Below are 56,272 nucleotides of genomic sequence, written 5' to 3'. Positions count from 1 at the left end.
GCCCGCGCCGCAGAGCACGACCCGGGGACCGGGCAACGCCAGCGTGGCCTCCGGCACGTCCGCGCCGACCCGCACCCGGTGCAGCGCGAAGTCGTCCACCGGCACCGCCCAGCAGTCCACCCCCGGTGCGACCGGCCGGGCGGCGCGCACCGGATCGTCGAGCACCTCGAAGCGCAGCACCCGCAACAACTCGTCCACGTCGACCCGCTTCGGCGTGAGGCCACCGCGCAGCACGTTGTCGCTGGCCGCCATGATCTCGACGCCGCAGCCGCTGAGGTACGCGTGCAGGTTGCCCGCGGGCATCCAGATCCCCTCGCCCGGCACCAGCCGCACGTGGTGCAGCAGCAGGGCCACCAGCACGCCCGGGTCGCCCGGATAGGCCTTCGCCAGCCGGCGGGCCAACTCGGCGTCCGGGCCGTCGGCCGCCGACGAGAGGACGGCCCGCAGCAGCCCGTCACGCTCCGCGGCCGGCCAGCCGAGCAGCGTCGCCACCGCCGTGCGCAGGCCCGCCGGTCCGGTCCGGAGCGCGTCCACCACCGGCACCAGCTCGGGTACGCCGAACGCGGCCAGCGCCTCGGCCGACTCCACCGGATCGCGGAAGCCGCACAGCGCCTCGAACGGGGTGAGCGCGACCAACAACTCCGGCTTGTGGTGCGGGTCGGAGTAGTTGCGCTCGGCCGCCGGGAGGTCCGCCTCCGCAGCGAAGCCCGCCCGGGCCTGCTCGGCGTCCGGGTGGGCCTGCAGGCTCAGCGGCGAGTCGGCGGCGAGGACCTTGAGCAGGAACGGGAGCCGACTGCCGAAACGGTCGGCCACCCGTTGGCCCAGCCACTGCCCCGGCTCGTCGCGTACCAGGTCGCAGAGGCTCACCCGGGCCCCGGCGCGCTCCACGCGGGCCGGGGCGCCCGGGTGGGCGCCCAACCACAGCTCCGCCTCCGGGCCGGGGCTGGGCACCGGACGCCCCTGCAACAGCGCGATGGCGGAGCGGGACCCCCAGGCGTAGTCGCGGATCGGTCCGTACAGCGGTTCCACGTCTCAGACCCCGGGCCGCCCGACCGCCTCGCCCGCCGGCTCCTCCGGCTGCGGTACGGCGGTGTCGGCGGCGGCGCCGGTGCCCGCCTCGGCGGCGGCGGCGCTGTAGATGTCCGGCTCCAGGTAGATCACCCGGGCGATCGGCACGGCGGTGCGGATGCGCGCCTCCACGGTGTTGATGCCGCGAGCCAGGGCCTCGGCGCTCTCGCAGGCCGGTACGCCGATCTTCGCCGCCACCATCAACTCTTCCGGACCCAGGTAGAGCGTCTTCATGTGGATGATCCGCTCCACCTCGGGGCCCTCGGTGATGGCCCGCTCGATGGCGGTCAGGTCCTGCTGCTCGGCACCCTCACCGAGGAGCAGACTCTTGGTCTCGATGGCCAGCACGACGGCGATGACCACCAGCAGGATGCCGATCATCGCGGTACCGGCGGCGTCCCACCGACCGTTCCCGGTGGCCAACGTCATGCCCACGCCGAACAGCGCGAACACCAGGCCGACAAGTGCGCCGAAGTCCTCCAGGAGAACCACCGGCAGCTCCGGGGCCTTGGCCCGGCGGATGAACCGCACCCAGGACTGCTTGCCCCGGATGTGGTTGGACTCCTTGATCGCCGTCCGGAAGGAGAACGACTCCATGATGATCGCCGCCACCAGCACCGCCACCGGCAGCCACTGCCACTCGGTGATGCCCTCCGCGTGCGACCACTTGTGGTACGCCTCGTAGAGGGCGAACAGTCCACCGATGCTGAACAGCACGATCGACACGATGAACGCGTAGATGTACCGCTCCCGGCCGTACCCGAACGGGTGCTCCGGCGTGGCCGCGCGCTTCGCCCGCTTGCCGCCGAGCAGCAGCAGACCCTGGTTGCCGGAGTCGGCGACCGAGTGGACCGCTTCGGCCAGCATCGATGACGACCCGGAGAGCAGGAACGCGATGAACTTGGTGACGGCGATACCGACGTTGGCCAGCAGGGCGGCGACGATCGCCTTCGTCCCGCCGTTCGCGCTCACGCCGCCACTCCGCTTCGCGTCGTGGTGACGTTCGTGCCGCGCCGCCCCCTGCTTTCGTTCACTGGTTCGACAGCTCCTTCATCTCGGTGATGGCCGGTACGGCCATCGGGTCCAACCCGTGTGCCAGAGCAAGATAGATCGAGGCGAAGTCCGGTACGGCGATCAGCGAAGCCAGCCGCTCCAGAGCCGACCCGCCTTCGGCGGTCACCACGTCGCATCGGACGCCGCGGCGCTCGGCGAGCGTCTGTACCGCGTCCGCACGGCGCTCCTCGACCGCGAGCGGCTCGTCCGTGTCGTCCTCGGCGTTGAGCCCGCCGTCGCGCAGCAGCACCAACCGCAGCCGCGTACCCTCGCCGTCGTCGTCCGACGGGTCGGCGAAGATGTCCCGCTCGCCCTCGGCCAGGCCGCCGAAGACGCCGTCGAGCAGCCCGACCCGTCCCCGCCCGGCCTCGCCCAGCGCACCGCTGACCACCGGATAGCGGGCGTTGGCGGACAGGGTGTCGCCGAACCGGCGGGCCGCCACGGTGGCCAGCGGCGACGAACCCCACACGATCGGGATCGAGCCGGCCAGCCCCAGCGCCAGCGACTTCGCCGGGTTGACGAACGACTCGGCGGTGGACCGGCACCGGTCGGCGTCCGCGTCGAGCCGGGCCGCCGTCTCCGCCAGGTCCGCCTCGTTGACCTTCACCAGGCCGAGCGAACGCGCCGCCAACAGGACCGGCACGGTGAGCGCCCAGAGGCTGGCCCGGGCCGGCGCCCGTCGGGGCACCGGGATGAACGGCGCGCGGGCGCGCTCGGCCACCGACTGCAACTGCGAGTCCGGTGCGCCCACCGCGACCAGCCGAGCGCCGCGCCGGTGCGCGGCCTCGGCGGCGCCGAGCGCCTCCGGGCTGCGACCGGACGCGCTCACCGCGATGACCACGTCGGCGGCGCCCACCCAACCGGGTACGCCCGCGCTGCGGTGCCCGATGATCGGCACCGGGCAGCGCGGTCCGGCGACCGTGGCGAGCACGTCCCCGGTGCGCCCCGCGGTGCCGATACCGGCGATCACCACGGCGCGGGGCCGCCCGTCGTCGGAGAGCACCGCGAGGTTCGCCTCGGCGGCCAGCGCCGCGCTCTCGCGTACCTGGGCGCCGGCCGAGGCGGTGTGCCGCAGCATGTCGCCCGGGTCGTGCTCGGCCAGCGCCGTCGGGTTGTCGAGCAGGGCCTCGTCGGCGTCGCGACGCCCGCTGACCCCGGCCGTACCGTCGATCATGACTGCTGCCCGGGGCCGCCGCGCGCCTCGTCGAGCAGCAGCACCGGCACGTCGTCGCGGACCTCGAAGATCCGGCCGCACTCCGTGCAGGTCAACGTCTGCGCCTCCGCGTCGTACGTGAGCGGGGCGTGGTGCGTGTCCGGGCAGGCGAGGATCTCGAGCAACTGCGGATCCAGGGCCATGGCACGGCTCCTTCCACGAGTGCGGGTCACCGGCGGCGGTGCCGACCGGCGCAGGCGATCTTATCGGCGAACGCGGTCGAGCACCTCGTCCCGGAGCGAGACCATCCGCTCGCGGGTAGGCGCCTCGACGTTGAGCCGCAGCAGCGGCTCGGTGTTGGAGGCACGCAGGTTGAACCAGGCGCCGTCGGCGAAGCGCAGCGTGAGCCCGTCCATCTCGTCGGCCGTCGCGTCCGGGTACGCGGCCCGTACGTCGGCCACCGCCGCGGCCTGGTCGGCGACCGTCGAGTTGATCTCGCCGGAGGCGACGTAGCGCTCGTACTCGCCGGCCAGTACGGACAGCGGCAGCGACTGCTCACCGAGGGCGGCCAGCGTGTGCATCGCGGCGAGCATGCCGGTGTCGGCGAACCAGAAGTCCCGGAAGTAGTAGTGGGCGGAGTGCTCCCCGCCGAAGACCGCGTTGGTCCGGGCCATCTCGGCCTTGATGAAGGAGTGCCCGACCCGGGCCACCACCGGCTCGCCACCGTGCTCACGGATGATCTCCGCGACCGCGCTGGAGGTGATCAGACCGTGGATCACCGTGGAGCCCGGGTGCTTGGCCAGCTCGCGCGCCGCGACCAGCGCGGTGATCGCCGACGGCGAGACCGGCTCGCCGCGCTCGTCGACCACGAAACACCGGTCGGCGTCGCCGTCGAAGGCCAGGCCGATGTCGGCGCCGTGCTCGACCACCGCCCGCTGGAGGTCGACCAGGTTCGCCGGGTCCAGCGGGTTCGCCTCGTGGTTGGGGAAACTGCCGTCCAACTCGAAGTAGAGCGGCACGATCTCCAGCGGCAGGGCCGACAGGGCGGCCTCGCCGAGCACGGTGGGGACGGTGTAACCACCCATCCCGTTGCCGGCGTCGACCACCACCTTCAGCGGCCGGATGCCGGAAAGGTCGACGAGCTTGCGCAGGTACGCGGCGTAGTCGGGGAGCAGATCGCGCCGCTCGGCCGGCCGGCTCGGCTCGCCCGCCGGGCGGGACGCTCCCGAGTCCAGCAACGCCTGCGCCCGATCGCGGATCTCCGCCAGACCGCTGTCCTGCCCGATGGGCCGGGCGCCGGAGCGGCACATCTTGATGCCGTTGTACTGCGCCGGGTTGTGACTGGCCGTGAACATCGCCCCGGGCAGGCCGAGCGAGCCGGAGGCGAAGTAGAGCAGGTCGGTGGAGGCGAGCCCGATCTCGATCACCGAGCGCCCCTCGGCCCGTACGCCGGCGGCGAAGGCGGACGCCAGGCCGGGCGAGCTGGCCCGCATGTCGTACCCGACGACAACGGCGTCACCGGGCTCGTCAGTCGTGTTGAGCAGCTGGGTGAAGGCGGCCCCGAGCGCCTCGGCGACCCGTTCGTCCCACTGGTCCGGCACCGTCCCTCGGACGTCGTACGCCTTCACGATCTGGGACAGATCAGACACTAGTTCCGCTCCTTGGCCGCAGGTTTCCAACGAACCTGAGCGTATCGGAGCGGCCGGGCCGCGCCCCGCTCAGCCGGGGAGCCGGGGCATGAACACGGTGTGGTCGCCGCCGTCCGGGTCGTCGGGCCGGGGCCGAGCGCCCGGATCGCCGGGGGCGCCCGGCATGACCTGAGTCGCGTCCGGCGGCGGCGTGGCAGGTCGTGCCCCGTAGACGTTCCCGGGAGCGGGCCGGGGCACGGGCACGGCCGGCGGCTGCTGGCCGTACACCGGACCGGGGTGACCGGGCGCGGCCGGCGACCCACCGCCGGCGCGGTAGGTGGTCCCACCGGAGTTGCCCGGCAGCGGGCCGGGCTCGTCGGTCGGCGTGCGGTCCTGCCGGGAGCGGCGGAACAGCAGCACGATCAACAGCACGCCCACCGCCACCATCGCGATGCCGAAGAACATGATCAGCGAACCACCACCACCGGACTTGGCGGCCACGGGCGTCGTGGAGGGTGCTGCGGCGGTCGCGCCGAGCGCGGCCGGATCCACCACCTCTCCCGCCGCCGCGACCTCGGTCGGCGTCGGTGTCGGGCTGGGCTTCTTCGACGGCGTCGGGCTGGGCGACGCGGACGTCCGCCCACCCGTCACCCGGGCCGTGTCGGTCCCCCGACCCAGTTCCTGACCGACGGCGCTGACACCGACCCCGGTCACCGCGAGGCGACCGCCCGGCGCACCGGCGGCGAACGCCACCCGGTACCGCACGGTGATGCCCTTGCCCTTGCACAACGTCGGCTTGGCCGGTGAGGTCTGCCCGGTCGCGACGCTTCCGCCACCACCGGAGACGCTCACCGGGAACCAGCGCCCGCCCGCGTTGACCTGCACCGCGACCTGATCCGGCTGAAGACCCTCGAGGCGCAGCGACAGAGCGGTACGCAGCAGGACGCATCCCTCGGTGCGCTTGCGCACCGCGACGTTCACTCCCTGGGGAGAACCCCCGGCGGCGAAGCTGCTGGCCGCACCCACACGGACCGAGTCGTCGTCGGCCAACGCGGGTGACGCGCCGAGCATCACCAGGCCGACCAACAGACCGCAGACCGTCGCGAGCCGTGCGGCACGTCGACGCAGCGTCATGATCACCTCACCGTTCCTCCCCGGGTGGGGTCCGCCGGCCAGGCTACTACCGGGCCACTCCCGCCACCGGTCATAGAGCGGTCGGTATGTGCGCGGCGTTACGGTTTACGACCCGCCCCCGCCGCCGCGTCCGGCCCGGGCTCGCGTCCGGCCCGGGCTCGCGTCCGGCCCGGGCTCGCGTCCGGCCCGGGCTCGCGTCCGGCCCGGGCTCGCGTCCGGCCCGGGCTCGCGTCCGGCCCGGGCTCGCGTCCGGCCCGGGGCTAGAGCGTCGCGGCAGAGCCGGTCGGCGGTACGCGTCGTCTCGGGAAGGCGACAGCGCGGCGTCCGGGCGAACACGCGGGCGGTGGCGTTCTCCAGACTCATCCGGTGGCCGACGCTCACGAAGACCGGCTTGACCCCGTCCCGGGTACGCACCACCCGGCCGACCACCTCACCCCCGTCGCGCAGCGGCGACCAGGCACCCCGCTGGGCGGCCGGAGCATCCCACTCGCCGACCAGCGGCGGCCGCAACTCCTCCTGTACGGCCACCGCCTCCGCGACGGAGCGCGGAGTCCGCGCCAGCGCCGGCCTAGATCCACTCGACTTCGGCGAAGTCGCGGTATCCCGCGCCCTCGGACACCCCGATATCGGCGATGTCGAGTCGATCACACGTCCTGGGCCGGAGTCGACGCCCCGGCCGGCTGCCCATCGGCACTGTCGTCGACCCGCCTCCGGGTAGCACCGAAGGTGAGCCCGACGACGACGGCCGTGGCGACACCGAACGCCACCCCTCCCTTCGGGCCGAAGGAAGGGATACCGATCGCCAGGCCGAACAGGAGGCCAACCGCCCACGCCCAGAAACCGGACCTGCTGCTGCCGGTAGTGGATTCCGCCATGGAGCGATGCTAATAGACACGGCCAAACGCAGGGGGCGCCCGCGGCTGAGCGCTGAGCCGCCGCCGGGGACCTTCGGACCGACTCCGGAACTCGCCGCCCGAGCCATGATCAAGCGAGTTTCAGCTCGTCGCGGGCCTCGGAGATCCAGCGGGCGATGCCGTGCGCGCCGCTGTCGGCAGCAAGGGCGTCAGCCTCGTCGAGCAGTCCACGGGCGCCGTCCCGGTCACCGTCGCTCGCCGCCAGGTCCGCCAGCCCGATCAGGTTCGCCGCGACCCCCGGCGTGAAGGACACCTTCCGGCGCAACCGCGTCGACTCCTCCAGCAACTCCCGCGCCGCGTCAAGGCGACCGGCGGCCTGCTCGCCGAAGCAGAGGTGGCGCAGGACGTACGAAAGGGTCAGCTCATCCCCCGCCTCCGTCGCCAGCTCGCGCGCCCGGGCGAAGGCCGGATCGGCCGTGGCCTGGTCCTGCCGGATCACCTGGTGGACCGTGCCCACCCAGAACAGCGCCTCACCCTCGCCACGGGCGTCACCCACCTCGCGGTAGAGCCGCGCCGCCCGCTCGAAGAGCGACAGTTCGGCCGCATCCTCCACGCCGGTCTCCAGGAAGCGGGCGTGCAACAGCCGTCCACGGGCCAACGCCGTGTCCGCCTCCAACGCGGCGAGATCCCGCTCGGCCTCGTCCAACGACGTCGCGTCACCACCGAAGACCGCCTGCTCGTAGCGCTCCTGCGCCCGCGTCAACCGGACATCGAACCCTTCGGCCATCACTGACCCACCCTTCCGTCGATACGCTCGCGCAGGAGATCGGCGTGGCCATTGTGCCGCGCGTACTCCTCGATCATGTGCACCAGAAGCCGGCGCAGCACGATGACGTTGCCGTCGCGCTGCCGGCCCTGCACGTCGAGGTCCACGGCCTCGCTGATGAACTGTTCGGAGAACGCCACCTCCGCACGCCAGGCCCGATACGCCTCGTCGACCACCGTTGGATCGGCGACCGCGCCGTCGAAGTCGCCGTCCGGATCGTCGTCGGAGCAGTAGATGGGCGGCGCCGCCTGGCCGGCCATCGTCCTGCGGAACCAGCCGCGCTCCACCTCGGCCAGGTGGCGGATCAGCCCGAGCAGCGACATCGGCGACGGTGGCACCGACCGCCGGGCCAACTGCTCGGCGTTCAGGCCGTCGCACTTCAACTCGAAGGTGAGACGCTGGTCGCGCAGGTACTCGACGAGAACGTCCCGCTCGTCGGCGAAGTTGCCGTCCGAGCGTGGGTCGTCGTCAGGATGGACGAACAGGTACGACCAACCGAAGGTCCGGGTGGGTTCGCCTTCGGAGGTCGCCGCCTCGGCGCGTGAATCAGCCATACGGCGACTCTTGTCGATGCCTGCTGAGGTCGGCAACCGGGAGCACGGCAGGCGCCTCAGCCTGAACAGCGCCTTCGACTCGCTCCGTGCGGAGTCATGACCCGGACTGTGGGGCCGCCATGTTCGCGGTGATGGGTGAGGCAAGCGGGCTGAGGGCTCCGTCACGATACGGCCGGACGGTGATCAACGACCGTCAGCGGGAGCTGCGGCTAAGAGGGCGTGGATGCGGTGCTCATCGGGCAGACGCCCGCCGCCAGTGACCACTTCGGCCACCGCTTCTGCCTCCGCTCGCTCAACAGTCTCGTATCGGTCGATGTTCCGGTAATCGTCGACGAAACGTGCCACGAGCCCGGTATCGACGGCCCATTCGCGAGCACGATGATCCCAAAGGATCGCTTTCCCGGCACCCGAATCCATCACGAACAGGCCAGCCGGCCCCCCGGCGCGCTCGTCATTCCGGTAGATTACGTAATAGGTCAACAAAATCTCTCTCCAAGTTAGCGGCAAGGCCATCGTCGACAGGGAAGTCGCCACGCTTCAGGCCCAACTCCTGCACCGCCTGGGCGAAGCTGATGCCCTGACCTTCCAACCACGCTCGATAGTTGAGCCACGCGCCCTGTTACGACTCACCCACTTCGCAAAACTGGTATCTTTGGGCGGGAAATCTTCTTCCAGACCGGGTGGGATGTGCTCGGGCAGCCGCTGCTCACGGTTGAGTGCGAGCATCCGCAGGAACGCTCGAGGATGCGACTCCGGTCGCCTCGGAGGCCGCCGGAGAATTTCGTAGTCGTCATGGGTCCGCAGCCACGCCTCTCGCGAATCGGCGGTGTGAAACTGCAGTTCCATGAGGATCCCGTCGGGCGTTCGGAGGGTGCTGTTGAATCCGTAGAACCTGTTACCTGCTCGCCAAAAGTTCTTCAGGGCAGCGCTGGACACGGAGAAGCCGGCCTCCGCGAGAGCAGAGAGTATCAGCCGGATAGTTCGCCCATAGCCAGAGCCGGATGGTACCTCGAACAAGAACCTCAGAACATCATTGACGGTCCCCGTGAACTCCTCGACCCCGACGGACAATCCTCGGGCCTCGTCCAGATACTTCCGGGCCAGCGATTCCAAACTCTTGACGCGGAACTCGCGGTCACGCAATTGCACCGGCTCACTCAGACGCATGGCCTCGGACACATCTCGCCCGGCCTGATTCAACGCGTGCTCGACTCGGTCGGCTGCGGCGCGTGCACGTTCGCGAAGTTCCGTCAATCCCGTCCACTCCGCCGTCGTGAGCTGTTTCAGATCGGCTGCCAGGGATTCCGGCCCGCCACCGTCCGACCGGGACGGCAGGCCGTCCGGTACCGAGCCGGGGCCGTCCAGCAACAGGTACATGCGGTTGATGTACGGGTCGCCGTGGCCGCCATCGTCGTACCCGGGTGGGTGGGTCGGCAGGTCGGGGCGTTCACTGAACCGGCCCCGGGGTAACCCGCCCAGCGGCATCGGCCGGCCGTCTCCGCCCAGTACGAGCGCGTCGATGCCGACCACGTCGGGGTACAGCGGGTGGTCGCGGACGAGGCCGGTCTGCGGGTCGACGTACAGGACCGTGCCGTTCTGGTTGAGTGCCACCCAGGCGTGTGAGCCGCCACCGGCCCACTCGGTGATCAGGAACGCGTAACTGCCGTGGCCGCCCAGGAGCAGTTGGTCGTGCAGATTGGCGTACCCCTGCCGGGCGTGCGCCGGATCGGGCGACTGGCCGGGCGCGAGTACGCGTTGGAAGCGGCCGCCGGTGACGTCCTCCACCCGGCCCGGACCACCCGCCTCACCACGGATCGGGCGTCGGATGTCGCCGTCCAGGTAACCGTCGAAGGTGCGTGGCGCGGACACCCGTGGTCGCCCGTGCACCCAGGTCTCGAAGAGCGACAGGGTGCAGTCCAGGCAGTTGATGCCACGGGTGGCGTCGGCCTGGGGGCCGCCGTCGTTCAAGAGGCGGAACCAGCCGCCCTGGCGCGGGTCGGCGGTACGTCTGACGGTGCCGTCGCGCTCGCGCGGCATCTGTCGTTCGACGTCGACCTGGTGCAGCGCGAGTGGTGGCCTGAGCCCGCCGGGCTGCCCGTACGGACGGGAGTCGTCGATCGGCGGGGGGACGTCGTCGCCGGTGAGTCGGGACGGGCCGCCGGTCTCCACCGCGCCGAGTGCGAGAGCGCCGACATCGCTGTTGGCGTGCGCGAATGCTCCGTCGGCCAGGTCGATGACGGGCGGCGCCGTGATGCCCGCCAGCACGTCGTTGGCCAGGTCACGCCAGTGGGCGTACGCGCGGGTCTCGTCGTTCGCCGCCCGCTGCCAGCCGTCGGCCCACTGCCGATGACCGCTCTGGTGCAACTGTCGGGCGTAGTTGGCGTACTCGACAGCCCTGCGGTCGTGCTCCGCCGCCCGCGCCCGCAGGCGGGCGGCCTCGGCCTGCCGGCGGTTGTTCTCGAAGCCGACCCGCTGTGCCTCGAAGTGGCCCTGGTAGCGCCGCCGCTCGGCGGCTTCCGCCTCGGCCAGCCACTGGGCCGCGTACCAGTCGTCGACGCCGGTCGTGGACTCCACCGGGTCGCCGAACGCCACCACGTCGACGGGCACCGACGCGTGACTGCGCGTCCGTTGCCGGGGTACGCGGGCCGGAGCGACCGCCTCCCGCGTCGCGGTCCACTCGGGTGCCGAGTGTCGGCCCGTCGGCGCCGGCACCGCGCTGCCGTCCGCCGTGGTCACGGCTGCGCCGTGCCTGCCGACGACGTCGGATCCGCCGGCCGTCGGCCCGGCGGACGGGAGCGGGGACGCCACCGAGGGCGCGATGGTCGGGGCCGGGCCGGCGGACGCGGCCGGCGTCGACAGCCCGCCGGTGCTCGCCGTCGCCCCTCCGACCGGAGGCACCGCCCCCACGGCCGTTGGCAGGGACGCCGACACCGGCCCGGTCGACGAGGTCACGGACGCCGACGAGGATCCGACCGCCGACGGCAGAGCGCCCGACGACGGCCCGAGCGCTGTGGGCGGGGAGGCCGCCGAAACCGACGACGACACGGCCGAGGCGGCCCCGGACAGACCGGTCGACGAGGGTACGGAGCCGGTGGCGCCCGCCGGGTCGATCGCCGCCGTCGCGACCGCCGGAGTGACGCCGACACCCGGCCCGGCGGCCGTATCGACAACACCGGCGATGGGCGCGGCGATCCCGGAGAGCGTGGGCGCCGCCGCGACGGCGGGATGTCCCGGCTCAGCAACGGCCGAGAGCGCGACATCACCACCGACCGCCGACACCACTGGACTCGCGCCGTGCCCGCCCGCTGGCAGCCCGGGGGTGCCGGCTCCTGCCGACAGCGACGCGCCGGCGGCGTCCGCGCCCACCGCTTCGGCACCATTCCCCGTCGGCGTCGACACAGCCGTCACCGGAGCAGGCATCGATGAAGATGCCACCGGCGCAGATGACACCGGCGCGGACGCCGCCGGTCCAGAGGCCGCGAGTTCCGGTGGTGGCGGCGGGATCGGCAGCGACGGGCCGGCGAGGGACGCTCCGGCCAGCGCGTCGGCCTGTGCGCGGAGCCGCGCCTGAAGGGCGTGGTCGGCCTGTGCGGTCGTCGAGCCGGTGACACCGGACGCGGCGGCGCGGACCACGTCGTCGACCGAGGCCATGCCCTGGCCGGTGGCGACGCTGGCGGCGCTCTCGGCCAGCATCTCGCCGGTCATCTCCCGACCCAGGTGCTCGCCGATACGTGCCGCCCGGCCGGTCGCGTGACGGCCCAGGCCGGCCAGCGGCGCGACCGCACCGCCGGCGAGCCCGCCGACGGCCGACGCGCCGAGGTCGGTCAGGTCGACGCCGTGGGCCCGGCCCGTCGAGTTCTGGTACGCCTGGGTGGCGAGGCTGATCCCGGATTCCTCGGCCGCCTCCTCCAACCCTTCCCGGGTGGCCCGCTTCGCGAGCCCACGTACGCCGCCCTTGGCGACCTCCTTGGCCGCGCGCTCGCCGGCCTCCTTCAGCCCGCGCCGCAGGGCCTTGCTGGCCAGCTGCCCCATGAGCCGCCTGAAGATCTGTTGGATGAGCAGCCGGGTCGCGGTGACGGCTGCGCCGGCCGCCGGGGACGCCGCGCCGGCGGTGAGCAGCGCCGCCACGGCCACCGCGAGCAGTTCGACGACCAGGATTCCCAGCTCGATCCAGACTTCGATCTTGGCGCCCTCAATGTCGCAGCCGCACTCCTCGACCAGGCGGCCCAGGTCGGCGGTGACCGCGAGCAGCACCGGCAGGGGCGCGTCGTCGCCCTCGGCGATGGCCCGCCAGGCCGCCTCGAAGGCGGCGTCGACCGCGCCGACACCGCCGTACCCGCTGCGTACCTCGGTGGCGGCCGCGGCGGCGTCGGCGTGCGGGCCGGCGAGGACACCGGCGACCGCGTACCACCGGTCCGCGAGGTCCCAGACGGCCCGTTCGTTGCCCTCGGGCCACTGCACGCCGATGGCCCAGTCGAGGGCCTCGTAGATCCAGCCGGGTACGTCCCAGGGCGCGTAGTCCAGCGGGTGTGGGATCGGGCTGGGCAGCACGCTCATCCGGGTCGCCCTGCCGTCAGCGCTGGTCGGCGGCCCGGTCGAACCGGGCGGCGCTGCTCTGGTCGGTCTGCACGCTCGCGTCGACCGCGCTGACCACGTCGGCGCCCATCTCGGTCAGCCGCTGACCGACGCCCGCCCAGGCACGCAGCACGGTCTGCTCGATGCCGCGGTAGCTCCGCTCGAACGCGGCGCCGATGTCGTCGCGCCCCCACGGGTGAGCGCCGCTGGCGGCCTCGATCCCACCTCCATCCGCCGCGCGACGGGCCGTCACCGCCTCGCCGGACAGGGCCAGGTCCGCGCCGCCGCGCCGCGCACGGGACGCGTCGAGCCAGAGCTGCCCGTCGGTCATGCCGACGCCTCGCGGCGGCCGAGCACGGCGTCGGCACGGCCGAGCAACGCGCCGAAGTCGCCGGTACGCAGGAATTCCGCTGAGCCGACGCCGGCCGGCATGGTCTCGGCGACCAGGTCCTGGGTGGCCTGGGTGGCGGCCGTCACGGCAGCCCGGATCGTTTCGGTGATCTTCCGGCCCAGAGCCTCGGCGTCGCGGACCCGGTAGACGGCCGGAGCCAGGACGACCTCGATGACCTGGCCCTGCGCGCCGACGGTGGCCGTGACGTGACCATCCGGTGAGCTGCGGGTCACCCGTAGCTCGGCGAGCCGCGCCGTAAGAGTGTCCAAACCAGACCTGAGCTGCTGGTACTGGCCGTACACGTCGTCGAATCGGGCTCGTAGCTCGCGATTGACGTCCCGATCCACCCGTTCGCTCACCGCCGCTCCTCCCGTCACCGTCGGTATCCAAGACCATACCGGCCGCCATCGATCCGTGTAGTCCGGTAGTTTCGATGTGTGATCGACCGTCAGCAGGCCGAGCAGCTCGCGTCCGCCTGGGCTCGGCGCGACTCACAGCGCCTCGGCCACGAGTGCATCCCGGTCGTCGACGAGTTCGACCTCGGCTTCGTCGTCACCTCGATGGTGTCGAGCGGGGCGCGGGCGATCCCCGGCGACCTGCCGACGACCGTCATCGACAAGCGCACCGGAAAGGTCACCACCTGGCCCCGCGTACCGGCCACGGTGGTGGCGGACCTCTACCGGCGCAGTCAGCCCAGTGGGCCGACCGCGCCGCGCACGGTCGACGCGTCGAGCCTGCTGATCCGGGAGATCCACCGGGGTCCGACGCCGAACACCGTGGCGCATCTGACCCTCGACGGTCGCATCTGGACGGCCCAGGGCACGAGAGGCCCCGCCAACCTGAACCACCACCCGCTCGTGCGCGCCTACCTGGACGAGAGGCCTCCGGGCGAGCTGGTACGCGGCGTCGAGTGTCACGCCGAGCTGATGGTGATCTCCGACGTGCTGCACGAGTACGACCACCGTCGGGCCGCCGAGGGCATCGAGCCGATGGGACGGGCCGAGGCCGCCGCACTGCTGGACGCCGCCCGCTTCGAGATCTTCCGGATCCGTGAGCCGGGCGATCCGGCCGGCGGCGCCGCGGAGCTGCCCTGCGACTCGTGCATCGCGTTCCTGGTACGCGCCAACGTCCTACCGGAGGCGGCACGCGCCTATACCGAGACGTGGCGCGCACCGGCCGCGACCGACCCCGACCCGGGGCGCTTCCCGCCCGAGGTGGCGAACGCGCTGGTGGCGGCGGGATGGCGACCGCACATCGGCGACCAGATCATGGCGGCGGCCGGGGTACGGGACGTCACCGCCGTACCCGGGAGGACCCACCGACACGAGGTCTTCCCCGCCGCCGTGGAGGCGTTGACCGCGTTCCCCAGCCTGGTGGGCGCCCGACGCGGCCCGGGCGAGCAGGTGTGGATCTCCCGTTTCGACATCCGTCCGCACATGATCGCGCACACCGCCGACACGCTCGCCGACTTCGGCGCGGTGCTCGGCGTACGGCTCTTTCCGATCGGCACCGAGCAGCAGGACAGCATCCTCGCCGTCGACGAGCGGGGCCGGATCTTCGCCCTCGACCAGGCCGGCGACTGGTTCCTCGGCGAGAGCATCGACGCCGCGCTCACCACGTTGCTGCTCGGCCGCGCCCCCGCCCGGGTGCGCGACGACGGCACCTGGGCCTAGAGCGGAATCCCGGTCAGCACCATGACGCGTGGTTCGGTGTAGTCGTCCATCGCGCTGCGCAGCCCTTCCCGGCCGACGCCGCTGCCCTTCACCCCGCCGTACGGCATCTGGTCCGCCCGGTACGACGGCACGTCGCCGACGATCACGCCGCCCACCTCGAGGACTCGCGCGGCGGCGAAGGCCACGTCCAGCCGCCGGGTGAACACGCCGGCCTGCAACCCGTACGCCGAATCGTTGACCGCGGCGAACGCGGCCTGGTCGTCGGCGACCGGGGTGACCACCAGCACGGGCCCGAACACCTCCTCGGCGACGACCTTGGCGTCCGCCGGCACGCCGGTGAGGACGGTCGGGGGGTACGACGCGCCGTCGCGCACGCCGCCCACCTCGACCGTCGCGCCGGCCACCACCGCCTCGGACACCCACTCCTCGACCCGGCGGGCCGCGTCCTCGGAGACCATCGGGCCGACGTCGGTCGACTCCGAGGCGGGGTCGCCGGTGCGTAGCGCGCGCACCGCCGCCACCAGCCGGGGCAGGAAGTCGGCGTACCGCGCGTGGTGCACGTACACCCGCTGCACGGCGATGCACGACTGGCCGGCCTGGTAGTTGGCGAAGGTGGCGATGCGCTGCGCCGCGAAGTCCAGGTCGTCGGCGGACGTCCAGTCCGCGCAGAGCACCGCCGCCGCGTTGCCGCCCAGTTCCAGCGTCACGTGCTTGTCCGGTACCTGCCGCCGGATCGCGGCCCCGACGGGCCCGGACCCGGTGAACGACACGACCGGCAGTCGCGGGTCGGCGACCAGTTCGGCGGCGCGGTCGTTGGGCAGCGGCAGCACCGAGAACATGCCGGTCGGGAGGTCCGTCTCGGCCAGCAGTTCGCCGAGCAGCAGCGCGGACAGCGGTGTCGCCGGGGCCGGCTTGACGATGATCGGCGCGCCGACCGCGATGGCCGGGGCGACCTTGTGCGCGACCAGGTTGAGCGGGAAGTTGAACGGCGCGATGCCGAGCACGGGCCCCTTCGGTACCCGTCGGACCAGGGCGATCCGACCGGTGGCGGCCGGGTCGGTGTCGAGCCGTTGCAGCTCCCCCGAGAAGCGTCGGGCCTCCTCGGCTGCCCACCGGAAGGTGGACACCGCCCGCCCGACCTCGGCGCGCGCCCACTTCACGGGCTTGCCGTTCTCGGCGGTGATCAGCGCCGCGACCTCGTCGGCTCGCTCGGCGAGCCGCCGGGAGACGTGGTCCAGGGCCGCCGCACGGACGTGCGCGGGCAGGGCCGCGGCCTGCGCGGCCACCCCGGCCGCTGCCGCGACAGCGGCCTCGACCTGGTCGCTGGTGGCAAAGGTGGTACGCCCCACCGCGCGACCGTCGTACGGGTGGTGCACGGTCAGCTCGCCCGTGCCGGAGACGGGACGGGAGGCGACGAAGAAGGGTGCGGGCTCCACGCCGTGCAGCGTAGACGAGACCGCAGCCGACGGAAACAGTCGCCGCATCCCTTGTCTGCTGCGGATTCAGTAGCGAAGATGGCAGGCAGATTGCGATAACCGCCGCAGACCGCATCCCCGGCCCCCCTCGGAGTGATCCCGTCATGAGTGACCAGCAGCAGCTGCGCAACTTCGTCAACGGCTCCTACGTCGACCCGGCCGACGGCGGCTACGCCGATCTGGTCGACCCCTGCACCGGGGAGGTGTTCGCGCAGGCGCCGATCTCCGGCCCCGCCGACGTCGACGCGGCGATGAGCGCCGCCGCCACCGCCTTCGAGAGTTGGCGGGAGGTCACCCCCGCCGAGCGGCAGAGGGCGCTGCTCAAGCTCGCCGACGCCGTGGAGGCACGGGCCGCCGAGCTGGTCGACGCCGAGGTACGCAACACCGGTAAGCCCCGCCAGCTCACCGCCGAGGAGGAGCTGCCGCCGGCGGTGGACGAGTTCCGGTTCTTCGCCGGGGCCGCCCGCCTGCTGGAGGGGCGCTCGGCCGGGGAGTACCTGGCCGGGCACACCTCGTACGTGCGGCGCGAGCCGATCGGGGTCTGCGCCCAGGTGACCCCGTGGAACTACCCGCTGATGATGGCGATCTGGAAGATCGCCCCCGCGCTCGCCGCCGGCAACACGGTCGTCCTGAAGCCGTCGGACACCACGCCGGTGTCGACGCTGCTGCTCGCCGAGATCGCCGCCGAGTTCTTCCCGCCGGGGGTGTTCAACGTGGTCTGCGGCGACCGCGACACCGGTCGTACCCTCGTGTCACACCCGACCCCACAGCTCGTGTCGATCACCGGCTCGACCCGCGCGGGCATGGAGGTGGCCGCCGCGGCGGCCCCGGACCTGAAGCGCACCCACCTGGAGCTGGGTGGCAAGGCCCCGGTGGTGGTCTTCGACGACGCGGACGTGGCCGCGGCGGCCGAGGCCATCGCGGTCGGCGGCTACTTCAACGCGGGGCAGGACTGCACGGCGGCGACCCGGGTGCTGGCCGGACCCGGCGTCCACGACGACTTCGTGGCGGCGCTCACCGAGCAGGCCCGCGCCACGAAGACCGGCGCGCCGGACGACGCCGACGTGCTCTACGGTCCGCTGAACAACGCCAACCAGCTCGCCCGGGTCAGCGGCTTCGTCGACCGGTTGCCCGACCACGCGGCGCTCCAGACCGGCGGCGCCCGGCAGGGCGAGCGCGGCTACTTCTACACGCCGACCGTCGTGTCGGGGCTGCGGCAGGCCGACGAGATCATCCAGGACGAGGTGTTCGGTCCGGTCATCACCGTGCAGCGCTTCTCCGACGAGGACGAGGCGGTGCGCTGGGCCAACGGCGTCGACTACGGCCTGTCGGCGTCGGTCTGGACCCGCGACCACGGCCGGGCCATGCGGATGACGCGACGGCTCGACTTCGGCTGCGTCTGGGTCAACACGCACATCCCGTTCGTCTCCGAGATGCCGCACGGCGGCTTCAAGCACTCCGGGCACGGCAAGGACCTGTCGGTCTACAGCCTGGAGGACTACACCCGGATCAAGCACGTCATGCACAACATCGAGGGCTGACCGGTGAGCGCGAGGAGTGAGCCGGATTTGCGAGCCCCGCAGTCGCGAACGAAGAGCGGCGCGGTGGCGACGTCCGAGGAGTTGCACAAGCGGCGTGCCGGTGCCGTGGCCCGCGGCGTTGGCAGCGTCGTCACGTCCTACGTGGACTCCGCCGCGGGCGGGACGATCACCGACGTCGACGGGCGGGAGTGGATCGACTTCGCCGCCGGCATCGCGGTGACAAGTGTCGGTAACTCCGCGCCGAAGGTGGTCGAGGCCGTCCGCGCGCAGGTCGAGCGGTTCACGCACACCTGTTTCATGGTCGCGCCGTACCAGTCGTACGTGGCGGTGTGCGAGCAGCTCAACGAGTTGACGCCGGGCGGGTTCGAGAAGCGGTCGGCGCTGTTCAACTCCGGCGCCGAGGCGGTGGAGAACGCCGTCAAGATCGCCCGGCACGCCACCGGACGACCGGCGGTGGTGGTCTTCGACCACGCGTACCACGGCCGCACCAACCTGACCATGGCGTTGACCGCGAAGAACATGCCGTACAAGCACCGGTTCGGGCCGTTCGCCGGCGAGATCTACCGGGTGCCGATGTCGTACCCGCTGCGCGACGGCGGGCTCTCCGGGGCGGAGGCGGCGGCACGGGCCATCGAGATGGTCGAGAAGCAGGTCGGCGCGGAGAACGTCGCCGCGCTGCTCATCGAGCCGATCCAGGGTGAGGGCGGTTTCGTCGTACCCGCGGCGGGCTTCCTGCCCGCGCTGCGCGCGTGGGCGACGGCGGCCGGAGTGGTCTTCGTCGCCGACGAGATCCAGACCGGCTTCTGCCGGACCGGCGACTGGTTCGCCTGCCAGCACGAGGACGTCGAACCCGACCTGATCACCCTCGCCAAGGGCATCGCCGGTGGCCTGCCCCTCGCGGCGGTCACCGGTCGGGCGGAGCTGATGGACGCGGTGCACGTCGGCGGACTCGGCGGCACGTACGGCGGCAACCCGATCGCCTGCGCCGCCGCGCTGGCCACCATCGAGACCATGCACGAACTGGACCTGACCGGCGCGGCCCGCCGGATCGAGTCGGTGCTCGCACCCCGCCTCCGGGCCATCACCGAGCGAGACCCCCGGATCGCCGAGGTACGCGGCCGGGGCGCGATGCTCGCCGTCGAACTGGTCCAGCCCGGCACCCTCGTCCCCGACCCGACCGCCACGGCGGCCATCTCGGCGGCCTGCCACGCCGCCGGCCTGCTCACCCTGACCTGCGGCACGTACGGCAACGTGCTGCGCTTCCTACCGCCGCTGGTCATCTCCGACGCGCACCTCACCCGGGGCGCCGACATCCTCGACGCGGCGTTCGACTGACCGCCGGTGGAGGGGCCCCGTGTTGTGGGGCCCCTCCACAGCAACGTCAGGCGGCGCTGACGCGGGCCGAGGGACCCGCGTCGGACCCCTCGGCCCGCGTCAGCGCAGCACCTCGACCGTGTTGTTGCGGACGAGGTTCTTGCCCGGCTCGCGGATCTGGTCCATCGCCGCGGTGTTGAGCAGCACACAACTCCCCGACGGGCCGGTCACCGTCACCGTGGTCGCCCGGTTGTTGTCCAGATTCGTCACCCGCAGCCGCGTGCCGACGGGGAACTGCCCGCTGGTCGCCGCCGGGGCGGCGTTCTCGGCGAAGAAGGTGATCGCACCCGAGCAGGCCGAGCCGGGCACCGGACGCGGCGCGGCGGGCGAGGCGGCACCGGGGCGTACCCCACCGGGGGCGGGCTGGGCGACCGCGCCGTCCAGCTTCTCCACCACGTTGCGGCGGATGACATTCTTGCCCGGCTCCCGCACCAGCTCCATGGCGGCGGCGTTGAGCAGCACACAACTCCCCGACGGTCCGGTCACCGTCACCGTGGCCGCGCGGTTGTTGTCCAGATTCGTCACCCGCAGCCGCGTACCCACCGGAAACCGGTCGCTGGTCGCCGCGGGCGTCCCGGCTTCCGCGGAGAACGTCACCGAGCCGGAGCAGACGGACGACCGTGCCGGAGCGGTGTCGGCGAACCCGAACCCGGTCCCCACCGCCACCCCCGTGGCGGCAACCACCGCCACGGTAGCCGCCAGCACATGCTTCCGCTGCACCCTCATCGCCGTCACTCCCGCCCTAGCCGATATCCGTCAGCCCTTGATACGGAAACCACCCCCCAACCGTTCAGTCCCACCCTCGCCCCTGGCCCCGGCCCCGGCCCCGGCCCCGGCCCCGGCCCCGGCCCCGGCCCCGGCCCCGGCGATCTTGCACTTTGTGTTGTCCAAATGTCACTGTTGTGGGCTTTAGTCGCCACAGGAAGTGCAAGATCGGCGAACTGGAGCCGCGCTGAGGGCTACGAGAGGGCTCGACGGACTGTGGCTTTGATGTAGTCGGGGCGGCGGTAGAGGTCACGGTCGGTGAAGTAGCGCATCCGCCAGCCGGTCGCATCCAGCCAGTTGACTCGCTCCCGGTCGTGGCGAAGGCGATCGCGGTCCAGGTGCGACAGGCCGTCGTACTCGACACCAACTCGTCGCTCCCGATATCCGAGGTCGAGCCGATAGAGCGGAATGCCGAATCCGTCGGTGACCCACAGCTGCGGCTCGGGCGCGGGCAGCCCTCCGTCAACCAGGATCAGCCGCAATTGACTCTCCTGCCGACATTCCGCCCGGCCATCTGCCAGCGGTATGAGCTGGCGGGCCTGCCGTACCCCGCGCAACGCGTCGTGAGCAGACACCTCGGCCAGCAGGTCATCCTGGCTCACCGCGCCTGACCGGAGCGCCGCGTCGAGCACCGGCAGCGCGTCGAGCCGACGAACGGCACGTGCCAGGTCCACCGCACACCGGGCCGCCGGCACGCAGGGCAGACCTCCTACCAGGACCGGTTCGACAGGTAGAACCGTCCGGTGGACGACGACCCCGGGCAGGCGCGGCTTCGGCACCTTGGCAGGCAACTGGACGTGCACCAGATCCTCCCGCAGGACGCCGAAACCGTGGCGGCGGGCGGCGCTCTGCCGGGCCAACATCGCCCCGTCGGGCAGGCGGAGTAGCAGCGCCCGCAGCAGGTCTTCGTCATCGCAGGACTCAGCGGCGTACACGCCCCTGCGGACCCGCCGAAGTTCCTCGCGGTCGAGCCGGGTCCGAATTCGCGCCACGGTGAGCTCCCGCATCAGAGCATCCGTCCGCCACAACTGAGTAGCCATGCCGGAAGGCTGACCGCCCAGCCACCACAAATGCTGCCCCGCCCCCACACCCTGTGGACAACGAAGCCCTCTGTGGAAAACCCCCACCCCAGACCCACACGTGCTAAGGCCCTCCCCCCGCGCCCTAATCCCGCGCCCCACCCCCGCGCCCCACCCCGCGCGCCGATCTTGCAGTTTCTGTTGTCGATACGCCCTCTTCGAACGGGAATGTGACCGCAGAAAGTGCAAGATCGACGGGGCGGGGCAGGGCGGGGCCCGCGGGCGCGCCGGGGGGGGGGTGGGTTAGTCGCAGCCGTAGCCGTCGTTGTCGCGGTCCAGGTCGTAGATGTCTTCGCCGATGACTTTGACTACTCCGTTGACGTAGGCGGGGCCGTTGCCGCTGCCGCCGGCGCAGTCGACGTCGCTCGCTATCGGGACGCAGGGGCTGTAGTTCGGGTCGCAGTTGGACTTCTTCTTCGTGCCGATGGCGACGACCTCGGTGACGGGCTGCTTCGTCACGGTGGACTTGACCAGCTTCTTGCCGGTCTGCACGCCATCGGTGGTGGTCACCTCGTAAGTCAGTGTCCGCACGCCGTCCACGCCCTTGGTGCGGACCACCCGCTTGCCCTCGGCCAGCGACGCGTCCTTGACGGTGCGCTCACTGTGCCTGATCGCGGTTCGCTCGGTCACGGTCGTCACCCGCACCACCGGCGAGGGCGCGGCACTGGGGGGTGCGGCACTGGAGGGCGCGGCGCTGCTGGGCGCCACCTCCGGGGACTGGGCTTGGGCCAGCGCGTCCTGTGTCGGTTCGGCGGGTGCCGCGGCGACGGGTCGTGGCGGCTCGTCGGCGGCGGTGCCCGTGCTCTTCGGCTCCGGCTCGCCGACCAGCGCGCCGACGATGGCGGTGCCGGCACAGCAGAGCAGCAGGACGGAGAGCAGCACCGAACCGAGGATCACTGCAGCGCGCTGGCCTGGGCTGGCGCGGCGGAACCAGTTTCGGACGGCGGATGACTGTGGTCCGGGGCCGTACGGCGGTGGATGCCCAGGCCCGGGTGGTGGTTGCATCGTCACGCGGAGAAGTGTCGTCGCAATCACTGTCCGCAATATCCACCGTCGCGCTGATTGCCTGCGCCGTTTGCCTGGCGTCGATCAATCGGTGGGCGCGATCTCCATCGCCGACCGAGCCGGCCGGGTGACAAGTCGACAGGTCGACTGGCCGTTGAGCCCGTCAAGCCGTGACCAATAGTGCGACCAGCCCCGCTACCAAATACCCGCCAACCGCCCAAATCCCGCAAACTCCAATCCGCCCCCCAACAACCCAACCCACCCCCCAAGAACCCCTGTCAGCAAACCGTCACCACCCCACCCCACCCCGTCGATCTTGCACTTTCTGTCGAAGTTATGCCCGATAGGCGAATAATGCCGCCACAGAAAGTGCAAGATCGACGCGAGCGGGGGCGGGGCGCAAACGGGGACGGGGGGCGCGGGGCGGTTAGGGGGTGGGGGTTTCGCGTAGACGCCAGGGGGAGCCGTAGTTTGTCAGCAGGTCCAGGAAGGGTTTTGGCGGTAGGGCTTCCGGGCCGAGGACGCCGACGCCGGTCCACGCGCCGGTGGCCAGCAGTTCGAGCGCCACCACCGGGTTGACGGCGGTCTGCCAGACGACCGCCTGGTGGCCGTACTCGCTCATCGACCACTCGTTGTCGACCACGTGGTAGAGGTAGACCTCCCGGGGCTGCCCGTCCGGGCCCAGCCCGCGTACCCAGGTGCCGGCGCAGGTCTTGCCGCGCATCCGCTCGCCGAGGGTGGCCGGGTCGGGCAGGCAGGCCGCCACCACGTCGCGCGGGGACACGTCGACGCCGCGTATCCGTACCGGGGAGACGCCGTCCAGGCCGAGCTTGTGCAGCGTCTTCAGGACGTCGATGAACTCCTCCCCGAGCCCGTACTTGAAGGTGACCCGGCGGGCCTTGACCCAGCGCGGGATGAGCAGCACCTCCTCATGCTCCACGTTGACGCACTCGACCGGCCCGATGCCCTCCGGGAAGTCGAAGACCTCCGGCTCGCTGAACGGCTCGGTGGTGTACCAGCCACGGTCGGCCTCCCAGATCACCGGCGGGTTGAGGCACTCCTCGATCGTGGTCCAGATGGAGAACGAGGGCGCGAAGTCGTACCCGTCGACGGTCAGGTTCGCCCCGTCCCGCACGCCGACTTCGTCGATCTCGCTGAACAGCTCGTCGGCGGCGTACCGGGCGAACACATCGGACAGTCCCGGTTCCACCCCGATGCCGCCGAGCGCCAGCCGCCCGGCCGCGGACCAGGCGTCGGCGCGGGCGAACTGTTCGTCGCCGAGTTTCACGCCGGTCTCGGCGTGCGGCTGCGACGGGTGTGGGCGGGACAGCGACATCGCCATGTCCAGGTAGTCCGCGCCGGCCGCGAACGCGCCGTCGAAGATGGGCATGACGAAGCGCGGGTCGACGGCGTTGAGGACGTGGGTTATCCGGTGTTCGCGGCAGAGCGCGGTGATCGCGTCGGCCGAGGAGGCGTCGACCTGGGCGGCGACGAAGCGGTCGCCGTGCCCGGCCACCGCGCGGGCCGCGCGCTGCGGGTCGTGGTCGGCCACGACCATCGTCTCGAAGAAGGACCGTCGGGCGGCGATGGCTACGGCGGCGGAGCCGACGCCACCGGCGCCGACGAGCAGGACACGCATCAGGAATCAAACCCCAAACCAAGACGATCGAGAGTACGGAGCCACAGGTCCCGCCGGCCCCCACGCGCATCGGCACGGGCCATCGACCGGCGGGTTAGATTGATGCCTACCGCTCGGACGGGTTCCGGCGGAAACGGCAGGGGCTTGCGACGGACGAGGTCGAGCCGGGTCAGCGGGGTGTCCTCGCCGGCCAGCAGGTCGAGGAGCACCCGCGCGGAGAAGCGGGTCGCGCCGACGCCGAGGCCGGTGTACCCGGCCGCGTACGCCAGTCGGCCGCCGAAGGCGGTGCCGTAGAACGGGCAGAACCGGGTGCAGGTGTCGATGACACCGCCCCAGCGGTGAGTGAAGCGCACGTCCGCGAGCTGCGGGAACGTGGTGAAGAAGTGCTGCGCGAGGGTGGTGAAGGTGGCCGGACGCTGCTCCAGCTCCGGGGCGACCCGGTTGCCGTAGTGGTAGACGGCGTCGTAGCCGCCGAAGAGGATCCGCCCGTCGCCGGTGATCCGGTAGTAGTGGAACTGGTTGCCGGTGTCGGCGAGCCCCTGCCGGTTGTGCCAGCCGATCGCGTCGCGCTGCGCCGGGCTGAGCGGCTCGGTCATCAGGACGTGGTCGTAGACGGGCACCACGTACGCGCGCAGCCGCCGCAGCAGCGGCGGAAACGCGTTGGTGGCCAGCACGATCCGGCGGGCGCGGACGACGCCGGGGCGGCCCGGCGCGTGGCCGACGGGGTAGCGCGCGCCGGCCGGGTGGCGTGCATCGGCCGGGTGGCGCGCGCCGGCCGGGTCGGTGCCGAGGGTGTCCGCCCGGAGCGCGACTCCGTCGGCGCGCAGGCCGGTGACCCGGGTGTGCTCGTGCACGCGTACGCCCGCGTCGAGGCAGGCGCGGCGCAGCCCCCAGGCCAGTTTCGCCGGGTCCACCATGGCGACCCGGTCGGCGTCGACCATCCCGCCCAGGTAGGTGGGTGAGTTGACCTCGGCGCGTACCTCGTCGGCATCGAGCAGCCGCACCCGGTGGCCGTACCGGCGGGCCAGCTCCGCGTCGGCGACCAGCCCGTCGAGCTGGTACGGCTCGACGGCGACGGCCAACTCGCCGGTGCGCTCGAAGTCGCAGTCGATGCCGTACTCGGCGACGGTGTCGGCGATGGCGTCCAGGTTCTCCCGGCCCAGGCGTTCCAGCTCGCCGATCTCGTCCGGGAACCGGTCGACGCCGTTGGCGAGGCCGTGGGTGAGCGAGGCGGCGCAGAACCCGCCGTTGCGCCCGGAAGCGGCCCACCCGCAGGTGCCCGCGTCGACGAGGAGCACGTCCCGGTCCGGGTCGGCACGCTTGGCCTCCAGCGCGGCCCAGAGCCCGCCGTACCCGCCGCCGATCACCAGCAGGTCGGCGGTCTGCACGCCGGCGAGCGGCGGCAACGGGTCGGGCCGCTCCTTGCGGTCGAGCCAGTACGGCACGGGCGCCGCGTCGGCCAGCGCCCGGCCGATATGCGCGGACGTCATGACGGCCGTCCCCGCGCCCAGGACGAGCGACTGCCGGCGGGACAGCCACCCCGACTGGCGCGCCGGCCTGCGGCGGGACAGCCACCCCGGCCAGCGCGCCGGCTCGCCGCGAAACCGCCACGCCGATCCGCGCGCCGGCCCACGGCGGAACAGACGCACCGATCAGCGCGCCGGACCCCGGCGGGACAGACGCCCCGAGCAGCACGCCGGCCCGGGGTCACGACGGCCGCCGCGCCTGCGGTGTCGTCCCGGCCAGCAGGTTGGCGCGGCGTTCCCGCCGCCAGCGCAGCGAGCTGAGCCCGACCAGCAGCAGCGCGATCGCGAACATCGCGGTGCCGATGACGTTGACCTGCGGCGGGATGCCCCGCTGGGCGGCGCCCCACACGTACATGGGGAACGTGACCGTCGTACCGGCGTTGAAGTTCGTGATGATGAAGTCGTCGAAGCTCAACGAGAAGGCCAACAGGGCGGCGGCCACGATGCCGGGCAGCACCAGCGGCAGGGTGATCCGCCGGAACGTCTGCCACTCGCTGGCGTACAGGTCCATGGCGGCCTCCTCCAGCCGCCGGTCCATCCCGGCGAGGCGTGCCTTCACGGTGACCACCACGAACGACACGCAGAACATGACGTGCGCGATCACGATGGTCCAGAAGCCCTGCGGCACCCCGGCCGACACGAACAGGGCCAGCAGTGACGTGCCCATCACCAGCTCCGGTGTCGCCATCGGCAGGAAGATCAGCACGTTGATCCCGGCTCGGCCCCGGAAGCGGTGTCGGACCAGCGCGAACGCCATCAGCGTGCCGAGCACGGTGGCGACGACCGTGGCGAGAAAGCCGATCTGCACGCTGCGGACGACCGCTTCGCACATGTCCGAGGTGGCGCAGGGCTGCCGCCAGTTGTCGAGGGTGAACTCGTTGAAGTCGTACGACAGTCGGCTCGACGGGCGGTTGAACGACAGCCCGGCCACCACCAGGATCGGCAGCGACAGGTAGCCGAGGACCAGCAGCGCCACGATCATCACCCAGCGGTCGGCCAGCCAGCGGGAAACCCTCACAGGACCTCCTCGGTTCCAGCCCTGCGCAGGTAGCCGAAGACCACCGCGAGGATCGCCGCCATCAGCAGGAACGACAGCGCCGCTCCCTGCGGGTAGTCCAGCCGGACCAGGAACGCCGAGTCGATGACGTTGCCGACCATGTACTCGTTGGGGGTGCCGAGCAGTTCGGCGTTGATGTAGTCGCCGCTGGCCGGGATGAAGAACAGCAGCGTGCCGGCGACCAGGCCGGGCATCGACAGCGGCAGGGTCACCCGCCGGAACGCCTGGACCGGGCTCGCGTACAGGTCGGTGGCCGCCTCCAGCAGCCGGCCGTCGAGCCGCTCCAGGCTCGCGTACAGCGGCAGCACGAGGAACGGCAGGAAGTTGTACGTGAGGCCGAGCACCACCGCGAACGGTGTCGCCAACAGCCGACCGTCGGGCGCGAGCAGGTGCACGTCGCGCAGCAGGCCGACGAGCGCGCCGTTGTCCGACAGGATCGTCTTCCAGGCCAGCGTACGGACGAGGAAGCTGGTGAACATCGGCGCGACCACGCACACCAGCAGCAGGTTCTTCCACCGGCCGGCCTTCTGCGCGATGGCGTACGCCAACGGGTAGCCCAGCAGCAGCGCCACCACCAGGGCCAGCCCGGCGTAGCCGAACGAGCGCAGAAGCTGCGGCCAGTACGCCTGCACCACGTCCGGGTAGTTGCCGAACGCCCAGGTCATCGCGTACCCGGTGGAGAGCGAGCCGCTGGGGTCGTACAGGCTCGCGGCGGCGAGCTGCAGCAGCGGCACACCGAAGAAGACGAGCAGCCAGGCCGCGCCGGGCAACAGCAGCAGGTACGGCAGGAGGCGGTACCGCCCGGACCGGTCCGCCGGTGCCGCGGGCGGCGGCTCGCCCGTCTTGGTGGGCGTCAGGAGGGTCACGACGACGCACCCACCGGCTCGTCGAGCACCGGGGACGTCCGGTCGACGTCGGCGGCGTCACGGGGCAGCAGGAACGCGTGCCGTGGATCCCAGTGCGCCACGGCCTCGCCGCCGACCGGCACCGGCGTCGCGGTACCGCTGTTGGCGGCGAAGACGGACAGTTCGGTGCCCCAGGCGGTGCGCAGCAGGTACTGGGTGCTGACGCCCACGTAGGAGGCGTCGGTGACCACACCGGTGACGTGTTGGTGTCCTTGGGGGACCTGGTCGGCGGAGCCGACCAGTTGCAGCTTCTCCGGGCGTACCCCCAGGTGAACCGGACCCCGGTCGGCGCGCGAGCGGCCGGCGGGCACCGAGAAGCGCGAACCGTGCGCCGTCACCGCGACCTCGCCGCCGCTCGTGCCGGCGGCCTCGCCGGCGAGGAGGTTGGACTGGCCGAGGAAGTTCGCCACGAACGCGGTGGCCGGGAACTCGTAGAGGTCGACCGGAGCACCCTGCTGCTCGATGCGGCCGGCGTTCATCACCGCGACGGTGTCGGCCATGGTCATGGCCTCCTCCTGGTCGTGGGTGACGTGCACGAAGGTGATGCCGACCTCGGTCTGGATGCGCTTCAGCTCGATCTGCATCTGCCGGCGCAACTTCAGGTCGAGCGCGCCCAGCGGCTCGTCGAGCAGCAGCACCTGCGGCTTGTTGATCAGCGCGCGGGCCAGCGCGACCCGCTGCTGCTGGCCGCCGGAGAGCTGAGCCGGGCGGCGCGGGCCGAAGCCGTCGAGCTGCACCAGCGACAGCATCCGCCGGACCTCGTCGTCGACCGAGCGGATGCCGCGTCGACGCAGCCCGAAGGCCACGTTCTCGAAGATGGTGAGGTGCGGAAAGAGGGCGTAGCTCTGGAAGACCGTGTTCACCGGCCGCTTGTACGGCCGCAGCCGGGCGATGTCGGTGTCGCCGAGCAGCACCTGACCGCTCGTCGGCTCCTCCAGCCCGGCGATCATCCGCAGGGTGGTGGTCTTGCCGCAGCCGGACGCGCCGAGCAGCGCGAAGAACGAGCCCTGCGGGATCGTCAGACCGAGGTCGTCGACGGCGGTGAAGATGCCGAACCGCTTGGTGAGGTTGGCCAGGCGCAGGTCGCCGGCGGGTGTCTCGCGCGCCATCCTCGTCACGCCCCGATGACCTGCTGGAACTTGCCCTCGTACTCCTTCTCCTGCTTCTCGTCCAGGGCCATGAAGACCTTGGACTTCGCCAGCAGCGCGTCGTCGGGGAAGATCAGCGGGTTGGCGGCCAGATCCGGGTCGATCTTCTCCATCTCGGCCTGGGCGCCCTTGACCGGGCAGATGTAGTTGACGTACGCGGCGAGCTTCGCGGCGACGGCCGGCTCGTAGTAGTAGTTGATCAGCGCCTCGGCGTTGCCCTTGTGGGCGGCCTTGTTCGGGACCAACATGTTGTCGCTGTAGAGCATCACGCCGGAGTCGGGCGCGACGAACTGCACCTTCTCGTTCTCACCGGAGAGCTGGATGACGTCCCCGGACCAGCCGATGCACGCGGCGATGTCGCCCTTGGCCAGGTCGGGTGCGTAGTCGTTGCCGGTGAACTTGCGGATCTGTCCGGAGTCGACGGCCTTCTTGAGCTTGTTGAGCGCGTCGTCGAACTGGGCCGCCGTGAAGTTGGACGGGTCGTGCCCGTTGGAGCCGAGCAGCAGACCCATGGTGTCGCGCATCTCGCTCAGCGCCGTCACCTTGCCCTTGAGGTCGGGGCGGGTCAGCAGCTCGTCGACGGTCCGCAGCTCCTTGGTGACGCTGCCGTTGTACGCCAACCCGGCCAGGCCGGACTGCCACGGGATCGAGATCCGGTTCTCCGTGTCGAAGGGGCGCTTGAGCAGCGACGGCAGCAGGTTCGCCTGCACGTTCGGGATCTTCGCCGGGTCGAGCTTCTGGATCCAGCCGAGCCGGATCATCCGCGCCGCCATCCAGTCGGTCAGCACGATGATGTCCCGGTCGGTGCTCTGGCAGGCGGCCAGTTGGTTCTGCACCTTGCCGAAGAACTCGTTGTTGTCGTTGATGTCCTCGGTGTAGGTCACCTGGATGCCGGTCTTCGTGATGAACTCGTCCAGGCTCGGTCGCTTGGACTCGTCCTTCTCGTCGACGTCCATGTACTGCGGCCAGTTGGAAAAGGCCAGCTTCTTCTCGGTGCCGGACAGGTCCTCGCTGACGCAGCCGGCCTCGGTCTGCTGGGCGCCCTTGGTGCCACAGCCGGCGAGGCTGCCGCCCGCGGCGAGAAGGGCGGCCGAACCGAGGGTGCCGGTGAGCAGTCCACGCCGGGAGAGGGGCCGGAGGGGAGTACGCATGACGACTCCTAGGGGGTCATCGTCGGCGGCGGGACGGGGGAGGCGCGCCGGCGGGAATGTCGGGAGGGTCAGGTGCCAGGGAGCACTGATCCTGACATGAGGAAACCTCCCTTACAAGGGATTCCGTTGCGGGATTAGCAGTTGACGACGAAATACGCCAGACTGCGCGGGGATACACGCGCGACATCACGATTCGGGACATGGGGAGCGCACGATGACGAACCGGCAGCACGAGAGCGGCGGCGGCGGTCGCCGCGTCGCTGTGCGTGAAGGGGCCAACCACGCTCTGCTGGACGACGTGGCCAAGCAGATCATCGAGCAGCTCCAGGAGGACGGCCGCCGGCCGTACGCCACCATCGGCAAAGCGGTCGGCCTCTCCGAGGCGGCGGTCCGCCAGCGGGTACAGCGACTGCTCGACTCCGGCGTCATGCAGATCGTCGCCGTGACCGATCCCCTCCAGCTCGGCTTCCCCCGCCAGGCGATGATCGGGCTGCGTACCGACGGCGACCTGGAGGCAGTCGCCGACCGGCTCGCCGAGCTGGACGAGGTCGACTACGTCGTCATCACCGCCGGGTCGTTCGACCTGCTCACCGAGGTGGTCTGCCGCAACGACGACCACCTGCTGGAGATCCTGCAACGGCTACGCGCGGTGCCGGGGGTGCTCTCCACCGAGGCGTTCGTCTACCTCAAGCTCCGCAAACAGACCTACACCTGGGGTACGGCCTGACGGCTCCCGCTCTGGCGCTCGGCGGCGCTTGATCGACTCGGTTTGCAGGAAGTCGGGGTGTCCGGAGCGCTCGGATGCCCCGGTTTTCGGGATCCCGAGTGGATCAGCGAACCGTCGCGCGGACCGCGTCGACGAACGACGCCCAGGCGGTCGGCGCGAAGGTCAGGGTGGCGCCGTCGCGATCCTTGCTGTCCCGGACCAGCACCCGGCCGGGCAGGTTGTCGGCCACCTCGACGCAGTCACCGCCGTTGTTGCTGCTGCGGGTCGCGGTGCGCCAGCGCGCGTCGGTCATCTCACACCTGCCGCAACTGCTCGACGAAGGAACGCCAACTGGTGGGTTCGAAGGTCAGGGTGCCGCCCTCGCGGTCCTTGCTGTCGCGCACCAGCACCCGGCCGGGCAGATTGTCGGCCACCTCGACGCAGTTTCCGCCGTTGTTGCTGCTGCGGGTCGCGGTGCGCCAGCGCGCGTCGGTCATGTCCATGTCGTGGCCACTTCCCTGATCAGCTCGATCGACTGGCGTCGGGGCAACGCCTCACCGGTGACGCTCTCCCACCTGCGTCCCAGGTTAGCCACGTCGAGAGCATCGGTCACGATCTGACCGCGGAGCTGGTTGTCGAGATACGCCAATTCGGTCCCGTCGGGCAGCCGGCCCAGCACGAAGGGGCCGGCGAGGCCGGTGTGCCACGGGCTCTCGGCGGGGATGATCCGGACCTGCACGTGCTCCCACTCAGCGGCCGAGGCCAGGTGCCGCAGTTGACCGGCCATCACCGACCCGTCGCCGGCCGGCCGGCGGAGCACCACCTCGTCGAGCACCACGACGAGCTGGGGTGGCGCGTCGCGGCGAAGGACCGCCTGCCGGTCGATTCGGCTCGCCACGATCTGGTCCACTTCGGAGGGTGGCACCAGGCCACCGGTGTTCAGGATCGCCCGGGCGTACCCCTCGGTCTGGAGCAGGCCCGGCACGAGCAGCGGCTCATACGACCGCAGCGAGATGGCGTCCTGCTCCAGCTCGGCCCACGGCCGGAACCACGGCAGGTCCCGGCGGCGGAACGCCTCCGGCCAGAGATCCGCCGCGTCCCGGCGCAGGATCTCGGCGACCGCGATCCGGGTACGCGGATGCGGGATACGCCCGGACGCCAGCCACCGCCCCGCCGTCTTCGGGTCGACGCGGACCTTCTCGGCCAACGACTCGACCGTCTCCCCCGCCTCGGCCATCGCCACCCGCAACGCCTCGTTCGCCATCGGACTCCTCCTGCCTGCCGGCCACGCGCAACACGCCCTGCTACCCCGCGGGGAGCACGCCGTGCCGCCTCGATCGGTGCAGAGCGCGGCCCGCTCGGTGCACGCTGCGCCGCACGTTAGCCACGCTGAGTGTCGATGTCTGCGGCCTACCGGCGTGTTGCGGTCGGACGTGTTGGCGTGCACCCGGGATGCCCTCGAACCGCCCCCGAGGCGTCCCACCCGGGTCCCCGATGCAGACACGGGCCAACCCTGCCGTTGATCCACTCGACTTCGCCGATGTCGCGGTATCAACCGCGCCCTGATACCGCGACTTCGGCGAACCGGAGTGGATCAAGCAGGAGGCCCGGGGCCAAGCGGGCCGCCCCACATCTGGGGCAGCTCGACAGCGTCCCACCTCATACCGCCCACCCCCACACACCGATGCGAAATCCGTTGCCCAGGCTGCCACTACTCGCTGATTCCGTCGCACCCAGCCATCTAGGCAACTGATACCACTTGCCGAAGGACACCGGACTGTGCGATAACCGTGGGCAGAGCGGCCGGCTTCACCCCTTGACCGGCCCGACGATCGATGGGGCTGACATGGCCGACGCCACCGACCACCTCTGGATGCACTTCACCCGGATGGCGAGCTACTCCGCCGGCGAGGTGCCGACCATCGTGCGCGGCGAGGGCGCGTACATCTGGGACGCGCAGGGCCGCCGCTACCTCGACGGGCTCGCCGGGCTGTTCGTCGTCAACGCCGGTCACGGCCGCACCGAGCTGGCCGAGGCCGCTGCCAAGCAGGCCGGCGAGCTGGCGTACTTCCCGCTCTGGTCGTACGCCCACCCGACGGCCGTCGAGCTGGCCGAGAAGATCGCCTCGCTCACCCCCGGCGACCTGAACCGGGTCTTCTTCACCACCGGCGGCTCCGAGGCAGTGGAGGCGGCGTGGAAGCTGGCCCGGGCCTACTTCAAGCGCACCGGCCAGCCCAACAAGTACAAGGTGGTCAGCCGCTACATCGCCTACCACGGCACCTCGATGGGCGCGCTGTCGATCACCGGCCTGCCCGGCATCAAGAGCGACTTCGAGCCGCTGGTGCCCGGCGGAATCAAGGTGCCGAACACCAACTTCTACCGGGCGCCCGAGCACGGCGACGACCCCGAGGCGTTCGGCCGCTGGGCCGCCGACGAGATCGGCCGGGCCATCGAGCGCGAGGGGCCGGACACCGTCGCGGCGGTCTTCCTGGAGCCGGTGCAGAACTCCGGCGGCTGCTTCCCACCACCACCCGGCTACTTCGAGCGGGTCCGGGAGATCTGCGACGCGTACGACGTGCTGCTCGTCTCCGACGAGGTGATCTGCTCGTGGGGTCGGCTCGGCGAGTACTTCGGGGCCGTCCGCTACGGCTACCAGCCGGACATCATCACCACCGCCAAGGGCATCACCTCCGGGTACGCCCCGCTCGGCGCGATGATCGCCAGCGACCGACTGATGGAGCCGTTCCTGACCGAGACCGGCATGTTCGCCCACGGGGTGACCTTCGGCGGGCACCCGGTGTCCTGCGCGGTGGCGCTGGCCAACCTCGAGGTGTTCGCCCGCGAGGACCTCGTCGGGCACGTACGCGCCAACGAGGACGCGTTCCGCGCCACCCTGAAGAAGCTGCACGACCTGCCGATCGTCGGCGACGTCCGGGGCGACGGCTACTTCTACGGCATCGAGCTGGTCAAGGACAAGACCACCCGGGAGACCTTCGACGAGGCCGAGTCGGAGCGGCTGCTACGCGGCTTCCTGTCCACCGCCCTGTTCCAGGCCGGCCTCTACTGCCGGGCCGACGACCGGGGTGACCCGGTCATCCAGCTCGCCCCGCCGCTGATCGCCGAGCAGCGGCACTTCGACGAGATCGAGCAGATCCTCCGTACGGTCCTGACCGAGGCCTGGTCGCGGCTCTGACCGTGCGCTACCAGGACCTGTCGTACTGGCTGTCCAGCGTGGACGAGCCATTGACCCCTCGGCCCGCGTTGCCCGGCGACACGGACGCCGACGTGGTGATCGTGGGCGCCGGCTACACCGGGCTGTGGACGGCGTACCACCTGGCCCAGGCCGACCCGACGCTGCGGGTCGTCGTCCTGGAGAAGGAGATCGCGGGGTACGGGGCGTCGGGGCGCAACGGCGGCTGGTGCTCCGCGCTCTTTCCCACGTCGCTGACCGGGCTGGCCCGCCGCCACGGCCGCGACGCGGCGGTCGCCATGCAGCGGGCGCTGCACGACACCGTCCCCGCGGTGGGCCGGGTGGTCGTGGCGGAGGGCATCGACTGCGACTGGGCGGACGGCGGCACCGTCACGCTCGCCCGGACCGGTCCGCAGCTCGCCCGCGCTCGTGCCACCGTGGACGAGGCCCGCGCGTTCGGCTTCGGCGTCGACCACCTGGCGCTCCTCGACGCCGACGAGGCCGCGGCCCGTTGCGCCGCCGAGGGGGTACGCGGTGGGACGTACACCCCGCACTGCGCGACCGTGCACCCCGCGAAGCTGGTGCGTGGTCTCGCGCGGGCGGTGGAACGCCTCGGGGTGACCATCCACGAACACACCCCGGTGACCGCGATCCGGGCCGGCGCGGCGGTCACGTCTGCGGGGACCGTGCGGGCGTCGGTGGTGGTGCGGGCCACCGAGGGGTACACACCGACGCTCCCCGGGCTGCGGCGCACGGTCGCGCCGGTGTACTCGCTGATGGTGGCGACCGAGCCGCTGCCGGAGCACGCCTGGGAACGGATCGGACTGGCGGATCGGGAGACGTTCTCCGACCACCGCCACGTGATCATCTACGGCCAGCGGACGGCCGACGGGCGGTTGGCCTTCGGCGGGCGCGGTGCTCCGTACCATTTCGGGTCCCGGATCTCTCCCGGCCAGGACCGGGAGCCACGGGTCTTCGCGGCGCTGCGGCGAACCCTGGGCGAACTGTTCCCGGTCCTCGGGCCGGACGTCCCGGTCGCGTACACCTGGGGTGGCCCGCTCGGAGTGACCCGGGACTGGGCCGCCTCGGTCGGGTTCGACCGGGCCAGCGGGCTGGCCTGGGCGGGCGGCTACGTCGGGGACGGGGTCGGTGCCAGCAACCTCGCTGGCCGGACCCTGGCCGACCTGATCCGCGGGGAGCAGAGCGAGCTGACAAGGCTGCCCTGGGTCGACCACCGCTCCCCCAGGTGGGAGCCGGAACCCCTGCGCTGGCTGGCGATGAACACGGCCCTACGCGTCATGACCAGCGCCGACGCGAAGGAGAACCGAACCGGCCGCCCCGCCAGAAGCGCCAAGACCTTCTCCCGCCTCGTGGGCCAGTAACCGCCGCCCGCACGCGTTGATCATGAAGTTGTTGCGCTCCGCATCGGCGTGTCGCGGCAATAACTTCATGATCACCGGGCGGGGCCGGCGGGGGCGGGGGCGGGGGCGGTCAGTGGTTGGGGGGGATTACCCGGAGGTGGCCTCGGCGGCCGGTCTGGTGGGGGTTTTCCGGGTGGGGCTGGTCCGGTTCTGGCGGGCGGGGGGCCGGGCGGGCCGCCTCGCGGACCGCTTCGGCCAACGCCACCAGGTCGTCCGTGGTGGGCGGGGGCGGCTCGAACTCGCCCTCGTGCCGGACCACGTCCCAGCCGCGCGGCGCCGTGAGACTACGGGCGTGCTGCTCACACAGGTCGTAGGTGTGTGGCTCAGCGAACGCCGCCAACGGGCCGACCACGGCGGTGGACTCGTTGTAGACATAGGTCAATGTGGCGACCGCTTGCCGGGGGCAGCCGTTACGGGAGCAGCGCCGTGGTGACCTCACGGCGGCAGGGTATCTCCATTACCGGGTCCGGCGCATCGCTTCGCGTTGCGACACGCCCGTCGTGGTGATCACAATTCTCGGCCGGGGTCGCGCCGCGCCACGCTGGTGACGGTGCCGCTGGCCGACCCGACACGGGGGCTACCCTTTGCCTCATGACGAGCCCGGAACACCGCCGCCCCGGCCCCGGCCGGCGCGCGCACCGCGACCGGCACGGGCGTGGCCTGCGCGGGCGCCTGGTGCCGGCTACCGTGCCGTTGGCGCGGACCAAGGCGGAGGTCTTCGACGACCTGGTGTTGGACACCGTCGAGACGCTGGAGCGACGGTTCGCCAAGGAGCTGGCCGGCGTCGAGTTCGCGGTCGAGGACGTTCCGCCGGACCTGAACGTCTACGACTCGGATGTGCTGGAGGACGGCGAGGTGCCGCTGGCCCGGCTGCTGCCGGGTCGCCCCGGCCGCCAGGAGGTGCCGCCCCGGATCGTGCTGTACCGCCGACCCCTGGAGTTCCGGGCGATGGACCGCGAAGATCTCGCCGACCTCGTCCATGACGTGATCATCGAGCAGGTGGCGAACCTGCTCGGGGTCGACCCCGACGAACTGGCCTGAGCCGGGCGGCCCCCACCGCCTCGACTCGCACCACCCCCGACGCCGTACCGCTCAGGCGGCGCGCCGCTTCAACTTGCGCCGTTCCCGCTCCGAGAGCCCACCCCAGATACCGAACCGCTCGTCGTGGCCGAGAGCGTATTCGAGGCATTCGGTCTTGACCTCGCAACGCGAGCAGATTCGCTTCGCCTCACGGGTCGAGCCGCCCTTCTCGGGAAAGAACGCCTCGGGGTCGGTCTGCGAGCACAAGGCCCGCTCCTGCCACTCCGGCGCGTTTCCGAGCAGGTCGGCCACCTCAAGCTGGCCGTCCATCAAATGCCTCCTTGTCGCGCACCGGCGTCATCGCCGCTGCAACCCCCCACGCGAAAGGCGTGCTTGTCCGTCCGGTCCCGTTTTGTTGCGTTCCGTGCGAACAACCCCATTCAAATTACACGCGTGTAATGCGTGCGCCGTCAAGCCAAACTTGATAATGGAGTCGCCCTCCCGACAACCCTGGCCGGCCACCAGGACCGTCCAGCCTCGCAACCTGCCCTATCGATTCAGACCCCGGCCGAGTAACGCCCTCTCCGGCGAGTTGCCCGACTTTTCTGCCGTGGCGCTCCCCCGGGCGGCCCGCCGACCGAGGAGCACCGACACCTCCCTCGCAAAGCTGATCTTGGTGGGGGACAGGTTAACGCGGTGCGGCGCAGACCGCCCGTCCAGTTGTGGACAGCACACGCACCCCGCCCACGATGTGGACGGGGTGCGAGCGGACAGTGGGCGCGTCGAGGTCAGCCGGCGGCTCCGAAACCCCTGCTCGGCCAGGCGAACTCGGCGATACCTCCACCATGGACAGATACCGTCCCGGCGGACGTGTTCTCGTCCCACCAGACGGTATAGATCCCGGCGGGCAGGTCCGGATAGACCGCACTGTGGAACGAGCCGTCCCGGACCCGACGTTCCCGCACCGCCGAGTGGACCCGCCGGTCGTCGCCGCGACTGATCTCGATCTCCCGGCCGTGCAGATCCCGACCCGTGTAGATGATCAGGGCTCCGGTGTCACCGCCCAGATCGAGGACGACACTCCCCGTCTCCGACGGTCCGTACGTGTGTTCGTGCATCACCGCTTCACCCGCCCGACGTCAGGACGACGCCGGCGGGTTGTTGAACCCGTCGTACGGCGTACCCAGGTAGGGGAAGTTCGCGAGGAACGGCGCCGTCACGTCGGCGGCGCTGAGGCCCGGAGTGACCGCGCCGGCGGCCGCGTCCGGGCGGAACGTCTTGTCCACCAGCGGGACGGTCACCCCGGCGATCGCCCGTAGCGCGATGCTGACCACGTCGTCACCGACCCGCCGCCCGTTCGGGAAGCCGGCCAGATCGCCGCCGAGGACCCCGAACCGGTCCGGCCTCCGGTTTGGCGCGATCGCCGTGTTCAACCGCAGCATGTCGGCCTGCACGTCGCCGGTGGCGTTCGTGAAGCCGTCGATCAGACCGGCCGGTACGCCCGTGAGCAGGATCGCCACCAGGTCGGCCCGCGCCTTCTTGGACTTGTTGAGCTTGTCCAGGTTCGGGAAGACGTCCGGGTAGAGCGCCGGCAGCAGCGCGGCCAACTCCGGCTGCTCGACGAACCGCGCGAACCGCTTGTCCTCCGACGGCGGCAGCGAGTTCCACAGGTCCTTCTTGGACATCGGCACGATGACCTCGTTGAACAGCGGATTGCCCAGTCGGGAGACCTGGGTGAACGGGCCGGTCGACGTGTCCGACCCGCCCCGGTCGCCGAGCACCCGGACCTGCCGGCGCGACGCCGACGTCCACACCCCCAGCACCGACGCGGCGTCGGCGGGGCTGTAGCGGTTGGCGCGGCGACGCACCTGCTTCAGCGGCACCTGCAGGGCGATGCTGTGCACGTTCATCCGGTCGGTGGCGTTGACCGGCTCCCCCTCGGCCTTGAAGATCTTCTTGCCGGCCACGTGCAACTGCTGGAACGGCCGCAGCGTGCCGAGGTCGAAGATCGCTCCCAGGTCGACGAAGAATCCGTCCGCGCGCTGCCCCGCGAAGACCCGCTCCCCCGTCGACAGGGTGTAGGTGGCCTGCCGTACGAGGTCGGCGTACTTCGGCGTGGACAGCGGACCGACGTTGCACGGCGGGCACGGCAGCTTGTGCGCCAGCCGGTGCTCCCGCCCGTCGGTGATCCGGGTCAGGCTGTAGAACTGCCGGCGGTTCCAGTTCTTGCTGTCGAGCGACTCGATGGGCCCGGTGTTGTAGAGGAAGCTGTTCGGGTTGGTGATCTCGGTGGTGAACTCGAACCGATAGGTGACCTCCGGATGACCGTCACCGTTGTTGTCGATGTGGATCTCGTAGCGCACGTCGTCGCCGAACTCGAAGAAGTTCGGCCCTCCGGACGGAAGCTGCAACGGCACGTAGTTGGCGATCAGCGTGACCGTGTCCGGCTTGTCGGGGCTGACGAACGCGTAAAGGTCGGAGCTGTCGGCGACCGGATCCTTGGCTATCTCCGGGGCCTCGCGGTGGGAAGACATGGCGGACCAACCTCACTGGGCGGGGACTGATGGCGGGCGGAGGGCGCTGGTCTGCGCCGGGCGAAGGCGCTGGTCAGCGCTTGGCGGCGCGGCGCAGCCGGTCCGCGAGGCCGCGGTCGCGTACCTCGATCCGGGACTCACCGACGAAGACGTCCATCGTTCCGGACGCGGCGTCGCGCAGGTGCACGACGATCGGCTCGTCGGCCCGACCCGCCGCGCCCGGCGCGTTCTGGGCGGCCGACAGGCCCGGCACGGTGAGCGCGGCGGCGCCGAGGGTGGCGCTGGCCGCGGCGGTCAACGTCTGCCGGCGGGTCAGTCGCGGCCAGGGCCGCTTCCGCTGATCAGTGGTCATGGAGAGCCTTTCCGGCGGCGGCGCGCACGCGCCCGCGGTGACGGGTCCGGTGCCGCCGACCGACGCCGCCGGGCCCCTGGGGGAACACCGGCGGCGGCCCTCGCCGCGACCGCCGCCGGCATCGCTTGGTACGGCCGGCGGCGGGAAAAGGTTCGACTTCAGGAACGGATGTGACCGTATGCGGTCGTCCGCTTGCGCGCCGGACGTCCGGCCGCCGTCGCGATGGCCCGCAACTGCTCCTCGGTACGCGCCGAACCGTTGCCGGACCCCGCCATCCGGGAGATGGTCTCCTCCATCAGCGTGCCGCCCAGGTCGTTGCAGCCGCCCTGGAGCATCGCCACCGTGCCCTCGTCGCCGAGCTTCACCCAGGAGCACTGGATGTTGTCGATCCGGCCGTGCAGCAGCAGCCGGGACATGGCGTGCACCACCCGGTTCTCCCGCCAGGTCGGCCCGGGACGGGCGATGCCGGCCAGGTAGATCGGCGCGTTGGTGTGCACGAACGGCAGCGCCACGAACTCGGTGAACCCACCCGTACGGTCCTGCACACCGGCCAGCACCCGGAAGTGCGCGAGCCATTGTCCAGGGTGGTCGACATGGCCGTACATCATGGTGGAGCTGGACCGGATGCCCAGCTCATGGGCCGTGCTGACCACCTCGACCCAGGCGGCGGCCGGCAGTTTGCCCTTGGTCAGCACCCAGCGCACGTCGTCGTCGAGGATCTCGGCGGCGGTGCCCGGGATGGTGTCCAGGCCGGCCTCGCGGAGCTGGGTCAGCCACTCGCGGACCGGCACGCCGGCCTTCGCGGCGGCGGTGACGATCTCCATCGGGGAGAACGCGTGCACGTGCATCTCGGGCACCCGGGCCTTGATCGCGCGGACGATGTCGGCGTACCCGGTCACCGGCATCTTCGGGTCGATCCCGCCCTGGAGGCACACCTCGCTGGCACCGGCCGCCCAGGCCTCCTCGGCGCGGTCGGCGACCTGGTCGACGGAGAGCCGGTAGGCGTCGGCGTCCCGCTCACGCTGCGCGAAGGCGCAGAACCGGCAGCCCACGTAGCAGACGTTGCTGAAGTTGATGTTGCGGTTGACCACGTAGGTCACGTCGTCCCCGACCGCGTCCCGGCGCACGTCGTCGGCGAGCCGGCACAACTCGTCCAGCGCCGGCCCGTCCGCCGCGAACAGCGCCAGCGCCGCATCCGTGTGGGCGGGGTCGAGCAGCGCCGCCGGGTCGTCGGCCGCGAGCCGCAGCCCGGCCGCCAGGTCACGGTCCGCGCCGCTGCCGGCCGTCACCGGGGGTACGTCCGTCCGGCGCGCCGCCGCCTCGGGGGTGACCTTGCCGGCGACCTCGGCCCAGTCGCCGTAGACGCTGTCGAAATCACCGCGCCGGTCGTCGGTCCGGCCGGTCGTGTCGATGGTGGCGTGCAGGTCGGTCCGCCCGCCGAACACCTCCTCCGGCTCCTGCCATGGTCGACCCACCGGCCGGGCCTCCTGGATGGCGAGCCCGGTCTGCGGGTCGGCCAGCGCGGTGACGTGCGGCAACAGGCGCGGGTCGAGCCACGGGTCGCCCGCCCGCACGTACTCCGGGTAGATGGTCAACCGCTCCCGCAGCGTGAACCCGGCCAGCTCGGTGTGCCGGGCCAGCTCCTCGATCTGCGGCCACGGGCGCTCCGGGTTGACGTGGTCCGGGGTCAGCGGCGAGACGCCTCCCCAGTCGTCGATGCCGGCCCGCAGCAGCAGGTCGTACTCGCCGGCGATGAGGTTCGGCGGGGCCTGGACACGGGCCTTCGGGCCGAGCAGCAACCGGGCCACGGCGACCGTGGCGGCCAGGTCGTGCAGCTCCGCGTCGGGCATGCCACGCATCGCCGTGTCCGGCTTGGCGCGGAAGTTCTGCACGATCACCTCCTGGAGGTGGCCGTACTCCCGGTTGGCGCGACGGATCGCGAACAGCGCGTCCACCCGCTCGGCCGGCGTCTCCCCGATGCCGATCAGGATGCCCGTCGTGAACGGCACCCCGACCCGGCCGGCGTCGTCGAGCACCCGCAGCCGTACCGCCGGCTCCTTGTCCGGTGAGCCGTAGTGCGGGCCGCCCGGCTCGGACCACAGGCGCGTGGCCGTGGTCTCCAACATCATGCCCATGCTGGGCGCCACCGGCTTGAGCCGTTGCAGCTCCGACCAGGACAGCACCCCCGGGTTGAGGTGCGGCAACAGGCCCGTCTCCTCCAGCACGGCCACCGCGCAGGCGCGCAGGTAGTCCAGGGTGGAGTCGTAGCCGCGCTCGTCCAGCCAGGTGCGGGCCGCCGGCCACCGCTCCTCCGGCCGGTCACCGAGGGTGAACAGGGCCTCCTTGCAGCCCTGGGCGGCGCCCGCACGGGCGATGGCCAGCACCTCGTCGCGGTCCAGGAACGGCGCCGGCAATCGGTGCGGCACGGTGGCGAAGGTGCAGTAGTGGCAGCGGTCCCGGCAGAGCCGGGTCAGCGGGATGAAAACCTTCTTCGAGTACGTGACGACGCCCGGCCGCCCAGCCTCCCGCAGCCCGGCGTCGCGGATCTGACCGGCCACCCGGAGCAGCTCGTCCAGAGCCGCACCGCGAGCGGAGAGCAACGCGGTCGCCTCGTCAAGGTCCAGCGCCCGGCCGGCAGCGGCCCGACCAAGGGCCCGCCGCACGCTCGCCTCGCCAGGCCCGGGGTACATCCGATCAACCATCCGCTAACCCTATGCGCAGCAACTCCCCACCCAACCAGTCCCGCTCCCCGCGCCCCCAGCCCGCCCCCACCCCGCCCTCACCCCGCGCCTCACCCCGCCCCCCAGCCCGCGCCGATCTTGCAGTTTCTGTGGCGACACAAGGGGGCAGGCCACTCATAACGACAACAGCAAGTGCAAGATCGGCGAGCGCTCGTCGATCTTGCACTTGCTGCGGTGACACAAGGGGTGTTTCACGCGAACCGACAACCGAAAGTGCAAGATCGGCGCGAGGTTGGCGGGGTGCGGGTCAGCGCGGTTTGTCGGGGTTGATGTGCTGGGTGCGGTCGTTGTCCTCGTTGGCCGGGCGCGGGATGGCCTGGGTCGGGTCGGCGGCGGCCGGCTCGGCGGACTGGCGAGGGATGGTCTGGGTCGGGTCGGCCGACGGCGGCTGCCCGAACGGCGGCGCGGGCGCGAACTGCGGGCCCGGGTTCGCCGGCGGGGCGGACTGCGGGAACGGCGGCGCGGACTGCGGGGCCGCCGGCGCGGACTGCGGACCCGGGTTCGCCGGCGGGGCGGACTGCGGGAACGGGGGCGCGGACTGCGGGGTCGCCTGGAACGGCGGCGCGGACTGCGGGGGCTGGAACGGCGGGGACGGCTGGCCGTACTGGCCCGGGAACTGCGCCTGCGGGTAGCCACCCGGCTGGCCCGACTGCGGGTAGCCGCCCGGCTGGCCGGGGGCCGGCCACCCGCCCTGCGGCTGACCGGGCTGACCCGGGGCCGGCCAACCACCGGGCTGCTGCGGCCAGCCCTGCGGCGGCTGCCCGTAGACGCCCGGCTGCGGCTTGGGCTTGGGCACGTAGTAGAACGCCCGCCAGATCGTGAAGACCACCCAGGCCGCCACCGCGAAGATCACCAGCCAGGCGAAGCGGGTGAGCACACCGAGCAGCGCGTCGAAGATCTCCGCCTGGGCGAGCCGGCCCACCGTCCAGATCAGCATGGTGAGCGTGCCGAGCAGCGCGCTGAACGCGTACTCGCCGAGCGCCACCTGCGTGATGAGCTTCGCCTTCGGCAGCACCGGCGCGACGTGGGTGGCCAACAGCACCGCCAACAACGGCAGGACCACCGCCTCCACCCCGATGAACGAGAAGAAGGAGCTACCCGCCCGCCCGGTGAAGTCGGTGTACTCGGCGGGACTGATCAGCCGGAGCAGTCCCACGAAGAGGAAGACGGCGTTGGCGCCGAGCAGGGCGAGCGCACCCAGTTCGCGCAGTGGCTTGGTCAGCTGGCGGGCCTGCGTCGCGTCGGCGGACGCGGGCTCGGCGGGGCTGGTCACGAGCTCCCCCTCGGGGCGTTGACGGACAGGGCGCACGTGAGCCTAGTCTCCCCGGGCACCGGCGGACCGGAGGCGTCACGTACGCGAGGATGGTCGACATGCGCATCGTGGTTCTGGCCGGCGGCATCGGGGGCGCCCGGTTCCTGCTCGGCGTCCGGGCGTACGCCCGCGAGGTCGGCGCCGAGGTGACCGCCGTGGTCAACGTCGGCGACGACCTGTGGCTGCACGGGTTGAAGATCTGCCCCGACCTGGACAGCGTCATGTACACCCTCGGCGGCGGCGCCGACCCGGAGCGGGGCTGGGGCCGGGTCGGCGAGAGCTGGACGGTCAAGGAGGAGCTGGCCGCGTACGGCGTCGAGCCCACCTGGTTCGGCCTCGGCGACAAGGACATCGCCACCCACCTGGTCCGCAGCACCATGCTCAACGGGGGCTACCCGCTCAGCGCGGTCACCGAGGCGCTGGCGACCCGCTGGCAGCCGGGCATCCGCCTGCTGCCGGCGACCGACGACCGGCTGGAAACCCACGCCATCGTGAGCGGCGGCGGTGAGCCCGCGAACGGCGCCGACGCCGCCGAGGACGACCAGATTCAGCGGGCCATCCACTTCCAGGAGTGGTGGGTGCGGTACCGGGCGAACATCCCGACCCACCGATTCGTGTTCGTGGGCGCGGAGACGGCGAAGCCGGCCCCCGGTGTGCTGGACGCCATCGGGGCTGCCGACCTGGTGCTGATCGCCCCGAGCAACCCCGTGGTGAGCGTCGCGCCCGTGCTCGCCGTACCCGGGATGCGGGAGGCCGTGGTGGACGGCCCGGCGGCGGTGGTGGGTGTCTCGCCGATCATCGGCGGCGCGCCGGTACGCGGCATGGCCGACCGGTGTCTCGAGGTACTCGGGGTCGAGTGCAGCGCGGCGGGAGTGGGCCGGCTGTACGGCGGCCGGCCGGCCGGCGGCCTGCTGGACGGCTGGCTGGTCGCCGAGGAGGACGCCGACACGCTGGTGCCGGAGGTGACGGTCCGCGCGGTGCCGCTGCGGATGACCGACGAGGCGGCGACGGCGGCGATGGTCCGCGCCGCGGTGGAGTTGACGTGAGGCTGGAGATCCTGCCGGTGCTGGGCATCGGCCATGTGACCGAGGGCGACGACCTGGCGGCGTTGATCGCCACCGCCGCGCCGTGGCTGCGCGACGGCGACGTGCTGGTGGTGACCAGCAAGATCGTCTCCAAGGCGGAGGGGCGTCTGGTCGACGTCCCGGCGGACGGACCGGAGCGGCTCGCCGCGCGCGACGAGGTGCTGGCCGGCGAGACCGCGCGGGTCGTGGCCACCCGGGGCGCGACCCGGATCGTGCAGACCCACCACGGGTTCGTGATGGCGTCCGCCGGGATCGACGCGTCGAACGTCGACAAGACCCGGTTGGTACTGTTGCCGGCGGATCCGGACGCGTCGGCCCGGGAGCTGCGCACCGCGCTCCGGGACCGGTACGACCTCGACGTCGCAGTGATCGTCAGCGACACGATGGGCCGGCCCTGGCGCAACGGACTCACCGACGTCGCGCTCGGGGTCGCCGGGATGCCGGCCATCCGCGACCACCGGGGCGAGGTCGACCCGTACGGCAACGAACTCCAGCTCACCCAGATGGCCGTGGTGGACGAGCTGGCGGGCGCCGGTGAGTTGATCAAGGGTAAGTGTGACCAGGTCCCGGTGGCCGTGGTGCGGGGATACCTCACCGCCACCGGCGCGGACGACTCCGGCGGCGCGCGTGCGCTGGTCCGCGACGCCGCGCAGGACCTCTTCTCGCTGGGCACCGCCGAGGCCCGCGCCGCCGGGCTGGCCGACGCCGCGACCCTCGCCGAGGCCGTCGGCCCCGAGCCCATCGACCCCGCCGCGGTCCGGCGGGCGCTCGACGCGGTCGCCGAGGTGGTCACGCCGGGCACCGTCTTCACGCTTGTCGACGAGGCGGAGGTACGCGCCGGGCTGGTCGCCGAGGTGCCGGGCTGGCCCGCCGACGCCACCGCGCTGGTGCTCGGGACCGCCCCGGCGCCGGTCGACCCGATGGACCTGGTCCGCTTCGGCGCCGACCTGCATCGGCTGCGTATCGCCCTGGCCGCCGAGGGTGTCCCGTCCACGCTGCTGCCCCCACCCGCCGGCAGCCCGGCCAGCGCCGCCCTGGCCCTGTAGGTCTCCCCTTCGGCGTGCGGCTCCCGGCCGACCCGGCGTCGATCATGAAGTTGTTGCCGGTCGCCCCGGCGTGTCATGGCAACAACTTCATGATCGCCGGGCGGGGGCGGGGGCAGGGCGGGGGCGGGGTCGGGGGTTAGGCCTCTAGGACTGCTCGGCCCAGCGGGGTCAGCGTGTGGAGCACGGTATTGCGGTCGCGGTGGCTGACGAGCAGGCCGGCGTTGCGGAGAACGGTGGCGTGCTGGCTCGCCGCCGCCGGGGAGATGTCGAGCCGACGGGCCATCTCGCCCGTCGTACAGCCGTCATGGCTGGCCTGAAGCACCGCGGCCCTGGTCCGGCCGAGCAGCGCGGCCAGCGACTCGCGGCCGGCGGCGGTCGCCGCCGACGCCTCGCCGTCGGTGACGGCGAGGCCGCCGAGCCGGTCCACGGGATAGACCAGGACGGGCGGCAGCGCCGGGTCGAGCAGGGCGACCGGTGTGGGTGCGCAGAAGAACGACGGCACCAGCAGCAGCCCTCGCCCGTCCAGGTGCAACTCCCGGCTGTGCGGGTAGTCGCGCACCTCCAGCACTCCACTCGCCCAGCGCATGGTCGGGCGCAGGCTGGTCAGGAGGCCCTCGACGCCGCCGTCGAGGAGGGCGCGGGCACGGCGGTTACGGTCCGCCGCCACGGCAGCCTGGATCCGGCTCCAGTACGGGCTGATCGCCAGCGCCCGGTACTGCTCCATCGAATCCGCGAGGTGCCGCAACGTCGCCACGTCGCCACGGGCCAGCGCGCCGGCCGAGGCGGGCAACTGGTTCTCGGCGGCCACCAGGGTCAGGTCCCGTTGGAGCACCTCGATCGGCGTGCTGCGCACCGCTTCCAAGCCCGCCTCGAAACCCTCCACACTCGCGTACGGGGTGAGGAAGTCGGGGAAGTAGCCGCGCGGCGGATTGAGGGCGAAGAGCAGTCGTAGCTGTTCGGAGGCGATGTCCCGGCGCAGCCCGCGGGTCACGGTGTGCCGCCAGGCGGACGTCAGCGGGTCGCGGTTGCGGCCCTGCAACGCGTGCAGGCTGAGGACCAACTCCCAGACCGGGTCGGCCGCCGGTGCCACCCGGGTCCGGAGGATGTCCTCGCCGGAAAAATGGATCTTCAGCATGGAGCACTCCCGAGCCGCCGGCAGAGGGATGCCGGGCGGCCATTTCGACTCTACCTGGCCGGCAGTTATCTCCATCTTTAAGCCTGGGCTGAAAAACCTCGACGCCCCCGGGGACGGTTGGGCATGCTTCCAGTGCCCGAGCACGGCACCGACGCGTCCTTGACGCGGTCGAGGCCGGGGCACCGGGACTGGGGAGGACCGGTGATCGGGCGGCACCACGAGGGTCTGCGGCCCTTGCTCCGCAGAGGTGTCGTCCGGTCACCCACCTCCGTGATAGGCCTCGTCGGCCAGGCAGCGCGCCGCCCGATCGTAGAGTGACGGGATGCCCGACACCGCGATGACCGAACCCGCCGTCGATCCCACCGATCCCGCCACGTTCGCGGCACTGCACGCCGACGCCGTCGCGCTGCTCGAGGGCTGGCAGCCGACCAGCCCGGCAGCCGCCGAGGCACGCGAACGCACCCTCGCGCTGCTCGCCGCCGGGCCGATCGCGATGAGCCGCCAACACCGTCCCGGCCACGTCACCGCGAGCGCGCTGGTGTTGGACCCGACCGGCGCACGGGTGCTGCTCTGTCTGCACGCCAAGTTCAGCCGCTGGGTACAGCTCGGCGGGCACTGCGAGCCGGTCGACCGGACGCTTGTCCAGGCCGCGCTGCGCGAAGCCACCGAGGAATCCGGCATCGCCGGCCTGCGCATCGACCCGGTGCCGATCGACATCGACGTACACGAGGTGCAGTGCCAGGGCGGCTCGCGCCACTACGACGTCCGGTTCGCCGTGGTCGCCCCGGCCGACGCGGTCGAGCAGGTCAGCGACGAGGCCGAGGCGCTGGGATGGTTCCCGCCCGACCAGCTGCCCGAGCCGCTGGCCGGCGGAACCGCACAACTCGTCGAGCCGGCCCTCGCGGCCCTACGACGGTGGTGACACAGCGCTGGCGACGCCGCCGCCAGCGCTACGACACCACACGTCAGACGTAGCCCTCTTCGCCGCGCTCCTTGAGCTCGTCGACCAGCAGCTTGACGTCCTGGGCCCGATCGCGCGGACAGACCAGCACCGCGTCCGGAGTGTCCACCACGATCAGGTCACGCACACCGATGACGGCCACCAGCCGCCCCGACTGCGGCACCACGACCAGGTCGCCGGTGTCCCGCAGCAGCACACCCGGCTTGGCGTCCGTGCCCAGTACCACGTTGCCCGCGTCGTCGGCGGGCAGCACGTCGCCGAGAGTGTGGAAGTCGCCGACGTCGTTCCAACCGAAGTCACCCGGCACCGTGGCCACCCGGCCCGCAGTGGCCGCGCCCTCCATCACCGCGTAGTCCACGGAGATCTTCGGCAGCGTCGGCCACACCGTACCGAGGACGTCGTCCTGCTCCGGCGTGCCCCAGGCGGCGGCGATCGCGGTGACCCCGGCGTGCAGCGCCGGCTGCTGACGGGCCAGCTCGGCGAGGAACACGTCCACCCGCCACACGAACATGCTGGCGTTCCAGAGGTGCCGACCCGAGCGGACGTACGCCTCGGCGACCTCGGCCGCCGGCTTCTCCTTGAACTCGGCCACCTGACGCCACGGGGTGCCGTCGTTGGCGTCGCCGGTCTCCAGATAGCCGTAGCCGGTCTCCGGGCGGGTCGGCGTGATCCCGACCGTCATCAGCATGCCCTGCTCGGCGCCCCGGACCGCCTCCTGGACCGTACGCACCCAGCTGTCCGGGTCACGGATCAGGTGATCGGCCGCGAAGCTCCCCATCACCGCCTCCGGATCGCGGACCGCGATCACCGCCGCAGCCAGCGCGATGGCCGCGCAGGAGTCGCGCGGGGACGGCTCGACCAGGATGTTCTCCTCCGGCAGCCCGGTGAGCTGCCGGGCGACGGCCGCCACGTGCGCGGCGCCGGTGACCACAAGGGTCCGATCCGGCGTGGTCAGCGGCGCGAGCCGCTCCACGGTCGCCTGCAACAGCGAGGAACTGGTGCCGGTCAGCGGGTGGAGGAACTTGGGGTGGCCGGCGCGGGACAACGGCCACAACCTTGTGCCGCTGCCACCTGCCGGGATGACCGCATAGAGCATCCGCACATCATGCCCGACGCATCGCCCCGCAGTGGCACGGGTCACCACGAGGGCGCCCGAACGGTCACGAACGGGCGCGACTCCACGCGGCGATGTGCACCTCGGCGCTGGACTCCCAGGTGAACTCCTTGGCCCGGTCGAAGCCGGCCTTCGCCAGCGACAACCGGCGCTGCTCGTCGTCGAGCAGGGCGGCCAGGTCGGTCGCGATCTGGTCCGGGTCCTCCGAGGTGTACGCCACCGCGTCGCCACCCACCTCGGGCAGGGACAGGCGGGGCGTGGTCAGCACCGGGGCGGCGCACGCCATCGCCTCCAGGATCGGCAGGCCGAACCCCTCGCCGTACGACGGGTAGGCCGCGACCAGCGCGCCGCCGAGGAAGCCGGGCAGGTCGGCGTACCGGAGGTAGCCGGGACGCAGCAGCCGCAGGTGCGAGGGAACCTCCGCCACCGCGCGGTCGATGTCGTCGTCGTGCCCCTGGCCGCCGGCGATCACCAGCGCCGGCGGGTCGGTCCGGTCGGCCACCGCACGAGCCCAACCCCGAATCAGATTGGGTACGTTCTTGCGCGGCTCCTTGGCGCCGAGGAAGGCGACGTAGCTGCTGTTGCCCAGCCCCAGCCGGGCGCGTACGCGGGCCTTCTCCTCCTCGCCCGGCGCGTGGAAGGCGGCGTGGTCGACGCCGTGGTAGGCCACGTCGATGCGGGTCGGGTCGGCGTCGAGCAGTCGGATCAGCTCGTCACGGGTGGCCTTGCTGGGCACGATCACCCGGTCGGCGCGTCGCAGGGACGTCTTGATGGCGCTTCGGAAGAACGTCCGGCGCGACTTGTCGTAGTGCTCCGGCTCGGTGAAGAACGTCGCGTCGTGCACGGTGACGGTCACCGGACACCCGGCCCGCAGCGGGCAGGTGTAGAAGGGTGAGTGCAGCACGTGCGCGCCGACCTGCTGGGCGAGCAGCGGCAGGCCGGTCTGCTCCCAGGCGAGGCGGGCCGGGCGGTGCGCCACGGCGGCCGGAGCGGGAATGATCTCCGCGCCGGGCAGCATGCGGCTGTAGCGCTCCTGGTCGGTGCGGAGGCTCACCACGGCCAACTCCACCCCCGACCCGCACACCTTGCCGAGGGCACCGAGCAGACCGTCGACGTATCGACCGACACCACCACGGTCGGCGGGGACACTCGTGGCGTCGATGAGCACGCGGGGCGGGCGACCGGCGGTCACGGGGCGACTCCTTGAGGGTGGGTCTGTGGGGAACAACACTCCGGGGGTAAAGCCTACGCCGGAGTACGGGGCCGACGCTGACTGCGACCCGACCGTACGCCGACTTGTCATCGTCAACGAGTACGGGGCGCGGAGGCGTATCGTTCGCGCCGATGGCCGACAACATTGCCCGGGTCTTCGCCGACGCGATCGCGACCGACCCGACCCAACCGCTGCTGACCTGGTACGACGACTCCACCGGAGACCGCACCGAACTCTCCGGCGTCACCCTGGCGAACTGGGTGTCCAAGACCGCCAATCTCCTCGTCGACGAGGTCGGCCTCGCGCCGGGCACACCGGCCGGCGTCCTACTCCCTCCGCACTGGCAGACCGCCGCGGTGCTGCTGGGCTGCTGGTCGGCCAAGTTGAGCGTCCTGGACACGCCAGGGAACGTGGACGTCCTCTTCGCCGCCGCCGACAGGTTCGACGAGGCGCAGTCCTGGTCGGCCGACGAGCGGTACGCCCTGGGCCTCGCCCCGCTCGCCGCCCCACTGCGACAGGTGCCGCCCGGCTTCGCCGACTACGTGGTCGAGGTACGCGGACACGGCGACCACTTCACCCCGCAGCCCGGCCCGGGCCCCACCGACGCGCACCTGCTGGCCCGAGCCGAGGCCCGCGCCGACGAGTTGGGCATCGAGCATGGTGCTCGCGTCCTCGTCGACGCCGCCCGCTACCCCGACCCGGTCGACTGGCTCCTCGCACCGCTCACGCGCGCCGCCACGGTGGTCCTCTGCGCCAACCAGGACCCCGCCCGCCTGACCACCCGCCAAACCACCGAAAAAGTCACCCACACCCTCCCGTAACCCCCACCCCGACCCGGCCCTGCTCAGCCCAGCCCAGCCCTGCCCGGTCCAGCCCTGCCCGGTCCAGCCCTGCCCGGTCCAGCCCTGCCCGGTCCAGCCCTGCCCGGTCCAGCCCTGCCCGGTCCAGCCCTGCCCGGTCCAGCCCTGCCCGGTCCAGCCCTGCCCGGTCCAGCCCTGCCCAGTCCGGCCTAGCCCGGTCTGGCCCAGCCCTGGCCCTGGCCCTGGCCCTGGCCCCAGCCCCAGCCCCAGCCCCAGCCCCAGCCCCAGCCCCAGCCCCAGCCCCAGCCCCAGCGATCTTGCAGTTTGTGTTGTCGACACGCGTGGGATGCCCCTTATGTCGCCACAGAAAGTGCAAGATCGCGGGACTCCAGGACTGGACGGGGGTCGATCATGGGGTTGCGGTGGGCGGATCCTGGCGGTGTGCGCCTTTTGCGGGTCACCACAACTTCATGATCGACACCGACAGGAGCGAGGGCGCGGGGCGGCGGGCAGGTGCGGCGTGCAGAGTGGCGGCGTGGGGGCGGCGCGGGGGCGGGGGCGGCGCAAGGGCGTGGGAGGGCGGCGCCGTGGGCGTGCGGGAACCGGGGCGGGGGCAGGGCGGAGGCGTGGGACTTAGGCGTGGGGGCGGGACTGGGCGAAGGTTGCGAACGCCGTCAGCGACTCGGGGTTGGCCAGGGCGCCCTTCGCTGCTGCGTCGTCGACCGGGGTGCCGGTGAGGATCTTCTTGACCGGCACCTCCAGCTTCTTAGCCGAGAGGGTCCGGGGAACCGCGCGCACCTGGTGGATCTCGTCGGGGATGTGTCGTGGGGAGAGCGCCGTACGTAGCTCACGGCTGATCGTCGCCCGTAGCGCGTCGTCCAGGGTCAGGCCGTCCGACAGCACGACGAAGAGCAGCAGCTCGCCCGCGCCGCCCTCGTCGTCCTCCAGGTGCACCACGACCGAGTCGACGACCTCGTCGAGCCCTTCGACCACCGAGTAGAACTCGGCGGTGCCGAGGCGTACGCCGCCGCGGTTGAGGGTGGCGTCGGAGCGTCCGGTGATCACGCAGCCGCCGCGGGCGTTGATGGTGATCCAGTCACCGTGCCGCCACACGCCCGGGTAGACCGAGAAGTACGCCTCGGCGTAACGGACGCCGTCGGGGTCGTTCCAGAAGCCCACCGGCATGCTCGGCATCGGCTCGGTGATCACCAGCTCGCCCAGCTCACCGATCACCGGGGTGCCGTCGGCCGAGCGGGCCTCCACCTTCGCGCCCAGGGCACGGCAGGCGATCTCACCGGCGTACACGGGCAGCAGCGGCACCCCGCCGACGAAGCCGGTGCACACGTCGGTGCCGCCGGACAGCGACTGGAGTTGGACCTGGTCGCCGACCGTGTCGTACACCCAGTGGAAGCCCTCGGCGGGCAGCGGCGCGCCGGTGGAACCGACGCCGCGCAGCGCGGACAGGTCGGCGATCTCGCGGGGCACCACACCGGCCTTGCGGCAGGCCAGCAGGAACGGCGCCGAGGTGCCGAAGTAGGTGGTGCCGGTCTCGGCGGCCAGCCGCCACAACCCGCCGAGGTCGGGGTGGCCGGGGTTGCCGTCGAAGAGCACGATGGCCGCGCCCACCGCCGGCCCGGAGACCAGGAAGTTCCACATCATCCAGCCGGTGGTGGTGAACCAGAAGAACCGGTCGGACGGGCCGAGGTCGTGGTGCAGGGCCAGCATCTTCAGGTGTTCCAGCAGGATGCCGCCGTGGCCGTGGACGATCGGCTTGGGCAGCCCGGTGGTGCCGGAGGAGTAGAGCACGTACAGCGGGTGGTCGAACGGCACCGGCGTGAACGTCAACGGCTCGTCGGTGGGTGCGGCCAGCTGGGCCCAGTCGAGGATGCCGTCTGACGCGCCGTCCGTCGGCCGGGAGGCCGGGCCGTCGCCGGCCACGCCCAGCGAGCCGAGGTACGGGATGCTGACCGTGTGCCGCAGCGACGGCAGGGCGGCACGGATGGCCACGACCTCGGCTCGCCGGTCGACGGGCTTGTCGCCGTACCGGTAGCCGTCCACGGCGACGAGCACCGTCGGCTCGATCTGCTGCCATCGGTCGGTGACGCTGCGGGTGCCGAACTCGGGCGCGCAGGACGAGAAGATCGCGCCCAGGCTGGCGGTGGCGAGCAGCAGGACGTACGTCTCGGAGATGTTCGGCGCGTACGCCGCCACCCGGTCCCCGGCGGTGACGCCGAGCCGGCGCAGACCGGCCGACACCCGGCGGACCTGCTCCCGCAGCTCGGCGGCGGTGAGGGTGACCGGCGGTCGGGTCTGGCTGTGCGCGACGACGACGGGGTCGTCGTCATCGCGGCCCGGCATGCGCAGCACGTTCTCGGCGTAGTTGAGGGTGGCGTCGGGGAACCACCGGGCGCCGGGCATGGTTCGCTCGGCCAGGGTGGCGGTCGGCGGGGTGTGCGCGATCACGTCGAAGTGGTCCCAGATCGAGCGCCAGAAACCGTCCAGGTCGGTGACCGACCAGCGCCACAGCGCGTCGTAGTCGGCGAAGTCCAGCCCACGGTGCTCCCGCAGCCAGCGCAGGTAGTCGCCGATCCGGGACCGCTCGAGCACGTCCGCCGGCGGCGTCCACAGCACGTCACCCACTGCTCCACCCTCCCCTGGCCCGCACGACGGTGTGTGGGCCGTGGCGCCATCTTGCCCTACCTCGAAGCGCCATTCTGCGCACCGGGTGGGCCGATCGACGCGTGCCCGGCCCACACTCCACCGCGCCAAACAGTGTGGGTCAGCCGGCCCGGTGCGCCTGGATCGCCCGGCGGCGGGCCAGGCGGTGCTCCCGGCGGATCTCCGCCTCCCGGTACCGGCGTTCGTCCTCCGGCGTCTCCGGCAGCACGGGGCGGACCGTGCGCGGCGCGCCGCCGACGTCCACGCCGACGAAGACCAGGTACGCCGTGGCGACCCGCACGGGCGCGTCCTCGGCCGAGTCCCACCGCTCGGCGACCACCCGCACGCCCACCTCCATCGAGGTCTGCCCCGTCCAGTTGACCTGGGCGTGCGCGTGAACCAGATCGCCGACCCGGACTGCCTCGGAGAAGACGATCTCGTCGATCGCCGCGGTGACCGCCGTCCCGCCGCTGTGCCGGGCGGCAGCGGCGCCCGCCACGTCGTCGACGAACTTCATCAGGACCCCGCCGTGAACGGTTCCGTAGAGGTTGACGTCCACCGCGGTCATGATCTTGCTGAGGGTGACGCGGGAGTACGACGTCGGTTTGCCGGTCGGAGCGGCGGAGAGGTGCTCGGTCATGCCGGAAACGGTACGGTGCGCGGATGCGACATCTCTGGAGCTTCCTCGCCGGGTTGGTGGTGGCACCCATCACGTGGGTGCTTGTCACACTCGGGCAGGACGGGTCGAGCCGGACGGTCGACCGCTGGGTGGAGATCGGCACCTTCAACACCGCCAACCTGATCGAGCCCGCGGTGTACCTCGGCGTCGGCGGTGTCCTGCTCGGGCTGCTCGGCACACTGCGTTTCTCGCCGGCCGGCCCACTGGTGGCCGGGCTGCTGCTGGTCACCCCGTACATCGGGATGTTCGTGGCGCCGTTCGAGGTGCGCGACGCCATCCCGCACGAGTGGAAGGTGTTCGGCGATCCGCTGCCGCTGCGGCTGCCGGTCGAGAACGGCACGCTGTTCCTGATCGGTCTGCTGCTGCTGATGGCGACGTTCAGCAGTCAACGCTGGCGGCGGTGGCCGCAGCCGGTGACCGTGCCGGCCGCCACCCCGGCGCCGACGGACGCACCGCGCGGCGACGACTTCACCCTGACCGACTGGTCGTCGTCCGAATCCGCGGAGCGCGACACCGCACCGCTGACCCTGGGTTACCCGGCCGACCCGACGCCGACCGAGCCGCTGCCCCGCCGGGTGGGCGGCGAATCGCCGTGGTCCGCACCGCCGCGCGGTCAGTCGCGGCCCGAGGAGGACACCACCACCGAAATCCGCTGACCGTCGGGCGGGCCGGTGTCCCGGCCCGCCCGACCAGATCCGGCGTCAGTGCACGGCGACGGCCAGGTCCGCGTCGACCGCGCCGAGGGTGGCGCGGGGCACGACCAGGACCATGACCGCCAGCGCCGCGGCCATGCCGCCCGCGATGACGATCGCCATCGGTACGCTCCCCGTCCCGAACAGGCCGGCGAGAGGCGCCGACAGCGCGCCGACGCCGAACTGGACGGCGCCGAGCAGTGCCGCTGCCGTACCGGCCGCCTCGCTGTGCCGGCTCATGGCCAGCGCCGGCGCGTTCGGCAGGGCCAGACCGGCAGCGGCCAGCACCAGCCACAGCGACGCGAGCAGGGTGCCCAGGCCCCCGATGCCGGTGGCGGCGAACAGCACCAGCAGCAGCCCGGCCGCCGTTCCCCCGACCAGGGCAATGACGAGGATCTGCTGTGGCGTGTAGCGCCGCAGCAGCCGGACGTTGAACTGGGTGGCCCCGATCAGGCCCACCGCGCCGGCGCCGAAGGCCAGACCGAACTGCTGCTCGTCGAGGCCGTACTCCTGCTGGAGGACGAAGGACGACCCGGAGACGTACGCGAACAGCGACGCCATGGCCAGTCCTGCGACCAGCACCAGACCGACGAACGCCCGGTCGTTGACCAGCCCCCGGTAGTCCCGCAGGGTCGCCGCCACCCCGCCGTGCCGGCGGCGCGACACGTCGAGGGTCTCCGGCAGCTTCACCGCCGCGACGACGATCAGCGACGCGCCCAGCACGGCCAACGCCGCGAACACGCCCCGCCACTCGGTCCAGCGCAGCAGTCCGCTGCCCAGCGTCGGCGCGAGCACCGGCGCGAGCCCCATGACCAGCATCAACCGGGAGAAGATCCGCGCGAACGACGCGCCGCTGAACAGGTCGCGGACGACGGCGGTGGCGACCACGGTGGCGGCGGCGACGCCGAGGCCCTGGAGGACGCGCAGTACGCCGAGCACGGCGATGTTGGGGGCGAAGACGCACAGCACGGACGCCACGATGTGCGCGGCGAGACCCGCGAGCAGCGGCAGGCGCCGGCCGACCACGTCGGAGACCGGCCCGATGAGCAACTGGCCCAGCGCGAGACCCAGCAGCGTGCCGGTCAGCGTCAACTGCACGGCCGTCTCGGTGGTCTGCAGGCCGGCGGTGATGGCCGGCAGCGCCGGCAGGTACATGTCGATGGTCAGGGGGCCGATGGCGATCAACGCGCCGAGCACGAGGACGAGTTGCATACGCTGGCGGTTGGTCATCAGGTCGCCGGGCAGCGCGTCCTGCTCGGGGGCGGTCTTGTGCATCCTGATCTCTCTCCGGGTGTTGAAGCGCCGTCATCGAGAGATCGACGAGGCCGGGGCGGGCTACTCTCCCGGGCTACAACGCCGCAGCCGTGGATCAAGATTCCCGCGCGCGGCTCACTCCTCGGCCCACATCCCCGGGAAGCGGGCCGCCGGTCACACGCCACCGCCGCCCACTGGTAGCCGTCGTCCGCCGGTCGAGGATTTCAATATAATCCTCCACTTTGGATGACTTACCAGGAAACATGAGCCCTGCGCTGCGGGCACCCCCGCTCCAGGGCGCTACCGAGACAAGGGAGCGGCATGGCTCGGCACGAGCGGCCCGTGGATCCGACGGCTGGACCGTTGTCGTCCTTCGCCCATGAGCTACGAAAGTTACGTGTCGAAGCCGGCAACCCCACCTACCGGCGATTGGCCGAGGTCGCCGGTTACAGCGCCTCGACCCTCTCCGCCGCTGCCAGCGGAATCCGGCAACCCAGCCTCGACGTGCTGCTCGCGTACGTCGGGGCCTGCGGCGGGGACACCGCCCGATGGAGGCAGCGTTGGCTCGAACTGGACGAGGAACTGCGGCCCGTCACGCCCCTCGCAGAGTCTCCAGCCACTGCCACTGCCGGGGATCCACCCGACCCGGCCACGGGTGAGCCAACCGGCACCAGCGGCGCAACCGGACCGGCCCACGACCGGCCCGCCAGCCCTCCGCGGCACCGGAAACTCCGACGGCGACTGGCGCTGGCGGCGGTGGCGGTCGCCGGTCTCGCCGGTACGGC

The 56,272-nt window shown here is 71.9% G+C and carries 53 protein-coding genes (2 of these 53 cut by a window edge); 13 read left to right on the top strand and 40 right to left on the bottom strand.

Translation table 11 applies throughout. From position 1 onward, the window contains the following. The 14 genes from manA to ACQPZK_RS04795 form a co-directional block, all read right to left on the bottom strand. A protein-coding gene (manA, locus tag ACQPZK_RS04860) for a mannose-6-phosphate isomerase, class I (protein WP_433537139.1) crosses the window boundary here: on the bottom strand, nucleotides 1-1,029 show its 5' portion. Its footprint begins 135 nt before the window's first position; 1,029 of the gene's 1,164 nt are visible here — the first part of the coding sequence; it begins with the start codon at nucleotides 1,027-1,029; the stop codon falls past the left edge of the window. A gap of 3 nt (nucleotides 1,030-1,032) precedes the next feature. Next, nucleotides 1,033-2,040, bottom strand: a complete 1,008-nt coding sequence (locus ACQPZK_RS04855) for a cation diffusion facilitator family transporter (protein ID WP_433537138.1) — start codon at nucleotides 2,038-2,040, stop codon at nucleotides 1,033-1,035. A gap of 58 nt (nucleotides 2,041-2,098) precedes the next feature. Further along, nucleotides 2,099-3,295 (bottom strand): SIS domain-containing protein, encoded by a 1,197-nt coding sequence (locus ACQPZK_RS04850; protein WP_433537137.1) that lies wholly within the window; start codon nucleotides 3,293-3,295, stop codon nucleotides 2,099-2,101. Then, nucleotides 3,292-3,477 (bottom strand): Trm112 family protein, encoded by a 186-nt coding sequence (locus ACQPZK_RS04845; RefSeq protein WP_007455824.1) that lies wholly within the window; start codon nucleotides 3,475-3,477, stop codon nucleotides 3,292-3,294. The genes ACQPZK_RS04850 and ACQPZK_RS04845 overlap by 4 nt, the downstream gene beginning before the upstream one ends. A 60-nt stretch (nucleotides 3,478-3,537) precedes the next feature. Then, entirely contained in the window at nucleotides 3,538-4,923 is a 1,386-nt protein-coding gene (locus tag ACQPZK_RS04840; RefSeq protein ID WP_433537136.1) for a phosphomannomutase/phosphoglucomutase, read from the bottom strand. 69 nt (nucleotides 4,924-4,992) lie between these two features. After that, nucleotides 4,993-6,036 carry a hypothetical protein gene (locus ACQPZK_RS04835; protein WP_433537135.1) on the bottom strand — a complete coding sequence of 348 codons (1,044 nt, stop codon included), beginning with the start codon at nucleotides 6,034-6,036 and terminating at the stop codon, nucleotides 4,993-4,995. Between the two features lie 105 nt (nucleotides 6,037-6,141). Beyond that, nucleotides 6,142-6,564 (bottom strand): endonuclease V, encoded by a 423-nt coding sequence (locus ACQPZK_RS04830; RefSeq protein ID WP_433537134.1) that lies wholly within the window; start codon nucleotides 6,562-6,564, stop codon nucleotides 6,142-6,144. Between the two features lie 116 nt (nucleotides 6,565-6,680). Then, nucleotides 6,681-6,911, bottom strand: coding sequence for a hypothetical protein (locus tag ACQPZK_RS04825; RefSeq protein ID WP_433537133.1), 231 nt, complete (start codon nucleotides 6,909-6,911; stop codon nucleotides 6,681-6,683). A 109-nt stretch (nucleotides 6,912-7,020) separates the two neighbouring features. Next, nucleotides 7,021-7,677, bottom strand: a complete 657-nt coding sequence (locus ACQPZK_RS04820) for a tetratricopeptide repeat protein (protein WP_433537132.1) — start codon at nucleotides 7,675-7,677, stop codon at nucleotides 7,021-7,023. Beyond that, complete coding sequence (locus ACQPZK_RS04815; RefSeq protein WP_433537131.1) at nucleotides 7,677-8,270, bottom strand: DinB family protein; 594 nt, start codon at nucleotides 8,268-8,270, stop codon at nucleotides 7,677-7,679. Before ACQPZK_RS04815 ends, ACQPZK_RS04820 begins: the two co-directional genes overlap by 1 nt. Before the next feature lie 183 nt (nucleotides 8,271-8,453). After that, complete coding sequence (locus ACQPZK_RS04810; protein WP_433537130.1) at nucleotides 8,454-8,804, bottom strand: hypothetical protein; 351 nt, start codon at nucleotides 8,802-8,804, stop codon at nucleotides 8,454-8,456. A gap of 3 nt (nucleotides 8,805-8,807) precedes the next feature. Further along, nucleotides 8,808-12,827 carry a toxin glutamine deamidase domain-containing protein gene (locus tag ACQPZK_RS04805; protein WP_433537129.1) on the bottom strand — a complete coding sequence of 1,340 codons (4,020 nt, stop codon included), beginning with the start codon at nucleotides 12,825-12,827 and terminating at the stop codon, nucleotides 8,808-8,810. 16 nt (nucleotides 12,828-12,843) lie between these two features. After that, nucleotides 12,844-13,176: a hypothetical protein gene (locus ACQPZK_RS04800; RefSeq protein WP_433537128.1), complete on the bottom strand. Its 333-nt coding sequence runs from the start codon at nucleotides 13,174-13,176 to the stop codon at nucleotides 12,844-12,846. After that, on the bottom strand, nucleotides 13,173-13,595 hold the full coding sequence (locus ACQPZK_RS04795; RefSeq protein ID WP_433537127.1) for a YbaB/EbfC family nucleoid-associated protein: 423 nt from the start codon (nucleotides 13,593-13,595) through the stop codon (nucleotides 13,173-13,175). Before ACQPZK_RS04795 ends, ACQPZK_RS04800 begins: the two co-directional genes overlap by 4 nt. Before the next feature lie 78 nt (nucleotides 13,596-13,673). On the opposite strand from ACQPZK_RS04795, the gene ACQPZK_RS04790 reads away from it, so the two are divergent. After that, nucleotides 13,674-14,909 (top strand): SUKH-3 domain-containing protein, encoded by a 1,236-nt coding sequence (locus tag ACQPZK_RS04790; protein WP_433537126.1) that lies wholly within the window; start codon nucleotides 13,674-13,676, stop codon nucleotides 14,907-14,909. Here the strand turns inward: ACQPZK_RS04790 and ACQPZK_RS04785 are convergent. Next, a complete protein-coding gene (locus ACQPZK_RS04785) occupies nucleotides 14,906-16,393 on the bottom strand; it encodes an aldehyde dehydrogenase family protein (protein ID WP_433537125.1) in 1,488 nt (495 codons plus the stop codon). The genes ACQPZK_RS04790 and ACQPZK_RS04785 overlap by 4 nt on opposite strands. Before the next feature lie 95 nt (nucleotides 16,394-16,488). Here ACQPZK_RS04785 and ACQPZK_RS04780 point away from each other — a divergent pair, with 95 nt between their 5' ends. Next, entirely contained in the window at nucleotides 16,489-17,925 is a 1,437-nt protein-coding gene (locus ACQPZK_RS04780) for a gamma-aminobutyraldehyde dehydrogenase (RefSeq protein ID WP_433537124.1), read from the top strand. Nucleotides 17,926-17,988: 63 nt separating this feature from the next. After that, nucleotides 17,989-19,260 (top strand): 4-aminobutyrate--2-oxoglutarate transaminase, encoded by a 1,272-nt coding sequence (gene gabT, locus ACQPZK_RS04775; protein WP_433537123.1) that lies wholly within the window; start codon nucleotides 17,989-17,991, stop codon nucleotides 19,258-19,260. A gap of 99 nt (nucleotides 19,261-19,359) precedes the next feature. On the opposite strand, the gene ACQPZK_RS04770 is transcribed toward gabT, so the two are convergent. The 9 genes from ACQPZK_RS04770 to ACQPZK_RS04730 all read right to left on the bottom strand — a co-directional run bounded on the left by ACQPZK_RS04770 (nucleotide 19,360) and on the right by ACQPZK_RS04730 (nucleotide 29,574). Further along, nucleotides 19,360-20,025, bottom strand: a complete 666-nt coding sequence (locus tag ACQPZK_RS04770) for a hypothetical protein (RefSeq protein WP_433537122.1) — start codon at nucleotides 20,023-20,025, stop codon at nucleotides 19,360-19,362. 233 nt (nucleotides 20,026-20,258) lie between these two features. Then, nucleotides 20,259-21,104, bottom strand: coding sequence for a DUF559 domain-containing protein (locus ACQPZK_RS04765; RefSeq protein WP_433537121.1), 846 nt, complete (start codon nucleotides 21,102-21,104; stop codon nucleotides 20,259-20,261). Between the two features lie 282 nt (nucleotides 21,105-21,386). Then, on the bottom strand, nucleotides 21,387-22,025 hold the full coding sequence (locus ACQPZK_RS04760) for a G5 domain-containing protein (RefSeq protein ID WP_433537120.1): 639 nt from the start codon (nucleotides 22,023-22,025) through the stop codon (nucleotides 21,387-21,389). Nucleotides 22,026-22,575: 550 nt separating this feature from the next. Then, nucleotides 22,576-23,787 carry a saccharopine dehydrogenase family protein gene (locus tag ACQPZK_RS04755; RefSeq protein WP_433537119.1) on the bottom strand — a complete coding sequence of 404 codons (1,212 nt, stop codon included), beginning with the start codon at nucleotides 23,785-23,787 and terminating at the stop codon, nucleotides 22,576-22,578. Continuing rightward, nucleotides 23,787-25,277: an NAD(P)/FAD-dependent oxidoreductase gene (locus ACQPZK_RS04750; RefSeq protein WP_433537118.1), complete on the bottom strand. Its 1,491-nt coding sequence runs from the start codon at nucleotides 25,275-25,277 to the stop codon at nucleotides 23,787-23,789. The genes ACQPZK_RS04755 and ACQPZK_RS04750 overlap by 1 nt, the downstream gene beginning before the upstream one ends. A 217-nt stretch (nucleotides 25,278-25,494) precedes the next feature. Beyond that, a complete protein-coding gene (locus tag ACQPZK_RS04745) occupies nucleotides 25,495-26,331 on the bottom strand; it encodes an ABC transporter permease (protein ID WP_433537117.1) in 837 nt (278 codons plus the stop codon). Beyond that, nucleotides 26,328-27,236 carry an ABC transporter permease gene (locus ACQPZK_RS04740; protein WP_433537116.1) on the bottom strand — a complete coding sequence of 303 codons (909 nt, stop codon included), beginning with the start codon at nucleotides 27,234-27,236 and terminating at the stop codon, nucleotides 26,328-26,330. Before ACQPZK_RS04740 ends, ACQPZK_RS04745 begins: the two co-directional genes overlap by 4 nt. Then, nucleotides 27,233-28,384: an ABC transporter ATP-binding protein gene (locus tag ACQPZK_RS04735; protein WP_433537115.1), complete on the bottom strand. Its 1,152-nt coding sequence runs from the start codon at nucleotides 28,382-28,384 to the stop codon at nucleotides 27,233-27,235. Before ACQPZK_RS04735 ends, ACQPZK_RS04740 begins: the two co-directional genes overlap by 4 nt. A 5-nt stretch (nucleotides 28,385-28,389) precedes the next feature. After that, nucleotides 28,390-29,574, bottom strand: a complete 1,185-nt coding sequence (locus ACQPZK_RS04730; RefSeq protein ID WP_433537114.1) for an extracellular solute-binding protein — start codon at nucleotides 29,572-29,574, stop codon at nucleotides 28,390-28,392. A 214-nt stretch (nucleotides 29,575-29,788) separates the two neighbouring features. On the opposite strand from ACQPZK_RS04730, the gene ACQPZK_RS04725 reads away from it, so the two are divergent. After that, complete coding sequence (locus ACQPZK_RS04725) at nucleotides 29,789-30,301, top strand: Lrp/AsnC family transcriptional regulator (RefSeq protein ID WP_355053574.1); 513 nt, start codon at nucleotides 29,789-29,791, stop codon at nucleotides 30,299-30,301. 103 nt (nucleotides 30,302-30,404) lie between these two features. On the opposite strand, the gene ACQPZK_RS04720 is transcribed toward ACQPZK_RS04725, so the two are convergent. From ACQPZK_RS04720 to ACQPZK_RS04710, 3 genes are read right to left on the bottom strand one after another with little or no spacing between them, the layout of a single operon-like run. Continuing rightward, nucleotides 30,405-30,593: a DUF397 domain-containing protein gene (locus ACQPZK_RS04720; protein ID WP_433537113.1), complete on the bottom strand. Its 189-nt coding sequence runs from the start codon at nucleotides 30,591-30,593 to the stop codon at nucleotides 30,405-30,407. A 1-nt stretch (nucleotide 30,594) separates the two neighbouring features. After that, the gene (locus ACQPZK_RS04715) at nucleotides 30,595-30,783 is read right to left on the bottom strand and encodes a DUF397 domain-containing protein (protein WP_433537112.1); all 189 of its coding nucleotides are present in this window, start codon (nucleotides 30,781-30,783) and stop codon (nucleotides 30,595-30,597) included. Continuing rightward, nucleotides 30,774-31,544 carry a DUF5753 domain-containing protein gene (locus tag ACQPZK_RS04710; RefSeq protein WP_433537111.1) on the bottom strand — a complete coding sequence of 257 codons (771 nt, stop codon included), beginning with the start codon at nucleotides 31,542-31,544 and terminating at the stop codon, nucleotides 30,774-30,776. The genes ACQPZK_RS04715 and ACQPZK_RS04710 overlap by 10 nt, the downstream gene beginning before the upstream one ends. Before the next feature lie 582 nt (nucleotides 31,545-32,126). Between ACQPZK_RS04710 and ACQPZK_RS04705 the strand changes: the two genes are divergently transcribed. Next, nucleotides 32,127-33,473, top strand: a complete 1,347-nt coding sequence (locus ACQPZK_RS04705; RefSeq protein WP_433537110.1) for an aspartate aminotransferase family protein — start codon at nucleotides 32,127-32,129, stop codon at nucleotides 33,471-33,473. 2 nt (nucleotides 33,474-33,475) lie between these two features. Then, entirely contained in the window at nucleotides 33,476-34,852 is a 1,377-nt protein-coding gene (locus ACQPZK_RS04700) for an NAD(P)/FAD-dependent oxidoreductase (protein ID WP_433537109.1), read from the top strand. 109 nt (nucleotides 34,853-34,961) lie between these two features. Here the strand turns inward: ACQPZK_RS04700 and ACQPZK_RS04695 are convergent, their stop codons facing one another. Further along, complete coding sequence (locus tag ACQPZK_RS04695; RefSeq protein ID WP_355053579.1) at nucleotides 34,962-35,330, bottom strand: DUF3499 domain-containing protein; 369 nt, start codon at nucleotides 35,328-35,330, stop codon at nucleotides 34,962-34,964. 152 nt (nucleotides 35,331-35,482) lie between these two features. Here ACQPZK_RS04695 and ACQPZK_RS04690 point away from each other — a divergent pair, with 152 nt between their 5' ends. Then, nucleotides 35,483-35,932 (top strand): metallopeptidase family protein, encoded by a 450-nt coding sequence (locus ACQPZK_RS04690; protein WP_007455785.1) that lies wholly within the window; start codon nucleotides 35,483-35,485, stop codon nucleotides 35,930-35,932. Between the two features lie 51 nt (nucleotides 35,933-35,983). Here the strand turns inward: ACQPZK_RS04690 and ACQPZK_RS04685 are convergent, their stop codons facing one another. The 6 genes from ACQPZK_RS04685 to ACQPZK_RS04660 all read right to left on the bottom strand — a co-directional run bounded on the left by ACQPZK_RS04685 (nucleotide 35,984) and on the right by ACQPZK_RS04660 (nucleotide 42,811). After that, the gene (locus tag ACQPZK_RS04685; RefSeq protein ID WP_007455784.1) at nucleotides 35,984-36,241 is read right to left on the bottom strand and encodes a WhiB family transcriptional regulator; all 258 of its coding nucleotides are present in this window, start codon (nucleotides 36,239-36,241) and stop codon (nucleotides 35,984-35,986) included. A 458-nt stretch (nucleotides 36,242-36,699) separates the two neighbouring features. Next, the gene (locus tag ACQPZK_RS04680; protein ID WP_433539112.1) at nucleotides 36,700-37,029 is read right to left on the bottom strand and encodes a phospholipase; all 330 of its coding nucleotides are present in this window, start codon (nucleotides 37,027-37,029) and stop codon (nucleotides 36,700-36,702) included. Nucleotides 37,030-37,050: 21 nt separating this feature from the next. Then, on the bottom strand, nucleotides 37,051-38,445 hold the full coding sequence (locus tag ACQPZK_RS04675; protein WP_433537108.1) for a DUF4331 domain-containing protein: 1,395 nt from the start codon (nucleotides 38,443-38,445) through the stop codon (nucleotides 37,051-37,053). A 73-nt stretch (nucleotides 38,446-38,518) separates the two neighbouring features. Further along, nucleotides 38,519-38,797, bottom strand: coding sequence for a hypothetical protein (locus ACQPZK_RS04670; protein ID WP_357129962.1), 279 nt, complete (start codon nucleotides 38,795-38,797; stop codon nucleotides 38,519-38,521). A gap of 158 nt (nucleotides 38,798-38,955) precedes the next feature. Then, nucleotides 38,956-41,499 carry a bifunctional FO biosynthesis protein CofGH gene (locus ACQPZK_RS04665; RefSeq protein ID WP_433537107.1) on the bottom strand — a complete coding sequence of 848 codons (2,544 nt, stop codon included), beginning with the start codon at nucleotides 41,497-41,499 and terminating at the stop codon, nucleotides 38,956-38,958. 286 nt (nucleotides 41,500-41,785) lie between these two features. Further along, nucleotides 41,786-42,811: a hypothetical protein gene (locus ACQPZK_RS04660; RefSeq protein ID WP_433537106.1), complete on the bottom strand. Its 1,026-nt coding sequence runs from the start codon at nucleotides 42,809-42,811 to the stop codon at nucleotides 41,786-41,788. Nucleotides 42,812-42,909: 98 nt separating this feature from the next. Here ACQPZK_RS04660 and cofD point away from each other — a divergent pair, with 98 nt between their 5' ends. Both cofD and ACQPZK_RS04650 read left to right on the top strand, forming a co-directional pair. Next, the gene (gene cofD, locus ACQPZK_RS04655; protein WP_433537105.1) at nucleotides 42,910-43,896 is read left to right on the top strand and encodes a 2-phospho-L-lactate transferase; all 987 of its coding nucleotides are present in this window, start codon (nucleotides 42,910-42,912) and stop codon (nucleotides 43,894-43,896) included. Then, on the top strand, nucleotides 43,893-44,981 hold the full coding sequence (locus tag ACQPZK_RS04650) for a coenzyme F420-0:L-glutamate ligase (protein ID WP_433537104.1): 1,089 nt from the start codon (nucleotides 43,893-43,895) through the stop codon (nucleotides 44,979-44,981). Before cofD ends, ACQPZK_RS04650 begins: the two co-directional genes overlap by 4 nt. 136 nt (nucleotides 44,982-45,117) lie before the next feature. Here the strand turns inward: ACQPZK_RS04650 and ACQPZK_RS04645 are convergent, their stop codons facing one another. After that, nucleotides 45,118-46,116, bottom strand: a complete 999-nt coding sequence (locus tag ACQPZK_RS04645; RefSeq protein ID WP_433537103.1) for an ArsR/SmtB family transcription factor — start codon at nucleotides 46,114-46,116, stop codon at nucleotides 45,118-45,120. Between the two features lie 322 nt (nucleotides 46,117-46,438). Here ACQPZK_RS04645 and ACQPZK_RS04640 point away from each other — a divergent pair, with 322 nt between their 5' ends. Then, nucleotides 46,439-47,038 (top strand): NUDIX hydrolase, encoded by a 600-nt coding sequence (locus ACQPZK_RS04640; RefSeq protein ID WP_433537102.1) that lies wholly within the window; start codon nucleotides 46,439-46,441, stop codon nucleotides 47,036-47,038. A gap of 43 nt (nucleotides 47,039-47,081) precedes the next feature. On the opposite strand, the gene ACQPZK_RS04635 is transcribed toward ACQPZK_RS04640, so the two are convergent. Then, nucleotides 47,082-48,173 (bottom strand): mannose-1-phosphate guanylyltransferase, encoded by a 1,092-nt coding sequence (locus tag ACQPZK_RS04635; protein ID WP_433537101.1) that lies wholly within the window; start codon nucleotides 48,171-48,173, stop codon nucleotides 47,082-47,084. A gap of 64 nt (nucleotides 48,174-48,237) precedes the next feature. Beyond that, on the bottom strand, nucleotides 48,238-49,383 hold the full coding sequence (locus tag ACQPZK_RS04630; protein ID WP_433537100.1) for a glycosyltransferase family 4 protein: 1,146 nt from the start codon (nucleotides 49,381-49,383) through the stop codon (nucleotides 48,238-48,240). 152 nt (nucleotides 49,384-49,535) lie between these two features. Between ACQPZK_RS04630 and ACQPZK_RS04625 the strand changes: the two genes are divergently transcribed. Beyond that, a complete protein-coding gene (locus ACQPZK_RS04625; protein ID WP_433537099.1) occupies nucleotides 49,536-50,225 on the top strand; it encodes a TIGR03089 family protein in 690 nt (229 codons plus the stop codon). Nucleotides 50,226-50,837: 612 nt separating this feature from the next. On the opposite strand, the gene ACQPZK_RS04620 is transcribed toward ACQPZK_RS04625, so the two are convergent. Together ACQPZK_RS04620 and ACQPZK_RS04615 are read right to left on the bottom strand one after the other, a co-directional pair. Next, nucleotides 50,838-52,844, bottom strand: coding sequence for an acetoacetate--CoA ligase (locus tag ACQPZK_RS04620; protein ID WP_433537098.1), 2,007 nt, complete (start codon nucleotides 52,842-52,844; stop codon nucleotides 50,838-50,840). A gap of 139 nt (nucleotides 52,845-52,983) precedes the next feature. Beyond that, the gene (locus tag ACQPZK_RS04615) at nucleotides 52,984-53,502 is read right to left on the bottom strand and encodes an acyl-CoA thioesterase (RefSeq protein ID WP_007455764.1); all 519 of its coding nucleotides are present in this window, start codon (nucleotides 53,500-53,502) and stop codon (nucleotides 52,984-52,986) included. Nucleotides 53,503-53,525: 23 nt separating this feature from the next. Between ACQPZK_RS04615 and ACQPZK_RS04610 the strand changes: the two genes are divergently transcribed. Beyond that, nucleotides 53,526-54,197, top strand: a complete 672-nt coding sequence (locus tag ACQPZK_RS04610; protein WP_433537097.1) for a hypothetical protein — start codon at nucleotides 53,526-53,528, stop codon at nucleotides 54,195-54,197. Between the two features lie 45 nt (nucleotides 54,198-54,242). On the opposite strand, the gene ACQPZK_RS04605 is transcribed toward ACQPZK_RS04610, so the two are convergent. After that, on the bottom strand, nucleotides 54,243-55,508 hold the full coding sequence (locus ACQPZK_RS04605) for a multidrug effflux MFS transporter (protein WP_433537096.1): 1,266 nt from the start codon (nucleotides 55,506-55,508) through the stop codon (nucleotides 54,243-54,245). Nucleotides 55,509-55,808: 300 nt separating this feature from the next. On the opposite strand from ACQPZK_RS04605, the gene ACQPZK_RS04600 reads away from it, so the two are divergent. After that, nucleotides 55,809-56,272, top strand: the start of a protein-coding gene (locus tag ACQPZK_RS04600) for a helix-turn-helix domain-containing protein (protein ID WP_433537095.1). 766 nt of this gene lie beyond the right edge of the window; only the first 464 of its 1,230 coding nucleotides appear in the window; its start codon is at nucleotides 55,809-55,811; the stop codon falls past the right edge of the window.

Source organism: Micromonospora sp. CA-249363 (genome assembly GCF_050950185.1).
Taxonomy (GTDB): Bacteria; Actinomycetota; Actinomycetes; order Mycobacteriales; family Micromonosporaceae; genus Micromonospora.
Note: the sequence above shows the minus strand (reverse complement) of the source record. Positions and strands in the feature narration are given on the sequence as shown.

Coding starts and splice junctions, on each gene's coding strand:
- ACQPZK_RS04850 (WP_433537137.1), bottom strand. CDS start 3,295: ATGATCGACGGTACGGCCGGGGTCAGCGGGCGTCGCGACGCCGACGAG.
- ACQPZK_RS04845 (WP_007455824.1), bottom strand. CDS start 3,477: ATGGCCCTGGATCCGCAGTTGCTCGAGATCCTCGCCTGCCCGGACACG.
- ACQPZK_RS04835 (WP_433537135.1), bottom strand. CDS start 6,036: ATGACGCTGCGTCGACGTGCCGCACGGCTCGCGACGGTCTGCGGTCTG.
- ACQPZK_RS04825 (WP_433537133.1), bottom strand. CDS start 6,911: ATGGCGGAATCCACTACCGGCAGCAGCAGGTCCGGTTTCTGGGCGTGG.
- ACQPZK_RS04820 (WP_433537132.1), bottom strand. CDS start 7,677: ATGGCCGAAGGGTTCGATGTCCGGTTGACGCGGGCGCAGGAGCGCTAC.
- ACQPZK_RS04815 (WP_433537131.1), bottom strand. CDS start 8,270: ATGGCTGATTCACGCGCCGAGGCGGCGACCTCCGAAGGCGAACCCACC.
- ACQPZK_RS04805 (WP_433537129.1), bottom strand. CDS start 12,827: ATGAGCGTGCTGCCCAGCCCGATCCCACACCCGCTGGACTACGCGCCC.
- ACQPZK_RS04800 (WP_433537128.1), bottom strand. CDS start 13,176: ATGACCGACGGGCAGCTCTGGCTCGACGCGTCCCGTGCGCGGCGCGGC.
- ACQPZK_RS04785 (WP_433537125.1), bottom strand. CDS start 16,393: ATGCGGCGACTGTTTCCGTCGGCTGCGGTCTCGTCTACGCTGCACGGC.
- ACQPZK_RS04780 (WP_433537124.1), top strand. CDS start 16,489: ATGAGTGACCAGCAGCAGCTGCGCAACTTCGTCAACGGCTCCTACGTC.
- ACQPZK_RS04770 (WP_433537122.1), bottom strand. CDS start 20,025: ATGAGGGTGCAGCGGAAGCATGTGCTGGCGGCTACCGTGGCGGTGGTT.
- ACQPZK_RS04765 (WP_433537121.1), bottom strand. CDS start 21,104: ATGGCTACTCAGTTGTGGCGGACGGATGCTCTGATGCGGGAGCTCACC.
- ACQPZK_RS04755 (WP_433537119.1), bottom strand. CDS start 23,787: ATGCGTGTCCTGCTCGTCGGCGCCGGTGGCGTCGGCTCCGCCGCCGTA.
- ACQPZK_RS04750 (WP_433537118.1), bottom strand. CDS start 25,277: ATGACGTCCGCGCATATCGGCCGGGCGCTGGCCGACGCGGCGCCCGTG.
- ACQPZK_RS04735 (WP_433537115.1), bottom strand. CDS start 28,384: ATGGCGCGCGAGACACCCGCCGGCGACCTGCGCCTGGCCAACCTCACC.
- ACQPZK_RS04730 (WP_433537114.1), bottom strand. CDS start 29,574: ATGCGTACTCCCCTCCGGCCCCTCTCCCGGCGTGGACTGCTCACCGGC.
- ACQPZK_RS04725 (WP_355053574.1), top strand. CDS start 29,789: ATGACGAACCGGCAGCACGAGAGCGGCGGCGGCGGTCGCCGCGTCGCT.
- ACQPZK_RS04720 (WP_433537113.1), bottom strand. CDS start 30,593: ATGACCGACGCGCGCTGGCGCACCGCGACCCGCAGCAGCAACAACGGC.
- ACQPZK_RS04715 (WP_433537112.1), bottom strand. CDS start 30,783: ATGGACATGACCGACGCGCGCTGGCGCACCGCGACCCGCAGCAGCAAC.
- ACQPZK_RS04710 (WP_433537111.1), bottom strand. CDS start 31,544: ATGGCGAACGAGGCGTTGCGGGTGGCGATGGCCGAGGCGGGGGAGACG.
- ACQPZK_RS04705 (WP_433537110.1), top strand. CDS start 32,127: ATGGCCGACGCCACCGACCACCTCTGGATGCACTTCACCCGGATGGCG.
- ACQPZK_RS04690 (WP_007455785.1), top strand. CDS start 35,483: ATGACGAGCCCGGAACACCGCCGCCCCGGCCCCGGCCGGCGCGCGCAC.
- ACQPZK_RS04685 (WP_007455784.1), bottom strand. CDS start 36,241: ATGGACGGCCAGCTTGAGGTGGCCGACCTGCTCGGAAACGCGCCGGAG.
- ACQPZK_RS04680 (WP_433539112.1), bottom strand. CDS start 37,029: ATGCACGAACACACGTACGGACCGTCGGAGACGGGGAGTGTCGTCCTC.
- ACQPZK_RS04675 (WP_433537108.1), bottom strand. CDS start 38,445: ATGTCTTCCCACCGCGAGGCCCCGGAGATAGCCAAGGATCCGGTCGCC.
- ACQPZK_RS04670 (WP_357129962.1), bottom strand. CDS start 38,797: ATGACCACTGATCAGCGGAAGCGGCCCTGGCCGCGACTGACCCGCCGG.
- ACQPZK_RS04665 (WP_433537107.1), bottom strand. CDS start 41,499: ATGGTTGATCGGATGTACCCCGGGCCTGGCGAGGCGAGCGTGCGGCGG.
- cofD (WP_433537105.1), top strand. CDS start 42,910: ATGCGCATCGTGGTTCTGGCCGGCGGCATCGGGGGCGCCCGGTTCCTG.
- ACQPZK_RS04645 (WP_433537103.1), bottom strand. CDS start 46,116: ATGCTGAAGATCCATTTTTCCGGCGAGGACATCCTCCGGACCCGGGTG.
- ACQPZK_RS04640 (WP_433537102.1), top strand. CDS start 46,439: ATGCCCGACACCGCGATGACCGAACCCGCCGTCGATCCCACCGATCCC.
- ACQPZK_RS04635 (WP_433537101.1), bottom strand. CDS start 48,173: ATGCTCTATGCGGTCATCCCGGCAGGTGGCAGCGGCACAAGGTTGTGG.
- ACQPZK_RS04625 (WP_433537099.1), top strand. CDS start 49,536: ATGGCCGACAACATTGCCCGGGTCTTCGCCGACGCGATCGCGACCGAC.
- ACQPZK_RS04615 (WP_007455764.1), bottom strand. CDS start 53,502: ATGACCGAGCACCTCTCCGCCGCTCCGACCGGCAAACCGACGTCGTAC.
- ACQPZK_RS04610 (WP_433537097.1), top strand. CDS start 53,526: ATGCGACATCTCTGGAGCTTCCTCGCCGGGTTGGTGGTGGCACCCATC.
- ACQPZK_RS04605 (WP_433537096.1), bottom strand. CDS start 55,508: ATGCACAAGACCGCCCCCGAGCAGGACGCGCTGCCCGGCGACCTGATG.